Source organism: Mesorhizobium sp. Pch-S (genome assembly GCF_004136315.1).
Taxonomy (GTDB): Bacteria; Pseudomonadota; Alphaproteobacteria; order Rhizobiales; family Rhizobiaceae; genus Mesorhizobium.
Map to the genome: position 1 here is coordinate 6,577,127 of NZ_CP029562.1, position 42,088 is coordinate 6,619,214.

Here is a 42,088-nt window from a genome sequence, read left to right on the forward strand (position 1 = left end):
TGCCATTAGGAATGATGCCGGCCTGATAGGCTTTCTTCAGAAGATCCTCGAATGCTGCGAAATCACCGCGCGCCAGGTGAAGGCGCTTTTCGGCTGTGCCAATTCTCTTGGCCGCCTTCTCTACAATTGCGTTCTGCTCTTCAGACATCTTGTTGCCCTTAGCCCGGTCCAGCATTGTTTCCTCCCATCAGCCGGTTTCCGATGGGGAGAATAAGCACAAATCAGGGTTGTCGTCTTTCGAGTCGGTCTAGCCGCTCCTGCACGTCCTTGAAGAAGTCCCGCGCGCCGTAGAGGCTTGAAAGCTGGTTCTTTACTTCGTCTATCTGGCGCTGTTGATCTTTGTCGGTGTTGGCTTGCGAGAGCCAAATCTGCTGATGCTCTTCACGTGGAACAGAGCGTGCCTGTTGCGCCTTGATGTCGGCAAAGGCTGCGTTGGTATCCTGCCGGTTCACAACGCGGTTGTTTTCGTAGGTCGCGCGGAAATCATTCAGGCTCGAAACGATGTTGCTGTTCTGCTGCATCAAGCCCCAGGCAACCACGCCGCCCACAACCGTGACGAACGAAGTCATGACCGTGAACAGGAGCCCTGCCCCGGCGAGGATCGTGGCCCAAGGGGTCTTGGACTTCTCATCGAATTTCGAAACGAGGCCGTGAATATCCTTGCGGATGGATTCAACTGCCGCCTCTACGCCTGTAACGCGCTGTGTAAGTGCCGCGACTTCGCTCGGGGAAACGCTGTTATCAGTCATTTCCGGCAGTACGCATCACGACGCGCATTCAGAGCGCGGTTGCCGTCTATGGTCTCTGGCGTATCCTTCGACGCGGAATAGGTCGCAGGCGTCCAAATCGAACAGACAGCCTTATCGATTGTCGCGGTTGTAGGGGTCGTCAGACACCCTGCCAGTGGGGCGAGCATTGCTAGCGTCAGTGATATCCTGAAGATGCTTGGCATAGGCGTCTGCCTCCTTTGCCTTCTGTGCGTTCACGGCGGCGGTGTATCCAGATTGGCGAAGTTTCCAGCCTACGAAGATGGCTGCAATGGTGGCGGCAATCTGGGGCCAAAACTGAAGGAGAAGCGCGGTCATTGCATCGCCGTCCCGATGCTGTAAGCCGGCCCAGAAATGATCTGGGCGCGTTTTGGACATGCGATGTTGCCGCAGGCGCCCTTACATTCCGAGCATGGATCGTGTGGCACTGCTCCGATCCGGTTAGGCCAACCGGGATATGGGAGAGGATTGTAGAGTGGCGCGATTCCGGAACTGCCAGGGCACGTATCCACATGTGGTCCGTGGTGCTTCTGGCATGATGGACAGAACCAAGCAGCGCGGGTCATTTCGCCCACCCGAGTTTGCGAGCGATGAAATACCAACCTTCAGCAGCGGCACCGAGAGCCGCGCCAATGGCCAACTGCACATCGGGATCAGTTGCCAGGGTATTGCCTGCGTCATCTGACAACAGGCCGCGCGCGATAAGATAGCCGGCGCCGTAGCGGAGGCCGATACGAATGAGGACAGCAGCCATAACTACGCTCCTTTGCGTCGAAAGATGATGTCGAGGATGATTTGCAGAAGGCTGCGCTTAACTGGAGGCGTCGATGCCTGTGGCGCTGGCTCGGGCGGAGGGGATTGAGGCGCAGCAGGAGTGACCACGACCGTTTCAGCGGGCTTTTCTGCTGGCGTTAGCAGTGTCTTCGGCGCCTGCCCGATGTAGCCAGCGGCACGCAGTGCGGTTTCGAAAGCCTTGGCGTATCCCGCGATCAGTTCGGCCTTGTCCATGCCGTTGACGATCCGGCGCGCATTCACATAGTCGGCCTTATCGCCGCTGATGTAGTCGGACAGCTTCTTGCGGGTGAACCATCCCTCCATCATCCCCCGAAAGAGGATTTCAGAAGCGATATCGAGATCCAGAGCCTTCTCAGGAAACTTGACCAGATTGATGCCAAGCACCTCGCCAGCGTGCTGGTAGTTCTCCAACCATGTGAGCTGCACGAACCCGCGCCCGAAATAGATCTTGTCATATGGGCCGGCTGGTTTGCCGTATGGGCGTCCCTTCCCTTTGCCATACTCTTCGATTGGCAGCATGGTGCGAGCCGTCTCGTGGTAGGCAGTTGCCAGAACATACGCGAGTTGGCGAAGCGGCAAGCCGATGGACTGGCCTTCATTTAGAAGCGCCTCCGTCCCATTGACCTGGGTTTGTGAAAGGGAAGTTCCGAACACGCCAGAATTGCGCGCGCGAAGGCTCTCGTAGAACTTGCTACGATCCATGGATTGTCCTTTCAGGAGGAGAGGGTTTGAAGCGGAGCGCTCGCTATTCGCGGAAGCGAAGGACGCTCATGTGTCCGCCGCGATCCAGCTTGATTTTATCGTTCGGTCCTTCGCCATCGGACCCGGCGTATCCGATTGCGGCGACATAATAGTCACCCGATTTTTCAATCAGCACTCTGTCTGTCATGTTCCGCACCATGTGGTGCATCGCGGGTGTGACGTTTTCACCAAGGCCATAACGAGGGTTGGTAATGGGCTGACCGGAAATCCCCGTCGCGCTCTGTGTGAGAACTAATTTCGAAGTGAACTCGACATTGTACCCAAGATCGTTCGTCACTTGGAACATGGCCTCGATATCGAGAATGTCGCCTCGCTCGCATCCCGGCAAAAAGACATGTCCTATGCGAACTTCTGGAGGCAAGATCCCGGTCCCGGCGCCATAGAAATCTGCATCTAGGAAGCTGACGAGTTCGCAGGGTTGGCGACTTTGGAAAAGCTCTACCTTCATGGTGCATACTCAGATGCGACTATGAGGCTGGGTGTCCCAAAAATATGCTGGTTGTCTCCCCTGCGGCCTAGATAGCCCGTACCCGACCAAACCCGCCAGAAAACAGCATAGGTATGGTCCCCGCCTCCGTGCGTGCTGTCTATCCACGTGCAGGAGAGAGGCACGATATCAGCGTTTGATTGCGGATAGGCCGATGCGCCGATATCGAGGAGGTTGCCGTCCCGAAACAGGGCCAATTGCACCAATCCAGACGCGGAATGACCGCATACCCCACTGAAGTCAAAACGAACGTTGTTCGCCGCGCCGATGCCCGCAAGAGATAGGCTGAGTTGTGGAACAGCCGTCCATGCTGTGTTTTGCGTTGACGGATCGGCGGCATTCCGCGCGTGAGCGATACGCTTGATCGGCCCTGAAACAGGGGATGGCAGGCTATCTGCCGGAATGCCTATCGTAATCTTGAGCGGAATATCGACCATAGGGCAATTTCCTTCTACTGGACTGTTGTGAAAAGAGCGCCGACAGCATCGCCTGTGCCAAATACAGTGAAGGTCCCCCCTGCACTGATTTCGGCAAATATGCTGGCGTAGTGGTATCCCTCCGATAGATCGCGGATACCTGAGCAGCTCAACGGCGCGCTCGTTGACAGTGCGGTCCCTGTGCGACCCGTTATCGTAGAGCTTCCGTCAAGGCCGATAACCAAGATGCCGCTACCAACACCCGATGTTCGTCCCCACCCTGAGAACATTGTTGTCACGGCTTCGTCTGCCCAGATCAGAAATTCGTTTCTGATTTCGGTGTTCAGCTCTACGAAGGTTGCAGAGGTTGTAGACCTGTCCGCCGAATAGGTCGCTGCACCGCGCTTGCTCTTAGGGCGATTGAACCAAGACCGGACGAAGCGCTGCCCAAGGGAATCCACCCAGGCGGGACCGGTTACAGGCCGCGCCATCCCTACAAGAGTTCTGGTCGCATCACCGCTCATCACTTCAACGCCATTCAAGCCGGTCACATGCCCTGTTGTGGAAGCGACAAGAGCGTTCACAACACCGCCCGATTGAGTGGCGTATATGTAGTAGAGAGTGGATGGGGTTAGGCCCGTAGCCGCAAGAGAAACGCCGCCAGAAGGGACTGTGCAAAGCATCCCGTTGACATACAAATAGTTGCCACCCAATGGCGTCAGGACGAGGTTCCCACCTGAAAGCGCCAAGGTACATTGCCCATTGCCAGCGGTGGCGGAAGTCGAGACCTTGCCGGCAAGTTCACGTAGGATCTCGTTTCGCCAGTCAGGCGAGAAGATTGAGACGGTCATTCGCCGTTCCCAGGCAACATCGCGATGTTGCGCATCGATTGCAGAGCCATCAATTTCTGGCCTGTGCCGTTGGCCCTAACCATCTCATTGCGGAAGCTCTCGACGGCGGCCCCGGTCTGTCTCGATTGGTTGGCGTTCTCGATCATGAGGACAGGCGTCCAAGCGAAGGAACAGCCCCATTCATCGACTTCCTTACCGGAATTGCTGTCAGTGCCCCGCACGAGAACGAACAACGGGCATCTGTGACAAACCTTCGAAACGTCCTTTTGATGGAAGGGGCAGATTTCGCCTTTTGTCGCGATCGGTTTTTGCATAGGCCTCAGTCTTTCGTTGCTACAATCACGTCCACGTACTGGACGGCGAGATTCAGGGTGTGCGTGTGCGTTCCACCGCCGCCCGTAAAGTCTGTCGTGCCGGTGATGCTGTGCGTGTGATTGGCGCTTTGGACGGCGGACGTTCCAGAAGCCGAAACTGTATGGGAGTGAGCGCCATTGGATGAAGTGGTGGCACCAAGACCACTAGGGGTGATGTAGCCAGCATTGCTGGATGTGCCAGACCCGATGTAGTTCGCGCCGACCACGTGGGTATGGTCGCCATCAGTTGAGGTTACTCCGGTGACAGAAACTGTGTGGGTGTGAGCAACGCTTTCAGTTCCGGTAGTGCCTGAGAAATTGTGGGCATGTGGTGGTATCTGAGTGGACAAGAGTGCCGTGGCGCCGACGTTCTGGCTGGTGAAAACAGTCGTGAAAGCCAGAGAACCACCGGTCCCAACAGACCCTGACACAACTCTGAGAGCCTTGTCGTTGTTGCTTGTATCCTTCGTCCATCCCGTTGGCGCGGTGGTCTGCTGGAAAAGCAACTTGGTTCCAGTTTCGAAAGATCCTGCCGAACCCTGGAGCATCCATGCTCCTGTCCCGCTGTTTGCAGCGGTTGAGTACACCAGCCGATAGATGCCGTTCTGTCGAATGTCATTTGGCGAGATAGCGATATCTCCGCCCAACCCCTGCTTTCGGATTGGCTTGGATGCGAGGCCGTTGACGGCAATCGTTGTGGTCGCGCTCGTATTGCTAAGCGCCGCCTTGAAGGAGACCAGAAGACCATCTGTCAGTATCGTGAAGGGTGAAGCGGCGGTGAGAACGATCGCGTTTGCCGTCCCCGTCGCAGTGATCGCGCCGCCCATGTCTTTGAGCAACTCGGCCATGCGCTGCATCATGGCGCGCGCGGAGTTGTTCACGGTGTTCGGAAGCTGATTTTCCAACCAATTGATGATGCTGTCCGCATCATCATTGTCCGATGCAGTCAAGCTCCAATCATAGATACTACTCATCCGATTTTCCTCGACTGCATGAATTGAGAGACTAGATCCGCAAGCGTCGGCCCTTGTGGCTGCTGCGGCATCGGCGGTGCTTGCGGTGCGTCCTGCGGCTGCATTGCCATGAGCGCGTTCATCAGAGAGTTGCCGCCCCCCTGGCTCTCCTCCCCATCGCCACCCAGCAATGATAGCAATCCACTTGGGGGCGAGCCTTGCGCCGTCTGCGTCTGAGGCTCAGCTATCGGCCTGTCGGCAATCATTCGGGGAGGCGGAAGGGCGGGCGCGGCTTGCGGGTAGGCTTCCTGCCCCTTGGGTCCGTCTGCCATCCCTGCATAAGGATTGGAAAACGGCTCACCTTTTGCATTGTCGGTGAAATAGTGGTTCCCGATTTTAAGCGCGTTTCCCTCATTGAGGCGCCGAGCCCAAGAGGCTGTTGAATCTCCGGGATTGGCATAGTAGAGCGCGCCACCGGTTACGTCTGGGAGGCGGCCACCGAGAAGTTGTTCAGCAACGGTTCGAGCTTCTCTTCCTACCCTGGATGATTGGCCTTGGAATTGGTTCCGAGCTAGAGCTTGGTCCAGCAAGGATGACCCATACCCTGAAAAATTCTGATTGGCTCGGTTCTGGATGACACTTGCAACGGCTTGCAAACCTCTGAGGCCTTCGCCACCAGCCTCGCCTTGGAGGATAGAAGCAAGAGTGTCCAATTCGCTCCCGCGTGAACGGGGTGTCCCTACATAGGCCATTCATTTGCCTCATGGAAAACAGTCCCGACTTCTTGTAAAAGCGTGGTTTATTTCGCTGTGTCGGGGGATATGGTGCAGGTTTCGCACGCGCTCTATGAGCGCATTGGTTTCTTGGTTTGGACTATTTCAACCGTCGTCATTCTGGCTATCGCCGCGATGCAACCAGAAGTCAGGTCGGTTCTTGTCGCCTATGACTTCGGAACCCAAATGTTCTATTCTGGCGGGAATCTGTACAACCTCGAAAGCACGATGGGGTATCTCTATGCCCCCGGCTTTGCTGCTCTCTATTTTCCGTTCTATGCTGCCGGGCCGATAGTCGGCGGATTACTGTGGCGTTGCCTGAGCGTCGGCATGTTGACTTGGGTTGTTTTCAAGCAGGCCAAGCGTCTTGACGCCACCAATTCAACAGAGATGGCGTCCTTTGCGCTTTTTATCGCGCTCCCGCTCTCCCTTGGGGCTATCCGCAACGGACAAGCCACGATCCTTCTAACTGCCTCCTGCTGGATGCTGGCTATGAGCGCGCTCGATGGTCGCAGATCCGCAACGACCTTATGGGCGTTCATTGCGTTGCTCGCCAAGCCTTCTGCGGTAGTGGTCATTCTCCTTGTAGGAGCCCTCAGACCGAAGATGATCCCCAATCTGGCGATTGCCTTCCTGCTTGTCTTCGCGGCCCCCTACGCTTTTGCACCGGCTGACTACGTGACCGCACAGCACTTAGAGTTCTTCAAACTGCTTACGTCTATGAGCCACACCGAGTCGGATTTCTTCCGGCCCGCTGACTTCTCCGGCGTCCTCACAGCTATCGGCGTGGATGTTCCGGCAAACATCATCCTGCTTGTCCGTCTGGCCGCCGCAGGCGTGGTCCTTGCTTTCGTTCTCTGGATTGACCGAGAGGGAGACACGAAAAGGACTGCCTTTGCCGTTTTCCTCCTCGCGGCGTTCTACATGAACGTTTTCAACCCAAGGGCCGAATCCAACACCTACGTGATGCTGGCTGTTCCGCTCGCTCTAGCTGTCTCGTATATGCGGCTTGGAAAGCAACCACTTTGGCCGATTTACGCAGTGGTCATCTTCGGAGCTGGCTTGACCGGCCTCGACGGGCATTTGCACGCAATACTGAACCCTTGGTTCAAGCCTTTGGTGTTGACGCCAGTGACAATTGCCGCAGTTTGGTGGCTTTCTGTTTCCAAATCCGCGACAGCCTTCAAAACGTCGATGCAAGAGCGTATATAGATCACGGATGAAGCGCGAACCGTTTTTTGGTCAGAACGCCAAGGCTTGGGCGATACAATTTGCCTCGGCATTGGGCTGTTGGTTTTTATTCTGCCGGTGCTAAACGGCTCATTAGACAAATACGCAAAGCCGTATTTCGAAGCGGGATTGGACACCATCTGCGCCTCTACCGGCCTGTGTACCCCGGAAGCTGCTGACCGGACCCGCGCGACAAAGCCTCAGTAATCATTTGCATCAATGGAGTAAGAGGCTGCTGAGCCGGCGCGCCGCCGCTCCTAATAAGCGAGCTGAGCGCCCCAGTATTTGCCTTGGTCATGCCGTCAGCGATTGCCTTGGCACCCATACCGCCAAGAGATGCCACGCCAACGGCTGGATTGATCATCGTCCCGCCGATGCCGAGAGCAGCCATCAGGCCGTTGCCGGAAGGCGATAGTTTCCCTGCGAGGCGCAGTGCATTCTGCGTCGCAGTGCCTTCCACTACTTTGCGAAGAGCAGCGATTTCCGCTTCTGTGAAGCCGCGAGGGTTTTCAAGCAAGCGTCGCAAATTCTGCCGGATAGCGTTGTCAACGTTCCCGCCTGAACCAGTCGAGGCCGCTCGAAGTTCTGCGCGCTCGATAGCATCCGCTACACGCTCATTCTTGGAAAGTCGGGACCAGATTTCGCGACCTCGCGTCACGGCGTCTGATGCAAGCTGTGTATCGCCCGCCAAGACTTCAGAGGGCTTAGGCGATTTGATGAGGTCATCAATTGCATTGATAATCCCGCCAACTGCCTTGTTGTTTGACTTATTGCCGGGGACATATCCGTTCGAGGCAACTTTTCGAAGGGTGTCCAGTCCGGTGAACGTGACGTTCTGTCCTGCCAGGTCGTCAATGCGCTTCACAACTGCCGCCGCCCCAGGCTGCAACGCTGGATCATAGCCAAGGTCCACAAGACGTTTGCCAACGTCCATTTTCAGACGGTTCACCGCCTCGGGGGTGAAAATGACGCCCGCATTGTCGGCTTGTTGATATGCAGCTTGGCCAGCAGTTCGAAGATCCTCGACTGTAGGCACAGCTGCATTGCTGACTTTCGATGCCAGTTTGCCAGCCACGGATCCAAATGTGCCGCCGACTGCACCGCCGCTGAGAAAACCTCTCAGCGCGTTCCAAAGTCGCTCATCGAGCCCCTTACCTTCGCCGGCCCCATACGCAGTGCCATATGCAGCCCCTTCAGCGGCTGCGCGTCCGCCCATGCTGGCAACCGTTGGTTTTGCGCCATTGAGAAATGACAAGCCGCCAGTGGCCAAAGGAGCCGTAGCGCCCAAACCTCCAGCAATGCTGCCTACTGTCGAGGCTATAGGATGGCGTTCGCTGCGACGGCGTTGCAATTCAGCCTGCAAGTCCTGGGACCGGTTGTACTCGTCAGCCGGGTGAAAACCCTTCCCCTGAACCGCGCTTATCGCGGCTTTTGGAAGTGCAGAAAGGGCGGAATATAGCTCATCTGCAAATGGGACCGCATTCGCCATGCCAGAGCCAGTCATATCAGCTAACAGACCGGTTCCCGCACCTTTTTCGTATTGATCAGCAGCGGCGGCAATCTCGGGAGGAGTATTGTAACGACCTGCCTTCTGAGTAAGGGCAGAGAGTTCGGACAAGCCTGCCCTTAGACCCTGAGACGGTTGTAGCCTGCCGAAGCGCTTCTGCAAAGCGCCCTTGATCGCGTCCGGCGACGTGCCGTCAGGGAATTCCGCTATGGCGCCGTCTGGAAGCTCGACTTCAATCATTCGAGTTCACCAGTTGACGGATTGAATTTGTAGCGTTTCTGACCGCCTTCCGGCGTTGTTGGCTCGGCGTTGCCACCGGCTTGCATTTTCGCACGCGAAACACCCGAGCGGATCACGTCTTCAAGGTCTTGGATGGCCCTAAGATATTCCTCATCACTCAAGCGATAGTTGCCGAGCCGAGAAATCGCGTTTTCGGCCTTCGCGCCCTCAACCTCGGTGATCTGGCCGCCGCCACGCAAGGTGTTGTACGCCTCAAGGAACGATTGCCCTTTCGTCTGGTCGACAAGGCCTTGAAAATCCACCTGCTCGGACGAGCGCGCGGGCAACAATCCTTCCAAGAAGCCGGTTGACCCTGCTCGCCCCGGATGGGTTTTCATCCTCTCCAGGAGGTCGATACTGCGTTGGGCGTTCTGCTCAACGCGCGGCAGATCGAATTGCGCTTGCCCTCGGCTCTTTCCCTTCTCCTTTTCGGCCTCGGCTCCCGCCAAGTCTTTGGGAATGGTAGACACCACTTGCCCCGAACGGTCGGTTATGCCCCAAGCCGTGCCGAGGTCAACGCGATCGACGCCAGGGGTAAGATCGACGCCCTCGGGCAGCGGAGCCTCCACAAGGCCGCCAGCCTTAGACGGCTGCATGACGATGGTTTTCCCGCCGCGCTTTCCATAAATCGGATTGAGGCCGAATTGATCGCGAACACTGTCAGCCTTGGGCCCACCAATGGGATTTCGACGTTCTGGATTGTTCTGGTCAACCATGAAATCCTGCTCTTGGCCCTGATCATTGAGCAGGCGCTGGATTTTCCAATCTGGCTTGTCGCCAGCTTTCCAAGAGGAATACCAAGCGCGCAAAGCAGCCGGATCAGAGGCGAGGTAAGATGCCTCCTGAGCGCCCATGCCCTGCTGCTGGAGCCAGCCTGCCGTTGCATTCTGGTTTTGGGCCTTCTGCGCGCGCTCGTCTCGGTCCGCGTTCATCGCCATGAGGCCGGCGCCCAACTGGGCATTTCGCGGGTCGATCATGGCGATTGCAGGCGCGAGACGCCGCAGGAAATCGCTCGCGCCTCCGCTGCGAGGCGCAGAAGGCTGCGAATTGCCATTCAGAAGATCAAGAATGCCAGCCATCTGGAAACCTCGTTAGAACGCGCCTAGAAGTGCGGCCAGACCGCCAAGGATGTTCGCCGGCTGCTTGGTCGTGGTGTTCTGCGTGCCCCAATTTCCAGCCGACTGAGTGCCAGCAGAGAGGAGGCCGCCAAGGCGTGCCCAATCCTGCATATCGTTCTGGCCCCAGCGATTGATGAGGTCGTTAAGCTGGCTCTGGCTGGCTTGATCAAGCTTGTTGCCGAGGCCCATCTGTTGATTGGCGTCGAAGACCTTGTTGCTCTGGATGTTCGGAAGCTGCCCTATCATCTGCATCAGATTGCCGAAGCCCTGATTTTCCAGCCCCGCCGCGTTGAGAGCGTCGGAACGCTTCCCGGCGAGATTTTGCCCCTGCACATTGGCAAGGCCGCCAGCGGCGTTCAAGCCAAGCCCCATGCGGCCCTGCTGCGCGCCCTCCAGCGCGTTGGCCGCGTTCATCTGGTTCTGCTGCTGCTGGTTGTAGTTGTTGTAGAGCAGGTTGCTGGTGTTCTTGGCGATGGAGTCTGCCAATACGCCCTGGTTCGCTCCCGAACCATACCGGCCACCAGAAGCGAACATAGCGTTCACCTGATCGCCCACCTGTTGATTGGTCTGGTTTATGATGTTGCTCAACTCTGGCGAGCCATTGAGATAGTCGCCGCGCGCATATCCGGTAAGGTATTGGTTTGCCGCGCCGCCCTGTCCTGCCTGTCCAAGGATGCCCTGATATGCGCTGGGATCAATCTGCCCCATGCCGTTCTGGAACTTCTTGATGGCGTCCTGTGTGGCCGCGCCCTGCCCGCCTTGTGCGATAGTCTGGTTCGCCGCCGCGATAGGTGCCGTTTGCAGCAGATTATTCTGCTGTTTGTAGGCATCGGAGCCGACATTCGACCAAGCCGGCGCCGCGCCATTGGCGTTCGTCGTGCTGGGCTTCTGGGCAGAGTTTGTCGAGTTTCCCATCACATCACCACAGGTTGCCGCCGCTCTGGGCTTTGCGTTGCTGGTCAATATAGGCTTGCGGAGGCTTATCGCTGCGTTCGCCGGTCACGGTGTTGATGTAGTACATGACAGGAACGTTTGAGCCCTCTCGCCCGCCTTGTCGCCGTTCGCCACCCTGCTGCTGGAGCCAGACGCCGGGGCCAGAGGCAGGAGCGGGCTGAGCAGCAGCGTTCTTTGCCTTCACCGCCGCAATGGCCTGCTGTGCCTGCTGGATCTGTGGAGTATTGAAAACGCCTTCGTTCGTGATCGGTGCCCCGCCGCCAGTGGCCGCGAGTAAAGCATTCATCCCTTGAAGCGATGTGGGAGAGAACTGCGCCTGTGTTGGACCGTCATAGACGTTGTAACCCTTACCGCTGTTGTAGAGAGCAAGAGCATCCTGCGCTCCCCTCTCCATCACGGGGAGCGCATATTTTGGTGGATTGCTTTCGGTCTTTTGAGTGCTGCTTTTGCTGCCCATTTCAGAGAGCCTTTCGGTAAATCCGAGCCTTTTCGGCATAGCCAAGTTCGGGGAGTAGGCGCCCCCATCCCTTCCGGCCAACCAATTGCGCCTCTTCGACGCCGTGGACCTCCTTGGCCCACCTTTCGATGTCATCAAGCAGCGGAAGGCATTCCTTGAGCCGCGAGCCGCCTACCTCTGCCAGGATCAGTTGCTTTTTCCCGGTGGCGTTGATGGTCACAATCTCCGTGATCGGCGTCAGAACGACTTCATCGCCATCAAGACACAGCCAGAGGGTGCGCTTCCCTTCTAGGCACTCGCTCAGGATGTTCTCTACGGTCTCCTCACCGCTGAAGCGCTTGCAATAGATGGCGAGACAGGTGCGAATGTCCGCCCAATAAGGCGCCATCTCATCCGCGCTCATCTCGGTAGCGTTGCGAAGGATCATCCGGAGCGCCCCGGCACTTCCGCGATGGAAGTCACTACGTCTATGGAGTTCGCCGCACTCGCCTGGACCCGGATTTCATCGCCAACGTTCAAGGCGAACGCGTCGAGCGGGAGCCAGACCGCGCTATTGGCAGGAACAATGTGCTGGAAAAGCAACTTGTATTCGTCCGTTGCGCTGATGCTGTAGAACCCTACCGATGCTGTTTTGTCGCTCGAGGTGATGTTCGAAAGCCTAACACCTATGACTTGGGTGTATCCGGTTGCCGTCAGAACGGTGGTGTTCGTGGTGCCCGTCAGGTGTGTCCCAAGCACCCGGCAATTGTTCTGAACGAAGTTTGACATCACTGCTGGCCTTCAGGTGAGCCGACAGGATCAACACCATGTATGTCATTCCAGACATTCGCCGCCGCTGCCGGGATCGTCACCTCAAACCTGTGGAATTGCCCCGAAGCGCGAGCGGGAATGAGACCGGTTTTGAGACTGGCGGAGGCAGGTAATTTCCAAGTGCCATTGCCACCAGCCCAATCCTTCACTGCAACCCGACCGCTAATCTGTGGCGCATCGCAAAGCGCTCGAAAGCCGTTGACGAAGGTTCTAGCGCCCGGGGTTAGCTGTGTATCTCCAGTCTGCAATGTGGCTGGCAGCGGCGGCCCCGAGAACAAGCCAAAACGATACGACGTATCGAAAGCAGCGATGAGAGGCGTGGAACCCGCCCACGCCCGACTGTCGAGCGAAAACGGCAACTGATCCAAGCCGAGCCCGAGACTCGCCAGACTGTCGAGCGTGTATCCGGGCGTCACAGCGTCAATGAGGCCGGTCAGGATCGTGCCAGGGCTCAGCAGCGACCAGCGGTCAATCCCGTAGTGATACAACAGAACCTTGTCATAAGAGCCAGCCAAGGGGTTCGCTGTGGACTTGTAAGCCCAATAGACAATCTTGCGGTTGGGGTCTTCCGAACCATAGACTTGGAAGACTTCCGACAGGTCGACATCATTCAGAAAGAAATTGTCGACCCTTTCAACTCCGATTGGGACAGGCGGAACGCCGTAGCGATAGAACCCGTCATCAGAGAGGTAGTATGTCCCGCTTCCCGTCTGCACGATGGAACGAGGCGCCAGACAGCCATGATTGGCTACGGTCTGCGTGAACGTCATGACAAGCGACGTATCTAGCGCTAGAGCGCCTTCACGGATTGACTCAGCATGGAAGATCACCGCGCCCTGGTTTCCCCCGGCGAACCCCATGATTTCGCCGCCATCAGGGAAAGGCTGGAAGTCTGAGGACCTTTGTCTTGGAGTCCAGAAAGCCGAGTCATTGAGACCTGACCATTGCACGGCGCGTTGGTTAGAGGCCAAATTCGCCATCATGACGAAATCGCCAAGCGTTCCTGTGTAGAACGCCTTTGGCGCGTTCGGCAGATCTGCGAATTGGACTGGCGTATTTACGTTAATCCACTGGACCGGATCACCGCCGTTCGTAGCGATGACGCGATCACCGAACTGCGTGAATGACCACTTGCGGTCAGACGTTCCGGAATAGCCGCCAGTTTTTGAGACATCGATCCAGCCGAGTGTTGCGATGTCGAACATGTAAATTCTAGTCGCGGTCGCGACAAACAGCCGATATTGGCCGTTATCGACATACGCCAGGATCGTCCCAAGCGGCGCAGATGGGAGGGCCAGAGACACAGGCGAAAAGCTTGGGAACGGCCCGTACGAACCTGCTTTTGGCAGAACGTTTTCGATCTTGTCGCAAAAGGTCGCGTCGAAGATCGATCGATCCGGGCCGAACTGCGCGAAAGGGATCATGGCGTTGGGCCGCTTTTCCGTGCGCCGGCACGCGAATAAACAGCGGCGCGATCATCACTAAGGATCTGATCCAGGGCGCCATTCATCTGCTCCCCGAACATCGCCGCACGTTGCTCATTCCCGATGTAGATACAGGCGTGCTTGAGACACCCGGCCAAATAGGCATTGGGTGATTTCGTCAGAAGCCAGTTTGTTGGAGACGACGGGCCAAGTGCCGGGATTTTTGCATAATACTCGAGTTCTATGTTGAGCGCCGTTGTCGGCAGTATCGTCACCTTGTCGCCGTCAAGGCTGAACACCGCAGGTTGGCCGGAATAACGATAGGCAAAGGCGTCATCGCGCCACGTTGGCGCAACGTTTTGCAATTCCCACCTGGGATTACCCAAAGCCACCACATTGCGAAACTGGAGATAGTCAACCGGCAACGTGATCTGGCTGTTTACATCCGGTGTAAGCGTCGCGATGGCTATTTGTTCGCGCGTACGCAGGACACGGTTGAATTCACCCTCGGCAAGAGCGATGAAATCAGGACAGACCGTGCCGATATCTGACCTGTCGAACATCCAAGACTGAATGCTGGCGACAAGATCGCTGTAGGTTCCGAGAGCCATCAAACGGTTCCCTTGAACGTGCGGAACTTGCGATTATCGGAGTCGTTGAGCCATTTCTTGATGTACTTGCGATCACCATTCTTGCGGGCCTCCGCAAGCTGGCTGAAATAGACATCAAGTGGGATAGACGCGACCCGTTGCCCGTCTCCCCAATTCTGGCTCAGGCTGTTGCTGTAGGCTTCGGCGTTGTCGCTGATCAGATCGTCAACCGGCGTATCGGTGCGCACGATCATCTGACCATTCCCGAGGTCTAGAAACCAGCGAGTGACCCCGGAATGTGCGTCATGAGAGAACAGACGCCAATCGCCTTGGGTGATGTCAAAAGGCGTCATTTCTGACTGCCAAACCTTTTTCCACGATGCCGCGCGCTTCGTCAGCCGGAAGCTCGATTTCGGAGCCTTCATCCTGACGCCCGCGTCCATCAAGCGGCCAATAAGCTGTGTTCAGCCGCACCGGCAGCGTTTCAGCCTTCGGGGGTCTGCCCCGCTTAACTTCGTTGCTCATGAGCATCCTCCATGAGAAAAGGGGCCGCTCGAAAGCAGCCCCTTAAGGTTTACGGTTGTCGCCTGGATTTAGGTCGAGGCCGTCAGACCGAAGACATCGGCAATGATGCCGTGCGCTGCTTCGTTGCGATTGACGAGCGTCCATTCGGTCTTGATGACCTTCTTGTTCGCATCGCCAGTCTTGGCCGGGGTATCCTGCGTCATCGGACGGAGGACGCCGCGAGCCACCTTGGACGTGTCGATGATGAACACGTTTCTGGCAACTGCCGCACTGGTGGACATCACACGGTTCGGCAGAACGTCGAGTTCACCGAAATCCGACTGATAGACATCAGCCGCCGCCAGGATGACGCCCTGCTTCTTGTTGTCCGAGACCGGACGACGGAAAGGCGCCACGTTCGCGTCCGACATGAAGGTGGAAAACACGCGCTTGTTGTAGGGCGAAACCATGATGATGCTCGGATTGCCGCCAGAGGTGTAAACGCTCTGGATGCTGTTATCGAGCAGCGTCTTGGTCCATGCGCGCTGCGTGCCGTTGGTCGCGGCAGCAACAAGCCCGGTGTTCGAGCTGAAGCCACCACTTGCGCCACCAGCGCCGCGATCCGCATTGGTCGTGAACCATGCCGGGAAGCCGGCAGAAACACGAGCGGTCGTGTCATCGCCCGCAACCGATGCAGCATTGGAAAGCATCGAAAACTCGATGTCCTTCTTAAGCTCCACGGATGCCTTGGAAAGCTGATAGCCAAGCTCGGTATCGCGACCGGCCTTGTTAACAGCGTCCTGGGTTTCCGTGACGATGACGGGTTTCCAGCTGATCTGCGTGAAGTTCGCGACGCGCTTGGTTGGGCTGCGCGTTGCATAGGTGTAGTCATCGCCTTCAACCTGCGCGTTGGCGGCGGGCGTTGCGAGAGTGTCGGTCTGCCAGTCGTGACGGACAGCCTCAACCTTCGTCGTGCCGATCAACTGCATGAAGGGGGTTTCTTCCGGCGTAATGCGATAGATCGCATTTTCCAGATCTTCGTGGTTACCAACCGCATCGTAGGAACTGAATGTTCCGGTTACCTGTGCCATAGCTAGCGTCCTTTGGTCAGTTCGAGGAGAAGCTCACCACCTGCTTCGAGTGAGCCGGTTTTGCTCAGCTTGGCCCATTTCTCTTTCACGTTGCGGGACTGCGCCTCGTTCTGCTCAATGCGACGCCCTGGCTTTTGCACCTGTGGGACGTTCTGCACTTTTTGCTGAACTTTTGGCTTCGCGGCCTGCAATCGACGGTATGCCATCGCGTCCCTTGCAAGGAGCAGATAGCGATGATCCTCGATCGCGTTCACATCGGCTTCGGAAAAGCCGTAGTGCTGTGCCGCTTGTTTGAGGTCCGCATTGAACTTCTGGTACTTCGCCTTGTCCTGAAGTTCCGGCATCTTGGCTCGGGCCGCTTCAAGTTCGGATATGAGCCGCTCACGACGCCCTTCATCCTCCTGCGCAACGCGCTGTTGCTCGGCTACCTGCTTGGCTTCGTGAAGCTGCTGTAGCTCGGCAATGCGCTGATCGTAGAAGGCTTTCTGCTGCAAGAAGCCGATCGGATCAGTCTGGATTAGAGACTGGTCCGGCTGCTGCGGCAGATGGGCCATTGCCAGTTGGATGGCGAATTCAGCGTTCTGTTCGAAAAATTGGGCCTTCTGCGTCAGATCTGTACGAAGGCCGGCCACCTCTTTCTTTTCGGTGGCTAGTGCCATCGTCTTCTGACGATAGTCGGCATCGCGCATATAGCCGTTGTTGATCTCGTCAAGCGTGACCTCCGTGCCGTCTTTCAGACGGATTTTCTGAGGTTGCTCAGGCTCTTCAACTTCGGGCTCATCGTCGGATTCCGACAGGTCAGGCTCTTCAACTTCGCCTTCCGGCTCGGTCTCGTCCTGCTCGCTCTCCAAGACCTGTTCCGTTTCGTCGCGCTCGTTGGCCTGGTCAGGCTCGGCAGCATCGGCTTGCGGTTTGGTATTGGCGGCCTCTTCCGTCCTTGGGTTGACGAAATTGGCCATCAATTCAGCGCCCTGATCAAGCGTCAGCGCGCCGGTTGAGTTCCCTTCCGGGTTGACTCCATCTTGCATGGTAAAAGCTCCATCGGGCAGTTCCACGGTGGGTTGACTGCGCTGGGACTGACGCGCCTCACGGCGGGCCTATTGCAGAAAGGATTAGCCTCGCTGCCCGGCAGATACCTTGCTGTAGGCTCGCAGGCCCACAATGGTGTTCTGCACGTCTCGTATCACACGGATGCGCTCCACAAGCGCCGCCATGCGTTTGCGACTCGCCCAAAAGGGCAAATCGACCATTTGTTCAAATGTCCGCTTCTCCATGTCATCGAAAACTGCACGCAGCCCTTCGCTATTCGCGAGAAATTCGAGTTCTGAAGAAGGGATGTCGGTCAGTTTCAAATGACTGTACCGCCCTGGCGGGAAAGGTCCGGCAGATGGCCGGCACCGCGCGTTTTGATCTGCGCATTGGTCATGCCACTGGCTACCGGAGTGCCGCCCTGACGAGTGATATCACCCATGAAACCGGGGCCAGCTGCTTTGAAATCGTTGTCGGTCATTGCAAGTCTCCTTACGAGATGACGAGAGTGAAGTTGGCCAGTTGTGCCGTGGCCGTCAGGTTGTCCGTCACACGAACCGACAGATTAGCGAATGAGCCAGTCTGTGTAGGCGTCCCGGACACGGCGCCTGTTCCGCTGTTCACTGAAATGCCCGTTGGCCACGTGCCAACCAACGAATAGACGTATGGCGTCTTGCCGCCTGTTGCTGTGGCGGTGAAGCCCGCATAAGCAACACCATTCGTTCCGGTCAGAACCGGCGTTCCACCGATTGCCAGAGCGTTGACGTTGCCGCCAGACCGAGCAAGGTCACACCAGATGCCAGGGCCATTCACGGCCATCTTGGCATTGGTCATGCCGGATTCGATGTTGCCGCCGACGCGGGCCATATCTCCAAGGAGATCCGCGCCGCCGTTTTTGAACTTCTCATTCGCCATCGCTATTGCTCCGGTAATTGCTGGCGCTTGATGTTTGTGTCAGCCTGCTTTTCCTTTACGGCTGCATCCATCACATTGGCTTGCTGTGTCAGTTGCGCTTCAAGCAGCATTTCTTCGCGGCGCAATTGGGCATTAAGTTCCGCGTCGAGACGCTTCTGTTCACGCTCTGCCGCAGCCTTATCGGCCTGCAACTGGATTTGCGCGGCTGCCTCTTCGCGTTCCAACTGAAGCCTAAGTGCAGCCTCTTCGCGTTGCGCCTGGAGCGAGGCTTGCGCCTTCTGCTGGTCAAGCTGAAAGCTCTGCTGTGCCTTTTGCTGCTCCACCTGAGCCTTTGCCATCTCAGCTTGGGCTTTCGGGTCAGGCTTTGATGCTTGTTGCTGTGCAAATTGCTGCAACTGCTCCGGGTTCACTTCATTGAAGTACCCGTCCGGCTCTCGAATGCCGGCACTTTCGACCATCTTGCGCAGTGTGTTGGCGTACTGCGTCAGGTTCACCACAGGGTTTTGCGGACCCATCTGCGCGAGGATAAGTTCCTGCTTGGCCGCAATCTGCTGAAGTACCATCAAGTCGCGATCGCGTGATCCCGAGCCCAGACCGACCGACACCGTTGCATCCATGTCCGCATTCCACGAACGCGGGTCCATGTTCACCCACTGGTTGCGCAGGCGGATCATTCGGGGCTTGTCCTGATAGCGGACAATCAGCTTGAGAATGCACTTGAACAGCCGCTTTAGGCCGATTTCAGCGATGTTCCGAGCGTAAAGCTCGTTCTTGGAGTTTGCCGCGCTCTGCCCTGCCTGGACACCCGCCGCCGTTTGGTTCTGGAGCGCTTCAGGGTCGAGCGCCATCGACTGCCGCGACACACCAGTACGCTTTTCAGCCACCTGATCCTGGTATTCCAGCATCATATAGGACTTGTCAGCGACAAAAGGCGTTTCCACCTCGCGAACCTGCCCAAGAGCGTCGACAAAGATTGTCCCGCCGATAGTGGGGTTGATCACCTCATCCGGGTTCTTGACGTTCTTCAGCACCACTTCGCGCTGTGGCGTATTGGTCAGATACAGATTGTCCAATGTCTGACGGGTCAGAACTGTCTTGACCTTGGCAACATCTTCCAGCTCATCAAAGAGCGATCGGCCGCGCCAAATATGCGCGTCTGGGTTCGGAACCACCTCGGCAAACGGTACTTCGTCCGTCCATTCCTCATTCGAGAGAATGTGGTGTTCGTCGGCTTCACTTCCTGAAATGCCGGCAATGACGATCTTGCGCCACTCAGCGTAGCCGTCGCCATCGTAGTCCAGCCGTGTATAGCATTCGAATACCTCGACCTCGACCATGAGCGGGTCGGATTCGAAATGGTTCTGATCGTACAGGATGCGATTCCAGCGAGCGACCTTTTCCGGCTGCGACTGGAGGTCATAATCAGGGCCGATACCCATGACGACTTCACGCTTGTAGCCGTCATCAATCAGGCTTTGCCGAGTGCGCAGGGAGCGATGGCAAGCGAAATTGGCGTCCTCTATCGAGGTAGCGCCTCGCTCGATCAGGAATTCCTCGGGGGGAAGCGCAGCTATGCGAAGGCTGTTTTCGTTGAACGTCCGCTTGATCTTCAAATCATGGCAGACATACGGCTGTTCGAAGACTTGTCCGGTCTGCGGATCTGTAACCTCTTCCGTCTTTTCCTCGACCGTGTGTTCGGTGACCTCAACGTCATCGTCGCCCACAAGCTGGATGAACGCATCCTCATCCAGGCCGGAATATTCCTCGAATTCGATGCGCTTCCCGGTCTCCCACCAGAATTTGTGAACTCCATTGCCGAACATGAGCGCGTCTTGGAACGAATTCCACAGCACGCGATACCCGTTGCATTCGCGCCAGAAAATGTAGTTGACGTAATCGCTCGCCTGCTTGGCAAAAGGCTCGTCCTGCGGCTCCTGCGGCTCGTAGCAGACGATGCTGTCGGAAGCCGCGAATACACGCATGAGAGATGGCAATATCCATCCAACATGGTCGGACAGGTCGCGCGACGTGACCTTTGAGCGCCCCTCACTCGCAGGAATGTCTCGCAGCTCGCCGCGATAATATTCGATGGCCTTGACGCGACGTTGCGAAAGCTCCGTCTGGTCGTACCCGATCGCGTCATAAACTTGGCTTCTGACGAACGCCGCTACCTTGGCGTCGTCAATTGCCGTCTTTTTAGAGGCCATATTGTCGCCCGCTTAGTAGATGCCGCTCGTGCTGCGCTTGGGAATGCGCAGTTCAACCACGGGCTCTGCGAAGGTCAGCGCAACCGCGTCCCACTCATCAGGGGAGCGAAGGCCGCGCTTGCGAATGTCTTCTTTGCTTTCGAGAACAACCCGCGTCAGGCTGTCATACTTGTAGCCAGGCGCGCAGGCATCCGCCTGCAACGCGTCCTCATCCGGGATATCGACCCCGCCTGGCTCTTCCAGCCAGTCTTTCGAATTGCCCCACATCTCGGCACGTCGATTGAGATAGCCGCCCTTGGGCCTGCCTGCTTCGTCCAGCGGTTGCGGCTCAAGAGGCGCCGACCCGAAGTTGATGGCCGTAACCTTGTCGCCGTATCCCATCTCAACGAGACGGTCATAGACCCCAGCACCGACGCCGCCCACATCGATGAACATCCTTGCCGGCTTGTCATTATCCAAGACCTGCTTGGCCCAGCCAGCCCCGGCCATAGTGTCGAGCTTTGCGCGGCTTTCGACCTTGATCACCTTGCGACCGCGACGGAATGCCATCGAGTGCCGGTCAGATCCTTTCCATGCCGGGTCGTACCCGACCACCAGCGGACCGCTTGGCGCCACCTCGTTCTTGCGAGCTTTCAGGACCAGAGACGCAGGAATGTAGCTGTCATGCCCAGTCGACTGGAATGCCTCTGCCGCTGTCGCCGGGTATTCCTGCTTGAACAACAGCGGATCCTTCAACTCAGCGATCTTGTTGCGGCGCCAAACCATTTGCTCAAGGTCGAGCCCGTAAGCGCCTTGATATTCGCGCTCTTCCTCATCCAGTTCGAAGCCGGACGGCACATCACGCCGATACTCAGCTTGCCAAAACCACGGAATGAAAATGGCGATGTAATCGCCTCTGCCCTTCTCTGCCTGCTGCCAGCGCTCGTGGAATTCGCCGCCAACACCGTTGGCCGTCGATTCCAGAATGACTTCGGTCCCCGGCAAGTCTGGGATGGCTTGCACAACACCTGCAAAATGCGTTGGTGCGTTTGGCCAGAATGCCACCTCGGAACCGTGGAAGAGCTGCACAGTCTGTGAACGGCCAGTTGCCTTTGCGCCTGCCGTGCCGACCGCGTAACCACTCTCCAAGACGTTGAAGTAAAGTTCCTTGGCGTTTGATGCTCCAGTCGATGGCCTTACAAGCGCGGGCACATGCTGGTGATAGCGATCAACCATCCCGAACAGATTGTTTGTAGCGTCCTGCTCATGAGTGAGGATGAAGCAGCGCAGTCCCTTGTTGTGCGAAACCTTGTGGTAGTACCGGCCACCAACGTAGGTTGATATGCCTTGTTGTCTGCCTTTGAGGACCAGCGCGCGAACCTTTCCGGTTTCCTCTCTCTGCGCCTCAAGCCTGGAATGCAGGTACGTTTGCGCTGTGTTCAGCGTGAAAGGCTGAATTGACCCGTCTTTTGCCCTTATGCGCAGGCATCGGTTTGCATAGTGAGCGAAGTCAGCCTTAAGGCGCTGCCGTATTGCGCGCTCTTTGTCACTCAAGCTCGCCAAGGGCGTCCTCGTGGGAAACTGCGACTTTCGCGTTCATCTCCACATTGGCCAATCGGGCATGGAGATATGGAGCAGCCTTTTCAGCGGCCCACCTGCGGTTCTCTGCGGTCTCCATCTCGTCCCGGAGGACGGACAGCATGAATTCAAGTGGCATAAGCCCCGATGCTTCAGCCTTGGCTGTTATCTCTGCCGTGCGCTTGTTCGGAGCGCCCGCCTTTCGGCCCGCGCCCTCGCGCTTGCCTCCGCGAGCCATGGGTTGATTTCCTATGATTGTTTTTCAGATGACGGGATCGCCATCCACGCCAATTCTCGCTCGACCATCTCTGTCAAGCGGACGCTAAAGTCTGGGTATTTTTCGACAAACGAGCACATGGCCGGGAATGGCGACATCCTGCCGATTTCATCGCAGAATTCCGGATCGTGCAGCCACATTTGATGCCATGATGGACAGCTATCGCCATCGTCAACAAACGGAGGCGGGCACCACACCTCACCACATCGTTTGCATGTCATACAGCCGCCCAATGATAGGATCGGGCTATGCTTGACCACCTTGCAGATGAAACGCAGGTAGGGACGCTTGCGAAATGGCATCACCCAAACTCTTCCAACCTGATGTTTACGCAAGCGTGCTTGTGGCCGGAGACATCTTTGATGCGACCGCGTGGGAACACCCGCCAAACGATGCCGCGATAGCCAGCTTTGTGATGCGGCTTCAGTTCGTAATCCTTCGGAAGGCCGCATGAATTGCGCTTCCGAACAAACATCATCCCCGGCTGCAGATTCATCCGAACTCTTCCAACTGCGCCGCTTCCGTCCTCAGCACCTCAACCACCTCACTCAGCTTCATGTGATGAGACATGAGCGAGATAGCGGCTTCCAGAAACGTGATGCTCGACCGGCGAAGGTATTCTGCCGTTGCCTGTTCTGCTTCACGTTCGATTGCAGATGGCTTGGGAGGGTTAGTCATTGCGCTTTTCACCAGCCGTGGCCGATGCAGGTATTCACCGGCCAACCATTCACCAAATGATCTGCCGCAGTTTGCGAGTGCGACGGCGTAGGTCCAATCTGGAGGCCCATACGCGATGGAACACCGCCGTAGAACGAGACTTTCGGCGTCACGCGCCCTACCCTACAATGACGGTAAACCTGATTGAGCATATTGGTGAAACGCCGCTCGCGCTCCTGTTCGTCAATGACGACCGTGTAGCTCATGGCGCTATCCTGATCATTTTCGTGAAGCCGCGAAGATGATGCGAGGCGGATACGGCTTGGCTCTGCGCGGGCCAGTCCCTCTTCCGTCCATTTACCGATCAAGTCGGGATTATTCGCAGCATCAATGGGACGCCGCCTCGCATCTCGTTGCCGTCATGGACGGCGAATGAATGGCACTCGGCCCGATTCGACTTGCCTATCGCCCTGGGGGCTATTCAAACAGCAAGTAAGGGACACCGAGATACCAACTCTGTCCGCTCTTGCGGAATTGGCTCCCCGCCGAAGCATGTCGCTCCGATTTCCGCAGCAGCGGCGATCGATTTGTAGATCAACGTCTGCTGCCGCTGATCCTTTGTCGATCCTTATGCGGAGATAACTAAAATTGGCTCCCCGGGGCGCACCCGCACTCTGCCGGGGAATGCTGCGATCTGCCTCTTCAGCCGGACGGGCCAAGAAAAGAGCGTTTTGCACACTGGCGCAAATCACCTGCATAGCAAAACAGTACTCGACGGGGTTCACCTCGTCAATTCATTTTCGCACAGCGACTTGCTTCTGTTGTGCATGATTTGCGTAACGCCACATCACGCTTAGATCGTCCAGAAAGCCCCGTAGCGCGTCCATCAATGAGAGTTGCTGACGCTTCCCGTCCACCAGTTCACTGATTTGGTAGCCCTCGCCACAGACCTGTGAGACCAGCTTGTAGCCTCTCTCCCCTAGCAACTCGCGGCAGCGCTTCAACTCGATCCCGGCTTGCATCTGTTGAAGATTTATAGGCTCAGCAATCTTGCCGCCGTCCACTGGTTCCTTGGTGTAGTCGATGGCGCCGGCTCCTTTCCCGCCCAAAGTCTCCCACAGCATGCGAAAGCGGGTCGCTGACAGGGCTTGCGCCTCATCCAGCAGTTTTCTGGCCACCATGCCGCCAACGGCACTTTCACGCGGATTGATGGGAACCTGGATAAACCGAGTGAGTGTTTCCGACTGCGCCGGAGACCACAGCGGATTCTGAACCGTCGCCAGCGTGATGATGCGTGGCTCTTGCTTCGGTTTGCGTCGTGCCTTTGCCATGCTGATCCTCGTTCAGTTGCCGCGCCGGATGGCTTGGACCACTTCGTCTGCGAAAATGTACAGGCGCTGCCCTCCGAACATTCGCTTGCGCCAAGATTCAACCACTTCTACACACCGCTCCCGCTCTGCCATGATGGCGAGGGCGACAGATTTGGCGCATTCATCGAATTGGGAAATTGTGCCATCGTCGATGGTCCAACCCGCAAGAGTGTTCTTAGCTCTCTGCATCACGTCTTCCGGTATCTCGCTCATCCGCTCTCTCCTCGTCTATTCTGATGGGGTTGGGCGATTGGTGGCGCAGGTGCAGGCGTCTGCCTCAGGTGTTCCGGGCCACACAAGCAGACCATCCCAATCCTGGCAGAAGTGCGCGCCGGGAACGGCTTGCATCAGGCGCTTGAGTTCGGCCCGATCATTGCGAAGCTCTGCGGCTAGCTGGGCATAGTCGGAATGGCGAACCCATTGACCTTCGCGGTCTTTGGCCATCCGCTGTTCCATGAGGTCGAAATCGAAGCGCTCAACCATGCTCTCGGTCATCGTGCGGCCTCCCTATCACGCTTGCGAGCAACTGCCCGAAGAGCGGCATTGCGACGGCGGGCAATGTTGATGTTGTAGCCAACCAGCGGATCTGCGCCGGTCGCCTCCTGATAGCTGGCGATGGCGAAGAGGACAGACGTATGATCCCGCCCAAACCACTTGCCTATCTGCGTAGAGGACAGCGACGGCTTGCGCTCTTTCACTCGGTACATCGCCTCGTTCCTGGCTGCGACGACAAGCGAAGTCCGCGTACTGTCGGCAATGTCGGAAATGCAGGCTCCGAGGCGTTCTGCAATTTCCTGAACGATGTCAATCGCCCACTGAGGCATTCCGCGATGGACGCACTTCTTCGTGCCGACGCGGCGCAATTCTGCGCGGCCTTTTTTGCGAGCCTCTTGGAGAAAGGACTTGGTGTAAATCCTGTTGAGGTCTTCGGGCTGTTCCTCGGTGAACATCAGCGCGCCACCTTCGAGTATGGATCTGGGAGATTGCGCATTTTGCTCCGCTCTTTTGTGATCCAGCGGAGAACTGTCGGTTCTTGAACCTCGTATCTCTCGGAAAGGCTTGCAGTATCCCATCCTCCCCGGCGCCACAGGTTGTAAGCCTGCCGGGAGCGCGAATAGCGAACCAAGTCCCATCCACGCGTTGAAAGGCTGTATGGAATATCGTCGGGGTCTTTGCCCGCATATGCGATGAGCGTCATGATTTGCTCCTGATGCTTGGCGTTTCGAAATTTGACGGGATTTCTAGATCGGGAAGATGAGCTACAGCCTCGTCTGTGATCCCGTATCGAGCGCGGATCTCGGCGCGTTCGGCCTCACCTGCCTCGAGCTTGTCTGCCTCATATCCTGCTGTGAAAGCCTTATATGCCTTCTGCTGCCGGGCGATTGCTGCCGGTGAGCGCTGGACATGAGCGTTGTTCTCGCGGCGTTCGTTGATGTACTGCATCTCGCGACGCTCGCGATCACGATGCCAGCGATGAGGCTTCATGGCTTCATCGCACTGCAAACGCAGTTCGGGAGGTGATGGGTAGAAAGCGTGGCCAAGACGCCCTCTGAGGATGGCGCGGCAGGCTTCTGAAAGGCCGTGTTTCGTTACCCCTTCGAGAGCAACGAAGTAACCGGCCTCATGAAGTTCCACTTCGTTGGTTTGCCGCGATGGCAACGAGTTCAAGGATGCCAGCGCCTTCAGCTTGTCCTGATCCGTGGCTATTGCCCAAACGTCGATCTGATTTGTCGGGAGGTTCATATCGAGATTGACCGGTTTCGAGACGATGGATGGCTAATTCAGCAACAGTGCGCGGAGGTCGAAAGGGGGGCGCTGTAGAGTGCCGTTGCGGCGATTGCGCTGGCGCGTCATCCCAACGGTCTTGGTTGAGCCACGTAGCCGGATTGCACCATGGCCGGTCGTCGGTCTTAGCGACGTAGCCGCGAAGCCCGGTGAGGATGGTTTCGAGGTCAGCGCGTTTGATGGCTTTGAGGAAAGCCTTTTCCGCGTCGCGCTTGCCAACTCGATTGGGGTAGATCGACCAAAAGGCATCGAAGCCAGCGGGGGAAGAGCCCCCTTTAGGGGGCGAAGGGGGAATGGAAGAAAGGGGTTTAGGAGAAGGGGGTATGGGGGAAGAACCTTCCGGGGAAAGAAGGTCTGAATTGGCGTCTGAAACGTCTTGATCGTCTGAATTAAGACGCTTTTCAGACGACTTCTTCTGATAGTAGCGCGCGTTGCGCTCCTGTCGTGCGGTCTTTGGCGCTGGAGCAGCAATAGAGGCGCTGGCAATCGTCGCAGCAGTGCGCCCGATAATCTCAGGATCGACGCCAGCACGGATCATATCCGCTATGAGCGCTGCAACGTCGCTCATGCTGCAAGCTCCTGCTCAGCAGCGCAGATCAGAACGACAACAGCGGGACCGTCGAGGTTGTCAGCCCATTTGGCGCGAACCTCTTCGGCAAGACTGTCGTCAACAACCACGCCAGCGGCCACCAGCGCGTCACTGACAGGCTTTATCGCGTTGTCGATGTCGCGAGCCCGCTTGCTCCTCCAATCGCGCTGTACGGCGATATAAAGCCGGTACGGGCCGGTGATCTTGCCAGGGCGTGCAGCAGCTATTTCCCATGCAGCAGCCTTCTTCCAGGCAGCATAGGCTTTGCTCTTGACGCTATGGACCTTGCCACCTTCATAGAAGTGCGAGCGCATGCCATTGGCAGACGGAGGCATGTCCGTGATTGCAATTCGGATGGCGCGCGCTGCCTCGCTCATAACACCAGCACGCTCCAGGCGAAGCAGAAGAAGATGAAGGCGGTGAGGAGAGCGGCAGCAGCACCAAGTCCGGCCATGACCAGAAGGTGCAGCCTGTCGGATGGGTCTGGACCGCGTAGTTCGTCGGCAAAGTCGTGTTCGAACGGGCGCATCACTTTGCACCAGGTGTTTTGCCTGCTTCGAGGATGGGCAGATTTGCTTCTGTCGGAACGTAGATCACGTCCCTGCCGTTCGTGCCGGTCTCCTGAAGCATTTCGATATAGCGCCAGCGAAGATAGCCTTCCGGTCCGCCAAGGCTGTCCGCGATGATCTGGTTAGCCTGAGCAACGCCTTTGGCGCGCTCTACTTCCGCCTTCGCTTCCAGAGAGGCTCCATCCAGCTTGGCCTGGGCTTCCAATACGCGGATGCGTCGATTGCTCTCGGCCTTCTTCAACTCAGCTTCGCCAGCCAATTGTTGCGCATAGACGTTGTATTTCGGATAGAAGTAGGAACATCCGCCAATGCTGCTGATGACCAAAACGCCAACGGCCATAACGCCGCCAAAAATCATTGAACCATCGCTCATCATTTCCTCCGTTTCGGCCACTCAATCGCGGCCAGCAAAAGTTCCTTCGCCAGTCGCTTGACTGCCCTGAGTAACCGCATGGTTGTTTGCCTTGGTGCCTAGCCGGCGTGCTTCAAGCGCGTCTGCTGCTGCTTCGGTGCGTTCGCAAACGAGGCCGTAGAGTTCGCGGCCCTTCAGAAGCGCGCGATATACAGACCCCTTCACATCATTCATCGTCTCGATCTTGTATTGCAGACGAAAGAGGTAGCTCGCGCTAACCCCGATCTTCCCCGCAAGACGATCTCGAATGACGTATTCCTTTTCCCGCCGAGATTTTGTCTCGGCCTCCATCAATTCATCTGCCCATAGAGCAGCTTCAATCAACGCCGTACTCATGTCAGCCCCGGAAAGTTCTTTTCCGATTTCGGAAATTCTTTTGTCGGACATGCGGTTTTTCCTTCGGTACTTATGTGTCCGTCACAAGTACTGACTTGGCCGGTTGATCCGGCGGAAAGGGCAAGGAAGTGGAACTGTGGAGCCAAGCAGCGTTTAGAGCTTTGGAAGAGTGCAAACGCGCTATGGATGCCAACAAGGAAAAGGCTTCGGAGCGCCTTCAAGGCTCCGAGAAAATTGGCCCGGAGGCGAGCAGCCGGGAGGGGAAAGCTACTCAAGCCTCCGGTATCCGCGCACGCGGGAGTAACGCGGGCGGATTGGAGAAGGATCGGGGAACGGTGTCCGGTTGTTTCCTGCCAGCCACCGAGCCCCTTTACGCGGGCGAAACTGACATGCCCAAAGATCGCGCGAGTGCGCCCCGCGTATTTAAAATACCCGTTGCCGTACGGGTGCTGCTGGGGAGGCGCAAAGTCCTCGTTCAGGCTTCCCCAGCAGTGTTGATTGCGCAGAACGATAATAGACGCGCTCATGCTGGAGCCCCGATAAGGAAAATCACCGAGGCATAAGCTGCTGAGACAACGGCCATTCTGACGAATGACCAGCGCCGTTCGTGGCCTTCGATGCCAATCAAGACTCCACCGAAAAACAGGGCGACCACATATGCAGCTAACTGCTGGGTCATGCCGCCCTCCCCGACTTGTTCAGCCAGAGTTTGGAGGGGTCGAAGCCGTCGCTGTACTCCGTGTAGGTAACGTCGCGAGGGTCTCTGGAAAGGGTGCCCGAGGCTTGTTGGGGGTTGGGGGCAGCCTCGGGCAGATCGGCATTGAGGGGGTAGACTGCCGATTGAGAATCGGGTGCCCGTTTAGCGTCCGGGCCAGACGTATTCCGCTCTACAAAATTCTCTTCGCTATTCCGGTTTTCTACGGGTCCGGTCCCGACATAGCCTTTTTGGCCTGTGTGACCTGCACGCGCCGTGCTGCCGTCTACATCTCCGTTCTCCACGTTGGCGCCATTGCTGCCCATCTCTCGGGGAGCGTGCCCGGCGGTCTTACGTTCTGGCGCTGGGGTTTCTTGCGTCTCTTTTGCCGTCTCCGGCTGTTCCTCGTACACGTGCACGCGAGAGCCGCCATGAAGAGCCGACCAGTACAGATCGAAAATGGCGTCACGTTCCTCGCGCTCGTTTGTGTCGAGCTTGCGCGTAGCGACACAGCGACGGATGGCCTTCACGTCATAGCCGTGGCCGCGTGCTTCCTTGTAGATTTCAGACTTGTCGCTGTTGCGGTCTCGGATGTCTTCCTCAACGCGCTCAATGCGTTCGATGAGCGAGCGGAGCAGGCCGGCGTTTACCGTGTCGGTCATGCCGCCGCTCCATGGTCAGGAGACTGCTCGCCACCATCCATCTGCAATAACAGCGCGCGGGCCGTGCCTTTCGGAGGTTGGCCATTCTCCCAACGCCAAACCGTCGAAAGATTCACGCCAACCAGGTCGGCCAAATCCTTCTGGGTAAGGCCACGGTTCTTGCGAATTTGCTTGATATCAAGAGCATCCATGGCTGCAAAATATGCGTTATGCACATCGATCCGTCAAGTCGAAATGCATACCGATAGCATGCAAAATGCACACCATGGATTTCGATGACAGACCAGAGTTTGCGAAACGCTTGGAGCAGGCGAGGACTCAGCGAGGCTTTCGCTCAGCCAAGGAAGCCGCTCGCTTCTTTGGCTGGACATATGAAACGTACATTCAACACGAGCAAGGAATTCGCGGCATCAGCCGAGCTGCGGCCAGATATGCTGAAGCCTTTCGCGTCAGCGAGGGCTGGCTGCTAACCGGGGAAGGATCTGGCGGCCCGGCACCAAAAGTAAGCGGTGAAACTGCTGTAAAGGACCTTCTGCGCAGCATCGATAAATTGCCGGAAGCAGCAATCAATCCGCTTTGGCGCTTGATTAGTGGATATCTGGAAGACGCCGCGCGATCAGAACCAAACCCTGATCGGGATTATATTGAACGCGCCAATCTCCACCGTGCAGAGTAGCCATCATTACGGCAACTTCCGCAATCACTCGCTTAATGCGCATCTCCGGATCAATAGGCGGTCCGGCCCCTACCGAATTTCGGATTCCTGCAATGATTTCTTCATTTCGCATGCGCTGCGGTTTAGCTACGTACTTAATCGCCATTCCCTGCCCCTCGCCTCAAGGAGTCTCATTAGAAGGCCCTACTACGAAGCAATTCCTTAGACGGTTGTCAAGAACGAAGAGAGAACATTGCTTCCCTCTTGTGGGCTACGGAAGAAAGGTGAACATTACCAGGAGGTGGGCTGCCTGTGCGGCGTTGCCGAGGGAGAGCAGAATGATTTCAAGAGTTCCACGATGGGTTATGTGGATCGCTCCTATTGCCTTTGACTTCGCCGTAGCGGCTATAATCATTTGGTTTTTAGGGCAGTTAAGCGGGCTAGAATATTGGCCTGGAACGATCGTCCTATTCGCTACAATCGTAGCCCTCCAGTTTGTGGCCGCATTGTACGGGGCGATAAAGCATTGGATTCTGTTTTTGATTTTTGACCGTGAGCGGGTTGCGCGCCATTTCAATAGAGCGCTGTACGAAAAAGAGATGCCTAGGGCTTTCCCGTTCGAAGACACAATGGAATATCTCGCTAGAGTTCAATCTGACGAAGACTCGTCTATGCCGCAACGACTGAATGCGTCATTTACTATGGGTGAGATGAGTGGGGTAAAGGCACTGAAGCCACTGACTTCATACCTGATGATCCTTTTTAGCTTCGACCGAGCACTCAGACGGTACGACTAAAGTCTCCCGCAATCTCCCGGAGCCCAGCCCGCCTCGCGCGGGCTTTTTCATGCGCGAGATTCGCACGCAGCGGGCAGCCGCACAAAAAATAGTATGCCTTTCGCATATTTTTTGTTGACCCCTCAATGTGCATTATGCATACTGCTCTCATCCTGAAACGGGAGAGAGACAAATGGCCCGCATCGCTTACTGCACCACCATCCGCGATGAACTGCTGAACATCGACGTTCTGCCAGACTTCGAATGTGAGGTTGTCGTTAGCGTCGAGCGCGACGGCTACATCGCGATTGATGCGGTCTACCGCGATGGCAAAAGCCTCGCTTTCGGCACTGAGTTCACCAAGTCGGTCGCGGCTGATGTCGCCAATCATGCCGAAATCGACCTGAACACCCCGGGCAATTTCTACCGTGAGCAGGCTTTGGCGAAGGAGGCGGCCTAATGCCACTCCTAGACCTCACCACAACATACCTAGCCCAACACCCTTGGCGGACCTGCCTTTTGCTGTGCCCCGCGATCTTGGCCGTGTTCAAGCTCTTCTAACCCCGAGGACAACATGAAAATCGACAAGCTCACCCCAGAGCAGGAAGCTCAAATCCCGGTCATCCGTGATGAATTCCTGCGCCTTGGTCTCTCCGCCGAGCCGGCAGATTTCGAAGCCGCTGAACAGGCAGTTAAAGACGCCTACGTGGTCGCCGGTCTTCAGCCTCCGAAGCTGTTCATTCGTCTCGCCTCGCCGCGTGAAGGCGCCATAGCCGCCGCGATCCTCAAGAACACGAGACTTGGCGAAAAAGTCGGGGCTCAGGTCGGGGATCAGGTCAGGGCTCAGGTCGGGGCTGCTTTCTACAGCCAGCATGAAGCCGGGTTTCTGTCGTTCTATGCCTACTTTGCAAAAGCGTGTGGCCTGGAATGCGCTCAGAAACTAGAGCCCCTGACCCGCATTGCAGCACACTGCGGATGGGTCTGGTTCTTCGCTGGCGCGGCAATCATCACGGACCGTCCGCGCATTCTACGCCGCGACGACCAGAACCGCTTGCATTGCGAGGACGGGCCGTCGGCCACAGCGAAAGCGGCCACAATCATATTCTCGGCAGTCATGGCGTCACGGTCATGGAGCGCACCCACAACGGCATGCGCGTTCTTCACGCGATCCTGCTGGAACCGGTCCCGCTCAAGCAGTCTGCGGGCGCTCCGCACCAGGAACAGACCGTCGAACCGGGCGAGTACTTCATCACCAACAACGTTGAGTACAACCCCTTCCTCGAACAAGCCCGCCGCGTCGCGGACTGATCGGCACCGGGGAGCGCAAATGCTCCCCGCGCTGGAGGCAAACATGTCGCCTTCCATCTACCAACACTACCCGACCGAGACGCTTGAACGCTGGATGGCCGCATGCGCGCGAGCAAACCAGCACGCCGAAGCCGAGACCATCCGGCAGATCATTTCAACCCGAGCAGCACGTGAGGAAGCGGCATGAGCCTGGATGCTTACCGTCTCCTGTTGGATGCCATGGAATACCGCCGTCGCGCGTACTCGACACTGCGCACCGGTCTTCCCGGCAGGATCATCCATTTCAAGGGCTACATGCGCCAAGCGATCAGCAAGTGGCAGCAGTACGCCGAATTGCGAAGGGCAGGACAGTGACCGACGAGCCCACGAAGAAAATCCACCTCGCCCAACTCAAGACGCCATTCGAACCGGACCGCGTTAGCTGGCGTGTCGGCAAGGTCTCTGGTGACAAGAAGAAAGGCATGGCCCTAGCCTACATCGACGCCCGCGACGTTATGCAGCGCCTTGATGAAGTCTGCGGCCCCGAGAACTGGCAGTGCGATTATCCGCACGCAGGTCAGAAGACCGTCTGCCGGATCGGTATTCGCATTGATGGCGAATGGATCTGGAAATCCAACGGCGCTGGCGACACTGACATTGAGAGCGAGAAAGGCGCTCTTTCCGATGCCTTTAAGCGGGCAGCAGTCCTGTGGGGCATCGGCCAATATCTCTACGATCTGGACGCCCCATGGGTGACGCTCGACACACGCACCGGCAATGACGGCAAAACATACGTTAACGGCATCGCGAAGCACGAGTACACCCGGCTTCACAAGCTCGTAGGCGGCCAGAGCAGCAGTCAGCTTCGCAAGGACGACGCCTGGACAAGTTTCCAGAACGACTTGCTTGGTTGCGAGACGGTTCTTGCCGTTGAGAACCTTTTCCGGGAGTTGCGCCGCGAAGGATGGGCAAATTCGTGGCTGCAAGAAGCCATTGACGCCTGCGCAGCTCGCAAACAAGCGATCATTGAGGCGCTGGACGACGAAGACCTGTCGAGGCTCCCACTCAATGACGCCTTACGCGCCTCCCTCGCTCAACACCCACTCAATGGAGGCTGACATGGCCTACGAACTTCGCGAGGGCCAAGGCTCTCTGTTTCGCAACGACAAGCGCGAAGGCGACAAACAGCCCCACGCGCGCGGCGAAGCTCTCATTGATGGCGTCCTCTACGAGGTAGCAGCTTGGACCAAGGAGGGCCGCAAGGGCAAGTTCCAGAGCCTTTCTTTCAAACCGAAGCAGGACCGCGCGAGGCCGCAGCCGGAGCCCGAAGACCGCACGAGCTACGGCACCCCCAACGAAGACGATCTTCCATTCTAAACGAGGACATTCATGCGCTTTCTTATCCGAGACGAAACGGTACATGCGGCTTTCGATATGTTGGAAAGCCATGCGCAGCCGGCAGCAGCGGCAAAGGCCATGCGCGAGCGTCGCGAAGACGAACGCAAGGCTACCAAGGCTCGTGCCTTCCTCAAGGCTACTGGCAGCGTAGCCGAGCGAGATGCGAATTCCATTCTTGACGAGGAATACCGCCAAGCCTGCGAGCGCTTCTATGCCGCCGTCGAGGCAGACGAAGAATTCCGCAATCAGCGCAGCAAGTGCGAAGCCATCATTGAGGCTTGGCGCACCTGCCAGTCCAATTTCCGGGCAATGGGAAAGGTCGCAGCGTGATCTCCCTCCGCGACATCCGACACCTACTCGAGACCTGGGCAAGCTGGAGAAACAAACAGCGCCTCTACCGCGCCTATCCAGAGCTTGAGGAAATCGACCGCAAGCGCGCTGAACACCGCAAGTCTCACAAGCGAGGCGTAGCCGTCTTGGATCGCAGGGCACGTGTCATCATGACCGAGGCTTTGCGGGAGGGGCGGCACTGATGGGCGCTATCTCTTCAAAGCTCCGCGCTAGCGCAAAGGGCCAAGCCTGCACTCTGGCGATCCCGCACGTGTGCAACCACGATCCTGAAACGGTCGTGCTGTGCCATGCCCCAAGCGAATTCAAAGGCATGGGCAACAAGTCTCACGACTTCCACGCCGCCTTTGGCTGCTTCGAATGCCACACGACGCTTGATCAGCATCGCTTACAGAACTGGGAAGAGTGCTTCTACTGGCTTCGGGGCATCCAGCGGACACAAGCCTACTGGTTCGAAAAGGGCTTGATGGTCGTGCCGGTCGATGCCCCGTGTCCCAAACAATCCACCAAGATCTTGCCGCGTCGTCACCCACTCACTGGAGCGGTCATCGCATGACACCCGAAACCTGCAACTCTCCTGAAACAGAAGAAGCTCAGGCGGTGAACGTCGCGCTCGCACCCTGCCCGTTTTGTGGCGGTACGAAACTACATACGCATAACCACTTTGTGCATTGCGATGAGTGCTTCGCGGATGGCCCTGAGTTCGACCATCGAGACGGGGCGGATTGCCGAACCCAAGCCATCGCCGCATGGAACCGCCGTGCCGCTCCCGCCCTCCCGCAAGACGTAGCGGCCCTGGTGGAGCGGCTGCGCGCCTATCCGCGCGATCGCAACGGCAACTTCGACATCCTGTCCTACACCCTGACCGGTGAAGAGGCCGCCTCCCTCATCCTCTCCCAATCCTCCACCATCGCAAGCGCGCGAGAGGTTATTGATCAGATCGCGGAAGGATCAATCGACGTTTCAGCGACTGCCATCATTGTCGGCTGGCCAACGGCTCGTACCGTTCTCGACGCCGCCCGAGACTGGAAGGAGCGCTGACAATGGCACACCTTTGGGAAGTCGATCACCCTTATTACATGACCGAAGGCAATTACTTTTCGAACGATTGCCACACCAAATATGCAACCTGGGACGGGTTCTTAGCTGAATTTGGCGACAGCGATATCGACTACAACTGGTTTGTTCGCTGGGACTGGCTTGAGGGAGAAGACTGGAACGCCGGTACGTATCGCGGTGACGACTACTATCGCCATGCGCGCTTCATGTTCCAGTTGATTGGCCAGCGGAAGGCAAAGCTTCTGTCCTTTGAAGTGGCCGTTTGCCGAGCTGATGAACCCGCAATTCTCGAATTTCTAAAACCACGATGGGACTACATGAAACTCATGTGGGAACCGATTTCTGAGGGGTCCGCACAATGACAGGGACAGTGAAGGCGCTGACCGAAGCGCAACTGCGCGCATTGAAGGCCATGCCGTTTTCGTTCGCCACCTGGGGCGGAAAGCTGCAAACCCGCCTCCCGGACGGCGTAACTCGCCCAACCCTTCGCATCCTTCAAAAGAACGGCCTCGCCAGGACAGAGCGCGATCGCGCGGTCTGGAAATGGTCAATCACAGAAGCCGGGCGTGCGGCTCTCGCACAAGAGGAGCAGAAGCATGGTTGATCGTTATCACATCACTGGTTGGAACAACGAACAAATCGAAACCCAGGCCGAGGATGGCGAATGGGTTCGCTATGCGGATCACGTCTCAGCCCTCACGGCTTCCGCCAGTGAGCCGATGACAGAGCAAGAGCGTCATCTACTCTTGCGGATGTTGTCGGCGTTCGAACAGAGCCACGTTGGGCAAAAGGCGTCGGTTGAGCTTGCCCACGAACTTCGCGCCGCGAATAGGCTGATAGCTCGCCTCACCGCTGCCTCCCCCGTCCCCGCCAGTGAGCCGGAACCGGTGGCGTTCAGGGTTGTTGCCGAACCGAACTTGCCGTGGTCGTTCTACCGAAAGCGGGAAGAAGCCGAGCAGGCCGCAAAGAACCTGCTGATGTATCGCAAAGGCTGCACCAGCGCGCGCGTTGAACCCCTCTACGCCAACCCCGTCCCCACACCACCGCTTGATGTTAACGAACTGCCATCCGGTGCAACTCAACCGTCTTTGACTATCGCAAATTATAGCCAAGCCACACCAGACGGGGCGGTGAAAGCCTGCCAAATCTGCGGCGGACCTCACGACAACGATATGCTGTCAGACATATGTCAGGACTGCGAGTCATCTGCACCGTGGAGGAACGACGCCCTATCCGCCGCCCTCGAAACACCGTGGCAAAAGCCGGGAAGAGCCGCACAAGCACAGGCCGGAGAGAAACCGGACTTCCCTGCGGATGAGCAATCAGGCGAGACCAGCCACGGCGCGGCGGGTTTTGAAGCGGCATGGTCGAATTGGTGGAAGGACATAGAGCCGTCTCGATATTCCATGAAGGAAGGCATTGCATCGGATGCGTTTCGTGCCGGGTGGGAAGCTGCCCATCCGGCTGATGGATGGCGGAAACTGCACGGCCCATATGGATACCCCATCAAGCCGCATGGACTGAACGAAGAACACTGGTTTCTGGCTCTCCAGCCGTCCAGTGCAAAGGATGAGACCAGCGTTCCGTTATTCACCAAAGATGAGCAGGCTCTTGGTCCCGCCGCCCCAGCCGCCAAACCGGAGGGCGAGTGAGATGGCGAAGCCACAAAATTCAGACGAATTCGACGCGCTCGTAAAGAGAGCCGTTGCGCGCTACAAGGCATTGTCTCCAGAGAGAAGAAGGCACACGACGAAGCTCAGCGGGCTTCGTGGGTTCGCGGCATGACATCCCGTTGCGAACACGACGTTGTCGATTTCGAACAATGCCAAGAATGCCGCCGCGAAGCCCTCAAAGCGGAGGATGGGCGATGAGCCAGCTTTCCGACTATCAGCGCATCGTTGAGCGCCCGCAAAAGGCTGCATACGACGCCCGCATAGCCCAGCTAGAGCGCGAGCTTGCCGACATCAAGGAAGCGCTGGAACTCGGCAAGCCATTCGGCTTCGATCCCGCAACCGGCTTCATTCAGGCCGATGACGGCGGCTCTGGTGACCATTGCGTGTTCTATGTGCCCAAGATCGAAGCAGTGCGCGATCTTGCCGAGGCAAGGGCGATCAATGCCAACCTCATGGGTGATGACGAAAATAAGCCTCGCTACACCACCAAAAGGTTGAAGCAGGAGATTGCAAAGGCCGTAGCAGCCGCCGAAGCCGAGCGCGACCGCCTCGCCGCAGAGGTGGAGAGGCTGAGCGCCAGCGCAGACATCCGCGACCTCAAGGAACATTGGCATTCGTTCTGCGATGCAGACCCGTTCGAAGGCGGCGACACGTTTGCTGAGCGGATGGAGGCTCGTGGACTGATCGAGCTTGTCGCCGTCACTCAAGATGCTCTTGAAGATGGGTTCGCAACCGAGCGTGGAATAATGCCCGGTGGCTCTATGTGGCAGCTAACCGAGGCGGGCCGCGCCTCTCTCCAGGCAGGGGAGAAAGGGGAATGAGCGAGCGAAACCTGAACCCACACGCCGAGGAGCGGCTGGCAATGGCGCTGTGGAGCGAGGATTACGCCTTCAAGCAGCGCGGCGGCTCTATGGACTTCTGGGATAGCCGAACGCCAGCACAGAAGGCGCTGTGCGTTCAGATCGTCACCGGCATTCTCGACGCGGTTGAAAAGAATGGCCGCGCCCATCCATCAGGAGAGCAGCCATGACGGCAAGGGATGTGCTGGAAAAGTGGCTGGCTCGCTACAGTTTTCCGAAAGGACGCTCGGATAGCCTTATGCGAGATCTCGCCGCAGCCGGCTACTCCATAGTCCATGAGAGCGAGATACATGGGGCGACGAAGCGGCGGATAGCCGAAGAAGCCGATGCATTCGCAGATCAGCATGACACAGCCGCTATCCAGGCAACTGTGGTCGAAGCTATCTCGCGTTTTCGAGGTGGAGAAACGGCGTTGAGACGGTTTGCCGATTCAGTCCGCGCCCTTCCAGATGGAGGGGTGGAATGAGCGATCGCTACTCTTGGCACGTATCTCGACCCGATAGCCCATGCACTGACATTGTTCTGCGTCGGTTCGGTCGCCTTCATGAGAAGCCCTGCCGGAACCCGCAAACACTTACGTGTGCGCTTCCTGAGTGCCAGTATGCCAATGAATGCCAGTCTCTCCGCGCACTACAGGGGAAAGCCGATGAGTGAATCGCACATCCTTTTCCCAGACCTGAAGCCGTTGCCGTGCCATCGCGACAAGAATGGCCGCGAGATCAGGTACTGCAAACTACAGCACGATAACGGCAAGATTTATGACCTGTTTGGGACGGGAAAGAAAATGCCAGGAGATGGCGAGACCATCATGGTCTGGACGCCGGACAACAAACTGGCAATTGTAAACACCAAAGATATCGTGGTCTACGCAGGCGACAATCGAGGCTTCCTTATCGGGCTTTTCATTTTTCTGTTTCTTCTCGCGCTTGCTGTGTTGGGAGGCTTCTGATGAACAGAGGATTTGTCCCCAAGGTATACACACCAGCTGCGCTTGCAGAGCGCTGGGAGTGTTCCGAGCGCCATGTGCGCAATATGATAGAGACCGGGGAGATTCAGGCGTTTCGACTTGGCGAGAAGCTCCTTCGTATCCGAGCCGAAGTCGTGGAGGCTTTCGAATGGCAGAGTGGCGAATTACCAGACTCAGTGGAGAACTCTGCCTCACTTGGGACGAAGGCAACATCCGGCGCCGTTATCGACTTGGAACATCAAATCCAAAAGAGGCGGCCCGCATCGCCCCGTCTCGATTTGCGGAACTCACGCGCCCGCGAGGTACCACGGTAGGCGACCTTTGGGCGGCCTACTGTCTGGACAAGGCGGGCCGCTCTGTCGTCACGACAATGGGCTACACTTGGAAGGCTCTGGAGCCGCATTTCGCCAACATCGAAGGCGAAGCGGTGACGGTCGCTGATTGTCGCGCTTACACGGATCAGCGGCGAAAGGCGAAACGCAAAGACGGCTCAATCCATACCGAACTTGGCCACCTGCGTTCAGTGCTGGTCTGGGCTCAAAAGAATCGCCTTATCGCTCACGCGCCTCATATCGAGCGTCCGTCGAAGCCTGAGCCAAAGGAAGGCTACTTGACGCGAGGCGAAGTCGCCCTGCTTCTCGACGCCGCGAATGTTCCCCATATTCGACTGGCCATTCGGCTTTTGATCGCGACCGGGGCTCGAAGCGGCGCGGCGCTGGAACTGGTCTGGGATCGCGTGGACTTCAAGACGCGAATGATCCAGCTGCGCAACCCGTTCGACAAAGCGAAGCGAAAAGGGCGCGCGACTGTGCCTATCAATGACTCTCTACTCGCTGCTTTGCAGGAGGCCAGAGAGGCCGCTCTATCGCCCTACGTTGTGGAGTGGGCAGGCGGTCGCGTGAAGTCGATCAAGAAGGGCATCAAGACAGCCGGAGAAGCGATAGGCCGGCCCGACGCCTCTCCGCATATGCTGCGGCACTCTGCGGCGGTTTGGCTCGCTGAAGACGGACATTCGATGGATGAAATCGCGCAATTCCTGGGACACGAAAACAGCCGGATCACGTTCAAAACGTACGCGAGATACTCGCCAACCTACCTGCGGCGACTCGCAGCCTCATTGGAGGTGTAGGTTTCATGAACCGCTGGAGCGCTTCGCAAAACGCTATGAAAAAACGGAATTATAGTGTAATATCAGAAGGTTAATGGTGGGCGATGACGGGCTCGAACCGCCGACATCTTCGGTGTAAACAATGCTCCCTACCCTGAACTGTGAGCTTTTCCGGGAAAAGAGCACTTCGCAGATGGACGTTTCAGGCGACATGTTCCGCGTGCGTTCCACTTTTGAGGTTCGGCGTGCCAAAGAGCACTTCGTAACGCCTTGGTTCTAGGAGATGAAAGATGGCTGACGAAGAGATGATTGAACGAGTTGCGCGGGCTATCCATTTCCGTGGTGACGATCAAGGCGACGATGCCTGGAATTATTGCCAGAACTCGTTGAGGGTGCTGGCGCGAGAGCAGGCACGCGCTGCGATAGAAGCTATCCGCTCAGATGGCGCGGCGGGCTATCGCGTGAAGAACACCGTAGGGATGGGGGAATACTCATTCTACGAATATCTGCATGGCGCCGTTCCTCACTCGCAGGGCAACGGAAATCCGGTAGAGTTTCTTTATGTGCTGCCTTCCAAATGAGCCCCTACCGCCATCAGCAATGGCCATATGCCTTCATAGTAGGCGTGGCTGTCGTGTATCTGGTGGGGTATGTCGCGTGGAAGGCGATTCACTTCCTGTTATCGCTGGGATAGAATGCACAATGGCCGAAGATACCATCTTCCGTTTTGCTCTTGCCAACAAACTCGCTCGTATTAAGTACGGCGCCTCAGAGATTGTCAGCCGCAGTGATGCGCAACGAGCGTGGCCACCAACAGGCGATCATGACACTTCTGACGAAGGCGCTTTTCGCGCCATGGCGCTTGCGCACGGCGGCCATAGCCAGAGACATCCTACACGACGAAAGAGCGCATTCTGAACGATTTGGACCTGTCGTTCTCGGTTCACCAAGATTTGAGAACAGGCGATTGGATTATCCATCGAACCGCATCAGCGTGCCCCAAATGCCATGGGCGTGGGTCATTTGATGTTCAAAGGATGGTCACTACGGAAATCGGCCCGGCTGAATATCTGTCTGACGAAATTGTCAGCGTCCGCGATAGGCAGGCGTGTGATTGCCAATCCACCCCATTGCGAACGTAACCGGAACATGCAACCCTTATCGTCCGGGGTGTGAAACTTCCTTGGTGGGGACACTGAGGCGAGCAAATGGGCATACGAACGAACGCAATCCACGACTTCAACTACCAGATCCACATGCTCGATTCGCACGGGAAAGTGTTCGAAACACTAGCAATGGCCAACAACTTCGAGGTAGCCAAGGCTGCTTTTGAGGCGTCCTTGGCCTCCCGGACTTGGTGCACCATCGAACTTTGCAACGGCGGCAAAATTATCGAGCAAGCCACGACAGGCGGCTACGATATCGAGACAAAGACAGTCCCGATCTTGAATAGGCGCAAATGAGCGCTACTCTGCCGAAATGGCGAGGAAAGCACGCAAGATAGGCGTAGGGGATGTGGTGACGCTGCAAGCGCGAGTAACAGGCGTTGGCGTCATAGACGGCTATATCACCGTCGAGATCAACGGGCAGAAGCAGACGATACCGGAAGACTTGTCCGAGATAATCGACGTGAAGCCGTTCAATCCGGCTGACGTGTATAAGCGGGTGAGGTGATTATTCTTCCTTGGCCGGCCTAGCTTGCCAAGCCTCTGCCGCGCGCTTGAGAGCGCCGGCTACCCACCATGAGACGAAGGCAGCGAGACAGGCGGCTGCAAAGAGCCCTTCCCCGTCTGTTGAGAATCCTGCCTTGTCCTGAACATAGGGGGCGAATGCAGCACCGCAAATAAGCGCTGCTGTCGTGCGGCGGAAGAAACCGCGAATAGTGCGAGGAGGGACAAACACCAGGGCGACAACAGCACCAGCTATCGACCCGGCAGCTTTAAACATCATTGCGCTTATCAATTCTGGCGTCATTTGACTTGCCAGAACGGAGGGTGGTTTCTTTTCGAGAATAGAGCGCGAGCGAGACCAAAAAGCCGGCGACCCCGATAGCTGCCAGAACGAAGCCGAGCATAGCCAGCCCTATCCATGATGCCGGTAGCGGCGATGAGCAGAAGAGCTGCGGCATTGACGACCTCAAGACTTACGGCAAAAAGCAGCTGGGTTTTGATGATGCCTGCCAGATAGAGGATATCGAGCAGGATCATGGCATGGAACATGTTCCACGTGCGCAATTCCCAACGCTGCTGGGCGAGCGAATAGATGGCCAAGCAGATAGCCAGATTAGTGGCCATGCCGTATGCAGCCCCATAGGGAAGCCCAGCATTGTGCCACCAAGCCGACGTGACATAGGAGAGCGCGCCGAGTGCTATCCAGAAGACGGCGCGCGGTAGGTGCCAAGCACAGGCGGCGGCAAGTACCCGCCATTGTGATCAGCGTCCAGTGATACCATTCAAGCATCAGCGACCCGCCGTCCATTGTCCCGATCGGAGCGAATGGCGCTAGAACAGCGTATTCACCGCCGACATCGCATTCGGCTGCCTTGGCCCTTCAGTCGCTTGCTTGTGAAGCGGATAGATTTCCTCCTCAATGGCCGCGATTTGGCCGGCGAGGCGCCCCCATTTTCGAAATCATCACCATGGCATCGGTGCCATTAGGAATTGATGCCGGCCTGATAGGCTTTCTTCAGAAGATCCTCGAATGCTGCGAAATCACCGGCGCGCCAGGTGAAGGCGCTTTCGGCTGTGCCAATTCTCTTGGCCGCCTTCTCTACAATT

70 protein-coding genes (1 of these 70 only partly in view) are annotated in these 42,088 nt (G+C 57.1%); 23 read left to right on the plus strand and 47 right to left on the minus strand.

Annotated features, from left to right (window positions below; all coding sequences use genetic code 11):
* The 10 genes from C1M53_RS31225 to C1M53_RS31270 all read right to left on the minus strand — a co-directional run.
* On the minus strand, nucleotides 1–175 hold the 5' portion of the coding sequence (locus C1M53_RS31225; protein WP_129415892.1) for a hypothetical protein. The gene continues 188 nt to the left of window position 1, outside the view; 175 of the gene's 363 nt are visible here — the first part of the coding sequence; it begins with the start codon at nucleotides 173–175; its stop codon lies beyond the left edge, outside the window.
* Nucleotides 176–221: 46 nt separating this feature from the next.
* On the minus strand, nucleotides 222–749 hold the full coding sequence (locus C1M53_RS31230) for a hypothetical protein (protein ID WP_129415893.1): 528 nt from the start codon (nucleotides 747–749) through the stop codon (nucleotides 222–224).
* Nucleotides 750–860: 111 nt separating this feature from the next.
* Complete coding sequence (locus tag C1M53_RS31235) at nucleotides 861–1,085, minus strand: hypothetical protein (RefSeq protein ID WP_129415894.1); 225 nt, start codon at nucleotides 1,083–1,085, stop codon at nucleotides 861–863.
* A gap of 244 nt (nucleotides 1,086–1,329) precedes the next feature.
* A complete protein-coding gene (locus tag C1M53_RS31240) occupies nucleotides 1,330–1,521 on the minus strand; it encodes a hypothetical protein (protein ID WP_129415895.1) in 192 nt (63 codons plus the stop codon).
* Nucleotides 1,522–1,523: 2 nt separating this feature from the next.
* Nucleotides 1,524–2,264, minus strand: a complete 741-nt coding sequence (locus C1M53_RS31245; protein ID WP_129415896.1) for a hypothetical protein — start codon at nucleotides 2,262–2,264, stop codon at nucleotides 1,524–1,526.
* A 43-nt stretch (nucleotides 2,265–2,307) separates the two neighbouring features.
* Nucleotides 2,308–2,772 (minus strand): hypothetical protein, encoded by a 465-nt coding sequence (locus tag C1M53_RS31250; RefSeq protein WP_129415897.1) that lies wholly within the window; start codon nucleotides 2,770–2,772, stop codon nucleotides 2,308–2,310.
* Complete coding sequence (locus C1M53_RS31255) at nucleotides 2,769–3,248, minus strand: hypothetical protein (RefSeq protein ID WP_129415898.1); 480 nt, start codon at nucleotides 3,246–3,248, stop codon at nucleotides 2,769–2,771. The genes C1M53_RS31250 and C1M53_RS31255 overlap by 4 nt, the downstream gene beginning before the upstream one ends.
* Before the next feature lie 14 nt (nucleotides 3,249–3,262).
* Entirely contained in the window at nucleotides 3,263–4,078 is an 816-nt protein-coding gene (locus C1M53_RS31260) for a hypothetical protein (protein WP_129415899.1), read from the minus strand.
* Entirely contained in the window at nucleotides 4,075–4,392 is a 318-nt protein-coding gene (locus tag C1M53_RS31265) for a hypothetical protein (RefSeq protein WP_129415900.1), read from the minus strand. Before C1M53_RS31265 ends, C1M53_RS31260 begins: the two co-directional genes overlap by 4 nt.
* Nucleotides 4,393–4,397: 5 nt before the next feature.
* Nucleotides 4,398–5,405: a hypothetical protein gene (locus C1M53_RS31270; RefSeq protein WP_129415901.1), complete on the minus strand. Its 1,008-nt coding sequence runs from the start codon at nucleotides 5,403–5,405 to the stop codon at nucleotides 4,398–4,400.
* An 800-nt stretch (nucleotides 5,406–6,205) separates the two neighbouring features.
* Here C1M53_RS31270 and C1M53_RS31280 point away from each other — a divergent pair.
* Entirely contained in the window at nucleotides 6,206–7,369 is a 1,164-nt protein-coding gene (locus tag C1M53_RS31280) for a glycosyltransferase 87 family protein (RefSeq protein WP_129415903.1), read from the plus strand.
* 166 nt (nucleotides 7,370–7,535) lie between these two features.
* Here C1M53_RS31280 and C1M53_RS31285 read toward each other — a convergent pair whose 3' ends face one another.
* From C1M53_RS31285 to C1M53_RS31435, 35 genes are all read right to left on the minus strand, one after another.
* Complete coding sequence (locus C1M53_RS31285; RefSeq protein WP_129415904.1) at nucleotides 7,536–9,134, minus strand: hypothetical protein; 1,599 nt, start codon at nucleotides 9,132–9,134, stop codon at nucleotides 7,536–7,538.
* Nucleotides 9,131–10,252 (minus strand): hypothetical protein, encoded by a 1,122-nt coding sequence (locus C1M53_RS31290; protein WP_129415905.1) that lies wholly within the window; start codon nucleotides 10,250–10,252, stop codon nucleotides 9,131–9,133. Before C1M53_RS31290 ends, C1M53_RS31285 begins: the two co-directional genes overlap by 4 nt.
* Nucleotides 10,253–10,264: 12 nt before the next feature.
* Entirely contained in the window at nucleotides 10,265–11,254 is a 990-nt protein-coding gene (locus tag C1M53_RS31295; protein WP_165358294.1) for a hypothetical protein, read from the minus strand.
* On the minus strand, nucleotides 11,211–11,741 hold the full coding sequence (locus tag C1M53_RS31300) for a hypothetical protein (RefSeq protein ID WP_165358295.1): 531 nt from the start codon (nucleotides 11,739–11,741) through the stop codon (nucleotides 11,211–11,213). Before C1M53_RS31300 ends, C1M53_RS31295 begins: the two co-directional genes overlap by 44 nt.
* The gene (locus C1M53_RS31305; protein WP_129415908.1) at nucleotides 11,704–12,129 is read right to left on the minus strand and encodes a hypothetical protein; all 426 of its coding nucleotides are present in this window, start codon (nucleotides 12,127–12,129) and stop codon (nucleotides 11,704–11,706) included. Before C1M53_RS31305 ends, C1M53_RS31300 begins: the two co-directional genes overlap by 38 nt.
* Nucleotides 12,126–12,470 (minus strand): hypothetical protein, encoded by a 345-nt coding sequence (locus C1M53_RS31310; RefSeq protein WP_129415909.1) that lies wholly within the window; start codon nucleotides 12,468–12,470, stop codon nucleotides 12,126–12,128. The genes C1M53_RS31305 and C1M53_RS31310 overlap by 4 nt, the downstream gene beginning before the upstream one ends.
* Nucleotides 12,470–13,936 (minus strand): hypothetical protein, encoded by a 1,467-nt coding sequence (locus tag C1M53_RS31315; protein WP_129415910.1) that lies wholly within the window; start codon nucleotides 13,934–13,936, stop codon nucleotides 12,470–12,472. Before C1M53_RS31315 ends, C1M53_RS31310 begins: the two co-directional genes overlap by 1 nt.
* Nucleotides 13,933–14,547 (minus strand): hypothetical protein, encoded by a 615-nt coding sequence (locus tag C1M53_RS31320; RefSeq protein ID WP_129415911.1) that lies wholly within the window; start codon nucleotides 14,545–14,547, stop codon nucleotides 13,933–13,935. The genes C1M53_RS31315 and C1M53_RS31320 overlap by 4 nt, the downstream gene beginning before the upstream one ends.
* Complete coding sequence (locus C1M53_RS31325) at nucleotides 14,547–14,879, minus strand: hypothetical protein (protein WP_129415912.1); 333 nt, start codon at nucleotides 14,877–14,879, stop codon at nucleotides 14,547–14,549. Before C1M53_RS31325 ends, C1M53_RS31320 begins: the two co-directional genes overlap by 1 nt.
* Complete coding sequence (locus tag C1M53_RS31330) at nucleotides 14,866–15,051, minus strand: hypothetical protein (protein ID WP_129415913.1); 186 nt, start codon at nucleotides 15,049–15,051, stop codon at nucleotides 14,866–14,868. The genes C1M53_RS31325 and C1M53_RS31330 overlap by 14 nt, the downstream gene beginning before the upstream one ends.
* Before the next feature lie 68 nt (nucleotides 15,052–15,119).
* The gene (locus C1M53_RS31335) at nucleotides 15,120–16,121 is read right to left on the minus strand and encodes a DUF5309 domain-containing protein (protein WP_129415914.1); all 1,002 of its coding nucleotides are present in this window, start codon (nucleotides 16,119–16,121) and stop codon (nucleotides 15,120–15,122) included.
* 2 nt (nucleotides 16,122–16,123) lie between these two features.
* Nucleotides 16,124–17,149 carry a hypothetical protein gene (locus C1M53_RS31340; RefSeq protein WP_129415915.1) on the minus strand — a complete coding sequence of 342 codons (1,026 nt, stop codon included), beginning with the start codon at nucleotides 17,147–17,149 and terminating at the stop codon, nucleotides 16,124–16,126.
* 84 nt (nucleotides 17,150–17,233) lie between these two features.
* Nucleotides 17,234–17,473, minus strand: coding sequence for a hypothetical protein (locus tag C1M53_RS31345; protein WP_129415916.1), 240 nt, complete (start codon nucleotides 17,471–17,473; stop codon nucleotides 17,234–17,236).
* Nucleotides 17,470–17,631: a hypothetical protein gene (locus C1M53_RS31850; RefSeq protein ID WP_165358296.1), complete on the minus strand. Its 162-nt coding sequence runs from the start codon at nucleotides 17,629–17,631 to the stop codon at nucleotides 17,470–17,472. The genes C1M53_RS31345 and C1M53_RS31850 overlap by 4 nt, the downstream gene beginning before the upstream one ends.
* A gap of 11 nt (nucleotides 17,632–17,642) precedes the next feature.
* The gene (locus C1M53_RS31350) at nucleotides 17,643–18,065 is read right to left on the minus strand and encodes a putative Ig domain-containing protein (protein WP_129415917.1); all 423 of its coding nucleotides are present in this window, start codon (nucleotides 18,063–18,065) and stop codon (nucleotides 17,643–17,645) included.
* A gap of 2 nt (nucleotides 18,066–18,067) precedes the next feature.
* A complete protein-coding gene (locus C1M53_RS31355; RefSeq protein ID WP_129415918.1) occupies nucleotides 18,068–20,272 on the minus strand; it encodes a phage portal protein in 2,205 nt (734 codons plus the stop codon).
* 12 nt (nucleotides 20,273–20,284) lie between these two features.
* Entirely contained in the window at nucleotides 20,285–21,814 is a 1,530-nt protein-coding gene (locus C1M53_RS31360) for a hypothetical protein (protein WP_245488375.1), read from the minus strand.
* The gene (locus tag C1M53_RS31365) at nucleotides 21,798–22,067 is read right to left on the minus strand and encodes a hypothetical protein (RefSeq protein ID WP_245488377.1); all 270 of its coding nucleotides are present in this window, start codon (nucleotides 22,065–22,067) and stop codon (nucleotides 21,798–21,800) included. Before C1M53_RS31365 ends, C1M53_RS31360 begins: the two co-directional genes overlap by 17 nt.
* A gap of 340 nt (nucleotides 22,068–22,407) precedes the next feature.
* Complete coding sequence (locus tag C1M53_RS31370; RefSeq protein WP_129415920.1) at nucleotides 22,408–22,602, minus strand: hypothetical protein; 195 nt, start codon at nucleotides 22,600–22,602, stop codon at nucleotides 22,408–22,410.
* Nucleotides 22,599–22,784: a hypothetical protein gene (locus tag C1M53_RS31375; RefSeq protein WP_129415921.1), complete on the minus strand. Its 186-nt coding sequence runs from the start codon at nucleotides 22,782–22,784 to the stop codon at nucleotides 22,599–22,601. The genes C1M53_RS31370 and C1M53_RS31375 overlap by 4 nt, the downstream gene beginning before the upstream one ends.
* Nucleotides 22,785–22,792: 8 nt before the next feature.
* Complete coding sequence (locus C1M53_RS31380) at nucleotides 22,793–23,029, minus strand: hypothetical protein (RefSeq protein WP_129415922.1); 237 nt, start codon at nucleotides 23,027–23,029, stop codon at nucleotides 22,793–22,795.
* Between the two features lie 528 nt (nucleotides 23,030–23,557).
* Entirely contained in the window at nucleotides 23,558–24,094 is a 537-nt protein-coding gene (locus C1M53_RS31385; protein ID WP_129415923.1) for a hypothetical protein, read from the minus strand.
* 12 nt (nucleotides 24,095–24,106) lie between these two features.
* Nucleotides 24,107–24,346, minus strand: a complete 240-nt coding sequence (locus C1M53_RS31390) for a hypothetical protein (protein WP_129415924.1) — start codon at nucleotides 24,344–24,346, stop codon at nucleotides 24,107–24,109.
* Nucleotides 24,347–24,361: 15 nt separating this feature from the next.
* Nucleotides 24,362–24,628, minus strand: a complete 267-nt coding sequence (locus C1M53_RS31395) for a hypothetical protein (RefSeq protein WP_129415925.1) — start codon at nucleotides 24,626–24,628, stop codon at nucleotides 24,362–24,364.
* Nucleotides 24,625–25,083 (minus strand): helix-turn-helix domain-containing protein, encoded by a 459-nt coding sequence (locus C1M53_RS31400; protein ID WP_165358297.1) that lies wholly within the window; start codon nucleotides 25,081–25,083, stop codon nucleotides 24,625–24,627. The genes C1M53_RS31395 and C1M53_RS31400 overlap by 4 nt, the downstream gene beginning before the upstream one ends.
* Nucleotides 25,083–25,331 (minus strand): hypothetical protein, encoded by a 249-nt coding sequence (locus tag C1M53_RS31855; protein ID WP_165358298.1) that lies wholly within the window; start codon nucleotides 25,329–25,331, stop codon nucleotides 25,083–25,085. Before C1M53_RS31855 ends, C1M53_RS31400 begins: the two co-directional genes overlap by 1 nt.
* Complete coding sequence (locus C1M53_RS31405) at nucleotides 25,328–25,768, minus strand: hypothetical protein (RefSeq protein ID WP_165358299.1); 441 nt, start codon at nucleotides 25,766–25,768, stop codon at nucleotides 25,328–25,330. The genes C1M53_RS31855 and C1M53_RS31405 overlap by 4 nt, the downstream gene beginning before the upstream one ends.
* On the minus strand, nucleotides 25,755–26,486 hold the full coding sequence (locus C1M53_RS31410) for a hypothetical protein (RefSeq protein WP_129415928.1): 732 nt from the start codon (nucleotides 26,484–26,486) through the stop codon (nucleotides 25,755–25,757). Before C1M53_RS31410 ends, C1M53_RS31405 begins: the two co-directional genes overlap by 14 nt.
* On the minus strand, nucleotides 26,483–26,884 hold the full coding sequence (locus C1M53_RS31415; RefSeq protein WP_129415929.1) for a RusA family crossover junction endodeoxyribonuclease: 402 nt from the start codon (nucleotides 26,882–26,884) through the stop codon (nucleotides 26,483–26,485). The genes C1M53_RS31410 and C1M53_RS31415 overlap by 4 nt, the downstream gene beginning before the upstream one ends.
* Nucleotides 26,881–27,036 (minus strand): hypothetical protein, encoded by a 156-nt coding sequence (locus C1M53_RS31860; RefSeq protein ID WP_165358300.1) that lies wholly within the window; start codon nucleotides 27,034–27,036, stop codon nucleotides 26,881–26,883. The genes C1M53_RS31415 and C1M53_RS31860 overlap by 4 nt, the downstream gene beginning before the upstream one ends.
* On the minus strand, nucleotides 27,036–27,470 hold the full coding sequence (locus C1M53_RS31420; protein ID WP_207213057.1) for a membrane protease subunit: 435 nt from the start codon (nucleotides 27,468–27,470) through the stop codon (nucleotides 27,036–27,038). Before C1M53_RS31420 ends, C1M53_RS31860 begins: the two co-directional genes overlap by 1 nt.
* Nucleotides 27,471–27,875 carry a hypothetical protein gene (locus C1M53_RS31425; RefSeq protein ID WP_129415930.1) on the minus strand — a complete coding sequence of 135 codons (405 nt, stop codon included), beginning with the start codon at nucleotides 27,873–27,875 and terminating at the stop codon, nucleotides 27,471–27,473.
* A gap of 472 nt (nucleotides 27,876–28,347) precedes the next feature.
* Nucleotides 28,348–28,503, minus strand: coding sequence for a hypothetical protein (locus C1M53_RS31865; RefSeq protein WP_165358301.1), 156 nt, complete (start codon nucleotides 28,501–28,503; stop codon nucleotides 28,348–28,350).
* Entirely contained in the window at nucleotides 28,500–29,180 is a 681-nt protein-coding gene (locus tag C1M53_RS32570) for a DUF2312 domain-containing protein (RefSeq protein WP_129415931.1), read from the minus strand. Before C1M53_RS32570 ends, C1M53_RS31865 begins: the two co-directional genes overlap by 4 nt.
* Nucleotides 29,177–29,371: a helix-turn-helix transcriptional regulator gene (locus C1M53_RS31435; RefSeq protein ID WP_129415932.1), complete on the minus strand. Its 195-nt coding sequence runs from the start codon at nucleotides 29,369–29,371 to the stop codon at nucleotides 29,177–29,179. Before C1M53_RS31435 ends, C1M53_RS32570 begins: the two co-directional genes overlap by 4 nt.
* 74 nt (nucleotides 29,372–29,445) lie before the next feature.
* Here C1M53_RS31435 and C1M53_RS32300 point away from each other — a divergent pair, with 74 nt between their 5' ends.
* Both C1M53_RS32300 and C1M53_RS31445 read left to right on the plus strand, forming a co-directional pair.
* Nucleotides 29,446–29,856, plus strand: coding sequence for a helix-turn-helix transcriptional regulator (locus C1M53_RS32300; protein WP_245488379.1), 411 nt, complete (start codon nucleotides 29,446–29,448; stop codon nucleotides 29,854–29,856).
* Nucleotides 29,857–30,804: 948 nt separating this feature from the next.
* Nucleotides 30,805–31,071 (plus strand): hypothetical protein, encoded by a 267-nt coding sequence (locus tag C1M53_RS31445; protein ID WP_129415933.1) that lies wholly within the window; start codon nucleotides 30,805–30,807, stop codon nucleotides 31,069–31,071.
* A gap of 87 nt (nucleotides 31,072–31,158) precedes the next feature.
* On the opposite strand, the gene C1M53_RS31450 is transcribed toward C1M53_RS31445, so the two are convergent.
* Entirely contained in the window at nucleotides 31,159–31,485 is a 327-nt protein-coding gene (locus C1M53_RS31450) for a hypothetical protein (protein WP_129415934.1), read from the minus strand.
* A gap of 101 nt (nucleotides 31,486–31,586) precedes the next feature.
* Between C1M53_RS31450 and C1M53_RS31455 the strand changes: the two genes are divergently transcribed.
* The 20 genes from C1M53_RS31455 (at nucleotide 31,587) to C1M53_RS31880 (ending at nucleotide 40,985) form a co-directional block, all read left to right on the plus strand.
* A complete protein-coding gene (locus C1M53_RS31455; RefSeq protein WP_129415935.1) occupies nucleotides 31,587–31,919 on the plus strand; it encodes a hypothetical protein in 333 nt (110 codons plus the stop codon).
* Nucleotides 31,920–31,962: 43 nt separating this feature from the next.
* On the plus strand, nucleotides 31,963–32,106 hold the full coding sequence (locus C1M53_RS31870; RefSeq protein WP_165358302.1) for a hypothetical protein: 144 nt from the start codon (nucleotides 31,963–31,965) through the stop codon (nucleotides 32,104–32,106).
* Nucleotides 32,103–32,273, plus strand: a complete 171-nt coding sequence (locus C1M53_RS31875; RefSeq protein ID WP_165358303.1) for a hypothetical protein — start codon at nucleotides 32,103–32,105, stop codon at nucleotides 32,271–32,273. The genes C1M53_RS31870 and C1M53_RS31875 overlap by 4 nt, the downstream gene beginning before the upstream one ends.
* Complete coding sequence (locus C1M53_RS31460; protein WP_165358304.1) at nucleotides 32,270–33,016, plus strand: Rad52/Rad22 family DNA repair protein; 747 nt, start codon at nucleotides 32,270–32,272, stop codon at nucleotides 33,014–33,016. The genes C1M53_RS31875 and C1M53_RS31460 overlap by 4 nt, the downstream gene beginning before the upstream one ends.
* Nucleotide 33,017: 1 nt before the next feature.
* Nucleotides 33,018–33,275 carry a hypothetical protein gene (locus C1M53_RS31465; protein WP_129415937.1) on the plus strand — a complete coding sequence of 86 codons (258 nt, stop codon included), beginning with the start codon at nucleotides 33,018–33,020 and terminating at the stop codon, nucleotides 33,273–33,275.
* 99 nt (nucleotides 33,276–33,374) lie between these two features.
* On the plus strand, nucleotides 33,375–33,626 hold the full coding sequence (locus C1M53_RS31470; RefSeq protein ID WP_129415938.1) for a hypothetical protein: 252 nt from the start codon (nucleotides 33,375–33,377) through the stop codon (nucleotides 33,624–33,626).
* Between the two features lie 202 nt (nucleotides 33,627–33,828).
* Nucleotides 33,829–34,200, plus strand: coding sequence for a nuclease domain-containing protein (locus C1M53_RS31475; RefSeq protein WP_129415939.1), 372 nt, complete (start codon nucleotides 33,829–33,831; stop codon nucleotides 34,198–34,200).
* Nucleotides 34,197–34,685 carry a Lar family restriction alleviation protein gene (locus C1M53_RS31480; protein WP_129415940.1) on the plus strand — a complete coding sequence of 163 codons (489 nt, stop codon included), beginning with the start codon at nucleotides 34,197–34,199 and terminating at the stop codon, nucleotides 34,683–34,685. The genes C1M53_RS31475 and C1M53_RS31480 overlap by 4 nt, the downstream gene beginning before the upstream one ends.
* A gap of 2 nt (nucleotides 34,686–34,687) precedes the next feature.
* Nucleotides 34,688–35,065 (plus strand): hypothetical protein, encoded by a 378-nt coding sequence (locus C1M53_RS31485; RefSeq protein ID WP_129415941.1) that lies wholly within the window; start codon nucleotides 34,688–34,690, stop codon nucleotides 35,063–35,065.
* On the plus strand, nucleotides 35,062–35,307 hold the full coding sequence (locus tag C1M53_RS31490; RefSeq protein WP_129415942.1) for a hypothetical protein: 246 nt from the start codon (nucleotides 35,062–35,064) through the stop codon (nucleotides 35,305–35,307). Before C1M53_RS31485 ends, C1M53_RS31490 begins: the two co-directional genes overlap by 4 nt.
* A complete protein-coding gene (locus C1M53_RS31495) occupies nucleotides 35,300–36,355 on the plus strand; it encodes a hypothetical protein (RefSeq protein ID WP_129415943.1) in 1,056 nt (351 codons plus the stop codon). The genes C1M53_RS31490 and C1M53_RS31495 overlap by 8 nt, the downstream gene beginning before the upstream one ends.
* Nucleotides 36,356–36,570: 215 nt before the next feature.
* Entirely contained in the window at nucleotides 36,571–37,197 is a 627-nt protein-coding gene (locus C1M53_RS31500; RefSeq protein WP_129415944.1) for a hypothetical protein, read from the plus strand.
* Entirely contained in the window at nucleotides 37,194–37,406 is a 213-nt protein-coding gene (locus C1M53_RS31505) for a hypothetical protein (protein WP_129415945.1), read from the plus strand. The genes C1M53_RS31500 and C1M53_RS31505 overlap by 4 nt, the downstream gene beginning before the upstream one ends.
* Nucleotides 37,403–37,702 (plus strand): hypothetical protein, encoded by a 300-nt coding sequence (locus C1M53_RS31510; protein WP_129415946.1) that lies wholly within the window; start codon nucleotides 37,403–37,405, stop codon nucleotides 37,700–37,702. Before C1M53_RS31505 ends, C1M53_RS31510 begins: the two co-directional genes overlap by 4 nt.
* Nucleotides 37,703–37,882: 180 nt before the next feature.
* Nucleotides 37,883–38,185: a hypothetical protein gene (locus C1M53_RS31515; RefSeq protein WP_129415947.1), complete on the plus strand. Its 303-nt coding sequence runs from the start codon at nucleotides 37,883–37,885 to the stop codon at nucleotides 38,183–38,185.
* Between the two features lie 166 nt (nucleotides 38,186–38,351).
* Nucleotides 38,352–39,332, plus strand: a complete 981-nt coding sequence (locus tag C1M53_RS31525; protein WP_129415949.1) for a site-specific integrase — start codon at nucleotides 38,352–38,354, stop codon at nucleotides 39,330–39,332.
* 269 nt (nucleotides 39,333–39,601) lie between these two features.
* Nucleotides 39,602–39,892, plus strand: coding sequence for a hypothetical protein (locus C1M53_RS31530; protein ID WP_129415888.1), 291 nt, complete (start codon nucleotides 39,602–39,604; stop codon nucleotides 39,890–39,892).
* Between the two features lie 121 nt (nucleotides 39,893–40,013).
* Complete coding sequence (locus C1M53_RS31535) at nucleotides 40,014–40,229, plus strand: hypothetical protein (protein WP_129415950.1); 216 nt, start codon at nucleotides 40,014–40,016, stop codon at nucleotides 40,227–40,229.
* Between the two features lie 290 nt (nucleotides 40,230–40,519).
* The gene (locus C1M53_RS31540) at nucleotides 40,520–40,774 is read left to right on the plus strand and encodes a hypothetical protein (protein ID WP_129415890.1); all 255 of its coding nucleotides are present in this window, start codon (nucleotides 40,520–40,522) and stop codon (nucleotides 40,772–40,774) included.
* Nucleotides 40,775–40,829: 55 nt separating this feature from the next.
* Entirely contained in the window at nucleotides 40,830–40,985 is a 156-nt protein-coding gene (locus C1M53_RS31880) for a hypothetical protein (RefSeq protein WP_165358292.1), read from the plus strand.
* 296 nt (nucleotides 40,986–41,281) lie between these two features.
* On the opposite strand, the gene C1M53_RS31545 is transcribed toward C1M53_RS31880, so the two are convergent.
* A complete protein-coding gene (locus C1M53_RS31545) occupies nucleotides 41,282–41,605 on the minus strand; it encodes a hypothetical protein (RefSeq protein ID WP_129415951.1) in 324 nt (107 codons plus the stop codon).
* Nucleotides 41,606–42,088: the final 483 nt, after the last annotated feature.

What these genes read in the sequence shown, in the direction of transcription:
- C1M53_RS31230 (WP_129415893.1), bottom strand. Translation starts at nt 749, where the DNA reads ATGACTGATAACAGCGTTTCCCCGAGCGAAGTCGCGGCACTTACACAG.
- C1M53_RS31235 (WP_129415894.1), bottom strand. Translation starts at nt 1,085, where the DNA reads ATGACCGCGCTTCTCCTTCAGTTTTGGCCCCAGATTGCCGCCACCATT.
- C1M53_RS31240 (WP_129415895.1), bottom strand. Translation starts at nt 1,521, where the DNA reads ATGGCTGCTGTCCTCATTCGTATCGGCCTCCGCTACGGCGCCGGCTAT.
- C1M53_RS31245 (WP_129415896.1), bottom strand. Translation starts at nt 2,264, where the DNA reads ATGGATCGTAGCAAGTTCTACGAGAGCCTTCGCGCGCGCAATTCTGGC.
- C1M53_RS31250 (WP_129415897.1), bottom strand. Translation starts at nt 2,772, where the DNA reads ATGAAGGTAGAGCTTTTCCAAAGTCGCCAACCCTGCGAACTCGTCAGC.
- C1M53_RS31255 (WP_129415898.1), bottom strand. Translation starts at nt 3,248, where the DNA reads ATGGTCGATATTCCGCTCAAGATTACGATAGGCATTCCGGCAGATAGC.
- C1M53_RS31260 (WP_129415899.1), bottom strand. Translation starts at nt 4,078, where the DNA reads ATGACCGTCTCAATCTTCTCGCCTGACTGGCGAAACGAGATCCTACGT.
- C1M53_RS31265 (WP_129415900.1), bottom strand. Translation starts at nt 4,392, where the DNA reads ATGCAAAAACCGATCGCGACAAAAGGCGAAATCTGCCCCTTCCATCAA.
- C1M53_RS31270 (WP_129415901.1), bottom strand. Translation starts at nt 5,405, where the DNA reads ATGAGTAGTATCTATGATTGGAGCTTGACTGCATCGGACAATGATGAT.
- C1M53_RS31280 (WP_129415903.1), top strand. Translation starts at nt 6,206, where the DNA reads ATGGTGCAGGTTTCGCACGCGCTCTATGAGCGCATTGGTTTCTTGGTT.
- C1M53_RS31285 (WP_129415904.1), bottom strand. Translation starts at nt 9,134, where the DNA reads ATGATTGAAGTCGAGCTTCCAGACGGCGCCATAGCGGAATTCCCTGAC.
- C1M53_RS31290 (WP_129415905.1), bottom strand. Translation starts at nt 10,252, where the DNA reads ATGGCTGGCATTCTTGATCTTCTGAATGGCAATTCGCAGCCTTCTGCG.
- C1M53_RS31300 (WP_165358295.1), bottom strand. Translation starts at nt 11,741, where the DNA reads ATGCCGAAAAGGCTCGGATTTACCGAAAGGCTCTCTGAAATGGGCAGC.
- C1M53_RS31305 (WP_129415908.1), bottom strand. Translation starts at nt 12,129, where the DNA reads ATGATCCTTCGCAACGCTACCGAGATGAGCGCGGATGAGATGGCGCCT.
- C1M53_RS31310 (WP_129415909.1), bottom strand. Translation starts at nt 12,470, where the DNA reads ATGTCAAACTTCGTTCAGAACAATTGCCGGGTGCTTGGGACACACCTG.
- C1M53_RS31315 (WP_129415910.1), bottom strand. Translation starts at nt 13,936, where the DNA reads ATGATCCCTTTCGCGCAGTTCGGCCCGGATCGATCGATCTTCGACGCG.
- C1M53_RS31320 (WP_129415911.1), bottom strand. Translation starts at nt 14,547, where the DNA reads ATGGCTCTCGGAACCTACAGCGATCTTGTCGCCAGCATTCAGTCTTGG.
- C1M53_RS31325 (WP_129415912.1), bottom strand. Translation starts at nt 14,879, where the DNA reads ATGACGCCTTTTGACATCACCCAAGGCGATTGGCGTCTGTTCTCTCAT.
- C1M53_RS31330 (WP_129415913.1), bottom strand. Translation starts at nt 15,051, where the DNA reads ATGAGCAACGAAGTTAAGCGGGGCAGACCCCCGAAGGCTGAAACGCTG.
- C1M53_RS31335 (WP_129415914.1), bottom strand. Translation starts at nt 16,121, where the DNA reads ATGGCACAGGTAACCGGAACATTCAGTTCCTACGATGCGGTTGGTAAC.
- C1M53_RS31340 (WP_129415915.1), bottom strand. Translation starts at nt 17,149, where the DNA reads ATGCAAGATGGAGTCAACCCGGAAGGGAACTCAACCGGCGCGCTGACG.
- C1M53_RS31850 (WP_165358296.1), bottom strand. Translation starts at nt 17,631, where the DNA reads ATGACCGACAACGATTTCAAAGCAGCTGGCCCCGGTTTCATGGGTGAT.
- C1M53_RS31350 (WP_129415917.1), bottom strand. Translation starts at nt 18,065, where the DNA reads ATGGCGAATGAGAAGTTCAAAAACGGCGGCGCGGATCTCCTTGGAGAT.
- C1M53_RS31355 (WP_129415918.1), bottom strand. Translation starts at nt 20,272, where the DNA reads ATGGCCTCTAAAAAGACGGCAATTGACGACGCCAAGGTAGCGGCGTTC.
- C1M53_RS31365 (WP_245488377.1), bottom strand. Translation starts at nt 22,067, where the DNA reads ATGGCTCGCGGAGGCAAGCGCGAGGGCGCGGGCCGAAAGGCGGGCGCT.
- C1M53_RS31370 (WP_129415920.1), bottom strand. Translation starts at nt 22,602, where the DNA reads ATGAATCTGCAGCCGGGGATGATGTTTGTTCGGAAGCGCAATTCATGC.
- C1M53_RS31375 (WP_129415921.1), bottom strand. Translation starts at nt 22,784, where the DNA reads ATGACTAACCCTCCCAAGCCATCTGCAATCGAACGTGAAGCAGAACAG.
- C1M53_RS31380 (WP_129415922.1), bottom strand. Translation starts at nt 23,029, where the DNA reads ATGAGCTACACGGTCGTCATTGACGAACAGGAGCGCGAGCGGCGTTTC.
- C1M53_RS31385 (WP_129415923.1), bottom strand. Translation starts at nt 24,094, where the DNA reads ATGGCAAAGGCACGACGCAAACCGAAGCAAGAGCCACGCATCATCACG.
- C1M53_RS31390 (WP_129415924.1), bottom strand. Translation starts at nt 24,346, where the DNA reads ATGAGCGAGATACCGGAAGACGTGATGCAGAGAGCTAAGAACACTCTT.
- C1M53_RS31395 (WP_129415925.1), bottom strand. Translation starts at nt 24,628, where the DNA reads ATGACCGAGAGCATGGTTGAGCGCTTCGATTTCGACCTCATGGAACAG.
- C1M53_RS31400 (WP_165358297.1), bottom strand. Translation starts at nt 25,083, where the DNA reads ATGTTCACCGAGGAACAGCCCGAAGACCTCAACAGGATTTACACCAAG.
- C1M53_RS31855 (WP_165358298.1), bottom strand. Translation starts at nt 25,331, where the DNA reads ATGACGCTCATCGCATATGCGGGCAAAGACCCCGACGATATTCCATAC.
- C1M53_RS31410 (WP_129415928.1), bottom strand. Translation starts at nt 26,486, where the DNA reads ATGAGCGACGTTGCAGCGCTCATAGCGGATATGATCCGTGCTGGCGTC.
- C1M53_RS31415 (WP_129415929.1), bottom strand. Translation starts at nt 26,884, where the DNA reads ATGAGCGAGGCAGCGCGCGCCATCCGAATTGCAATCACGGACATGCCT.
- C1M53_RS31860 (WP_165358300.1), bottom strand. Translation starts at nt 27,036, where the DNA reads ATGCGCCCGTTCGAACACGACTTTGCCGACGAACTACGCGGTCCAGAC.
- C1M53_RS31425 (WP_129415930.1), bottom strand. Translation starts at nt 27,875, where the DNA reads ATGTCCGACAAAAGAATTTCCGAAATCGGAAAAGAACTTTCCGGGGCT.
- C1M53_RS31865 (WP_165358301.1), bottom strand. Translation starts at nt 28,503, where the DNA reads ATGACCCAGCAGTTAGCTGCATATGTGGTCGCCCTGTTTTTCGGTGGA.
- C1M53_RS32570 (WP_129415931.1), bottom strand. Translation starts at nt 29,180, where the DNA reads ATGACCGACACGGTAAACGCCGGCCTGCTCCGCTCGCTCATCGAACGC.
- C1M53_RS31435 (WP_129415932.1), bottom strand. Translation starts at nt 29,371, where the DNA reads ATGGATGCTCTTGATATCAAGCAAATTCGCAAGAACCGTGGCCTTACC.
- C1M53_RS32300 (WP_245488379.1), top strand. Translation starts at nt 29,446, where the DNA reads ATGGATTTCGATGACAGACCAGAGTTTGCGAAACGCTTGGAGCAGGCG.
- C1M53_RS31445 (WP_129415933.1), top strand. Translation starts at nt 30,805, where the DNA reads ATGGCCCGCATCGCTTACTGCACCACCATCCGCGATGAACTGCTGAAC.
- C1M53_RS31450 (WP_129415934.1), bottom strand. Translation starts at nt 31,485, where the DNA reads ATGCTGGCTGTAGAAAGCAGCCCCGACCTGAGCCCTGACCTGATCCCC.
- C1M53_RS31455 (WP_129415935.1), top strand. Translation starts at nt 31,587, where the DNA reads ATGGGTCTGGTTCTTCGCTGGCGCGGCAATCATCACGGACCGTCCGCG.
- C1M53_RS31870 (WP_165358302.1), top strand. Translation starts at nt 31,963, where the DNA reads ATGTCGCCTTCCATCTACCAACACTACCCGACCGAGACGCTTGAACGC.
- C1M53_RS31875 (WP_165358303.1), top strand. Translation starts at nt 32,103, where the DNA reads ATGAGCCTGGATGCTTACCGTCTCCTGTTGGATGCCATGGAATACCGC.
- C1M53_RS31465 (WP_129415937.1), top strand. Translation starts at nt 33,018, where the DNA reads ATGGCCTACGAACTTCGCGAGGGCCAAGGCTCTCTGTTTCGCAACGAC.
- C1M53_RS31470 (WP_129415938.1), top strand. Translation starts at nt 33,375, where the DNA reads ATGCGCGAGCGTCGCGAAGACGAACGCAAGGCTACCAAGGCTCGTGCC.
- C1M53_RS31475 (WP_129415939.1), top strand. Translation starts at nt 33,829, where the DNA reads ATGGGCGCTATCTCTTCAAAGCTCCGCGCTAGCGCAAAGGGCCAAGCC.
- C1M53_RS31480 (WP_129415940.1), top strand. Translation starts at nt 34,197, where the DNA reads ATGACACCCGAAACCTGCAACTCTCCTGAAACAGAAGAAGCTCAGGCG.
- C1M53_RS31485 (WP_129415941.1), top strand. Translation starts at nt 34,688, where the DNA reads ATGGCACACCTTTGGGAAGTCGATCACCCTTATTACATGACCGAAGGC.
- C1M53_RS31490 (WP_129415942.1), top strand. Translation starts at nt 35,062, where the DNA reads ATGACAGGGACAGTGAAGGCGCTGACCGAAGCGCAACTGCGCGCATTG.
- C1M53_RS31495 (WP_129415943.1), top strand. Translation starts at nt 35,300, where the DNA reads ATGGTTGATCGTTATCACATCACTGGTTGGAACAACGAACAAATCGAA.
- C1M53_RS31500 (WP_129415944.1), top strand. Translation starts at nt 36,571, where the DNA reads ATGAGCCAGCTTTCCGACTATCAGCGCATCGTTGAGCGCCCGCAAAAG.
- C1M53_RS31505 (WP_129415945.1), top strand. Translation starts at nt 37,194, where the DNA reads ATGAGCGAGCGAAACCTGAACCCACACGCCGAGGAGCGGCTGGCAATG.
- C1M53_RS31510 (WP_129415946.1), top strand. Translation starts at nt 37,403, where the DNA reads ATGACGGCAAGGGATGTGCTGGAAAAGTGGCTGGCTCGCTACAGTTTT.
- C1M53_RS31515 (WP_129415947.1), top strand. Translation starts at nt 37,883, where the DNA reads ATGAGTGAATCGCACATCCTTTTCCCAGACCTGAAGCCGTTGCCGTGC.
- C1M53_RS31525 (WP_129415949.1), top strand. Translation starts at nt 38,352, where the DNA reads ATGGCAGAGTGGCGAATTACCAGACTCAGTGGAGAACTCTGCCTCACT.
- C1M53_RS31530 (WP_129415888.1), top strand. Translation starts at nt 39,602, where the DNA reads ATGGCTGACGAAGAGATGATTGAACGAGTTGCGCGGGCTATCCATTTC.
- C1M53_RS31535 (WP_129415950.1), top strand. Translation starts at nt 40,014, where the DNA reads ATGGCCGAAGATACCATCTTCCGTTTTGCTCTTGCCAACAAACTCGCT.
- C1M53_RS31540 (WP_129415890.1), top strand. Translation starts at nt 40,520, where the DNA reads ATGGGCATACGAACGAACGCAATCCACGACTTCAACTACCAGATCCAC.
- C1M53_RS31545 (WP_129415951.1), bottom strand. Translation starts at nt 41,605, where the DNA reads ATGGCCACTAATCTGGCTATCTGCTTGGCCATCTATTCGCTCGCCCAG.